Genomic DNA, 57,671 nt, shown 5'->3' on the forward strand with positions numbered 1-57,671 from the left:
GAACCGGCTACAAAACGAGGTTTTTCCGGATTTTTTGCGGTAAACTCATCGGCTACTTGTCTTGCGATTTTTGCCGATTCGTAGTTTAACTCGTAAACCAAATCTTCCATGTGATAATCGGCCATACCGATTGTCGTTCCTGAGAAGGTATTGGTTTCTACAATGTCAGCACCAGCTTCGTAATAAGCGGCATGAACATCGCGGATTGCTTGTGGTTGTGTTAGGGATAGTAAATCGTTGTTTCCTTTTAACGGATGCGGAAAATCTTTGAAACGCTCTCCTCTGAAATCTTCTTCTGAGAAATTATAGCGTTGCAACATTGTTCCCATTGCTCCATCTAGGATTAGGATATTTTTTTTTATTGCTTCTTGAATTGTAATTGCCATGTTTTTTTGTTTTAGCTGCTAAGACGCTAAGGTTCTAAGATGCTAAGTTTTTTTTATTATGATTGTGAAGTTTAAACCTAACAGGTTTTTAAAACCTGTTAGGTTTGCTTCGGATATTTTTTTCACATTAATTCCAAAAACACACTATTGCTGGCTCATTAGCCCCGATTGAAGTGGAAATTATTTTGTCCGCCGCGGCGGACAAAATGATTGCAACGAAAAGCGGGAACTATTGACTGCAAAAATGCGCCAATGATTCACTCCTGATACAGAATCTGTTTCAGTAAATATTATATGTTATCGAGAAAAGTTTTGAGAAATACGAGTATGTATTTGTGTTATCTATCTTTAATACTGGAAATATCGTATAAAGTAGAATTTAGCACCTTCTTTATGATAAAGGGTTGCTAAGGTTTCATCGGGTCTATCCCTCCGCCTTTCGTGATAACTGACAATAATTTTAAGAACAGTGCAAAGGTATGAAATAGGGTTTCTATTTGCAAATGTTTTTTTTCTAAGGTTCTGAGGGACTTACTTGCTAAGGTTCTAAGGTTTTTTTGAAGGTACTAAGGAGCTAAGATTCTAAGGAACTAAGTTTAGAATATCCTTTGACTATTGATCTTATATTTTAAGAATACTTTCATTACCTCTTCATGATCAGTAACCTGATTATTTTCTGCTTGCTCAATTCCTATTTCTATTTCCTTTAATTCTTCTTCTGACAAATTATCGGACCAATCTTTCTGATTTAAAATAGAACTATTACTCTCTTTCTTTGAATTCATAAGTATTGAAATTAATATCTCTGAAAATTACAAATTAAAAAAAGCCCAAACTAAAAGTTTGAGCTTTATATATAAAAATCTTAGCACCTTAGTCCCTTAGAACCTCAGCACCTCAAATTAAACTATCGCTTTAACAACCGCTTTTGGAGCTTCTTTACGAGTTCCGTCGAAACCATCTACTCCAGAAACCGTTGTATATTTCAATACATATTTTTTACCTGGATTGATGATTCCGTATGCTGCCTGACACATTAAAGTTGCTTCGTGGAAACCACAAAGGATTAATTTTAATTTTCCTGGGTATGTGTTTACGTCTCCAATGGCGAAGATTCCCGGAATATTCGTTTGGTAATCTAATGCATTGTTTACTTTAATGGCATTTTTTTCGATATCTAATCCCCAGTCTCCAATTGGACCTAATTTTGGTGTTAATCCGAAAAGTGGGATGAAATAGTCACATTCGATTTTACGGTGTGCTCCGTTTTCTTCGATATCTAATGATTCAACGTGCTCAGCACCGTTGATTCCGATAACTTCTGCTGGTGTAATTAATTTGATTTTTCCAGCTGTTTTTAATTCCTGTACTTTTTCTACTGAATCTAAAGCGCCTCTAAATTCGTTTCTACGGTGAATTAAAGTTACTTCTGAAGCTACGTTTGCTAAGAAGATGCTCCAGTCTAATGCTGAATCTCCTCCTCCTGCAATTACAACTCTTTTATCTCTGAATTTCTCCGGATTTTTGATGAAGTATTTTACTCCTTTATCTTCATAAAACTCGATATCTTCGATAAGTGGTTTACGAGGCTCGAAACTTCCTAAACCTCCCGCGATTGCAATAACTGGGGCGTGGAATTTAGTTCCTTTGTTTGAGGTTACGATGAAAGATCCGTCTTCTTGTTTTTCAACTGTTTCAGCACGTTCTCCTAAAGTAAATCCTGGCTCAAATTGTTTGATTTGTTCCATTAAACCGTCAACTAAATCTCCAGCTAATACTTCTGGAAAACCTGGAATATCGTAAATAGGCTTTTTAGGATATAATTCTGAAAGCTGTCCTCCTGGTTGAGGCAAAGCATCTAAAATGTGGCATTTTAATTTTAATAATCCTGCCTCGAAAACGGCAAATAAACCTGTTGGGCCTGCTCCAATTATAAGTATATCTGTTTTAATCATTATGGTTGTTGTTTATAATCATTCTTAATAATACAAAGAAACGAATAATTTATTCTACTGCCAATGATTTTTATCATTGATTTCTTTGCCTAATTTTCTATTCTTTATTTTTTAATGAAGAGGTAACCTCATTCATCCATCGGGTTAAAACCCGACGCTACAATATGAAACGTTCCTCCGGAACTCTTACAATTCCTTATTTTTCAATGAATCGGTTATCTCGTTCATTCTTTTAACCTTTTCTTCAAAATTACCTTTTAAGGTTTTTCGGTATTCATTCAGATTTTCAACCATTTGATTGATATCTTCCGGAATTACTTCTTCGAAAAACTCACGTAATCTTTTTGCCGTTGTTGGCGATTTTCCGTTTGTCGAAATGGCTATTTTTACATTTCCTTTTGTTACGATTCCGCCTAAATAATAATCGCATAAATCTGGCGTATCGGCGATATTGCAAATCAAATAACGTTTTCTCGACAATTCGTAAACTCTTTTATTCACTTTTAAATCGTCTGTACAGGCAATTACCATGTGACGTTTTTTGAGCATTTTCTTTTTGAACTTAGCTTCCGTCAATTTAATTGAAGGATGATTTTCGGCTAAAACTTTTATTTCTAAGTGAAAATCCGGCGCTACAACCTCAACATTTGCATTTGGACTTGACTTTAACAAAAAAGAAAGTTTCTCCAAACCTACATTTCCTCCGCCCACAATTAAAACGTTCAGATTGTGAAGTTTTAAGAATATGGGATATAATTCGTTTTGTTCCATTTTAATTTAATTTCATCTAAACAAAATTAGATGATTTTTCTATTGTCTTTGGCAAAATTGGGTTAAAATCCAACGTCATTGCCGTGCGTCCATCGGGTTAAAACCCGACGCTACAATATGAATCGTTCCTTTGGAACTTTATCTTGCAATTTCTTTTGATAGAAATTCTTCGTAAAATCCTTTTAATTTATTGCTTTCTCTTACAACTTCGCCTAAAACAATAATGGCTGGTGAACCTAATTCTTTTTCTTTTACAATATTTAGAATCGAATCTACTGTTCCAACTCCAACTTTTTCTTCTGCTGTTGTTCCGTTTTGAATGATCGCAACTGGTAAATTTCCTTTATCTTCTTTCTGAAACAAATCAATTATTTGAGGCAATTTGTGCATTCCCATCAAGATTACAACTGTTGCAGAAGATTGTGCTGCCAAAGCTACATCTGAAGATAATTTTCTATCAGAAGTTGTTCCGGTTATTGCCCAAAAGCTTTCTGAAACGCCTCTTTTTGTTATTGAAATTCCCTGACTTGCAGGAACTGCAACTACAGATGAAATTCCTGGAACAACAATGGTTTCGATTCCGAAACTTTCTGCAAATTCCACTTCTTCACCACCTCTTCCAAAAATAAATGGATCACCGCCTTTTAACCGAACTACGTTTCCGTAAGTCAGTGCATTATCCACAATCAACTGATTGATTTGATCCTGCGTATAAGCATGATTTCCGATTCTTTTTCCAACAAAAATTCGAATGGCATTTTTGGGTGCATAATCCAGAATTTCTTCGTTGGCCAAAGCATCGTATAAAACCACATTTGCTTCAGCCAATGCTTTTACAGCTTTTAGCGTCAGTAAATCGGGATCGCCCGGACCTGCACCGACTAAAGTTATTTTGGGTTTTAAATTAAGCATTTTCTAATTCCTGAGCTCTGAAAGTTTCGATTTTGTCAAAGAAAACAACTGCCTGAGCAATGTACTCTTTAGCGAAAGCTTCAGATGGTTCATTTTTATTGATTTGGTAAACCAAGTCTTTAAAAGTTGAGTTTAATTCGATTTTATTATTTTCGATAAAAACAGTATCAAACAAATCTACTATTCCTGCGTGGTGATTTGTTTTTTGGTTTTCTGACAATAACAATGCTTTTGCTCCATTTACAAATCCTGCATAAGCATGATAAATAGCATCTGACCATTTTTTCTCGTCGAAAGATTCCTGCGCCAAGATCAATTTCTCTTTAGCTTCAAACAATAAAGTTGCTACTAAATCGATCACAACTCCGGCACATTCTCCCACTCCAACTGCTTTTACGTAATTGTCTGCGTTACCCCAATCCACAAAATCTGCTTCTGTTAAATTGGTTACATCAGCATACGGTTTTAAGATTTCGTAGAAATATTTCTCTCCTTTTGTATCATAATAATCTAGGAATTTTTGTCCGCTTCCGTTAGCATCAAAATCATTTAAAATGGTACGCAATGCATCTGGACCTCTACGACTAGGCACTTTGATTACTTTATCAGCAAAACGTCCTGCTCCGTTTCCTAATCTTCCTCCGCCAAGTAAAACCTGCAGAGCCGGAGCTACCAATTTTCCTGAGTTGATAGACATTCCCTGGAATCCAATTGCAGACATATTATGTTGTCCGCAGGCATTCATACAACCTGAAATTTTAATTTCGATTTCGCGATTGTTTAAATACTGAGGATATTCGGTAGTCAACACTCTTTCTAATTCTTCTGCAATACCGGTACTACTTGCAATCCCCAAATTACAAGTATCAGTACCCGGACATGCCGTAATATCTCCAACTGAATTATATCCTAGTTGAACAAAATCCAACTTCGCTAATTCTTGGTAAAAGAATGGTAAATTTTCTTCTTTTACGTGACGTATTACAATATTTTGACGCAATGAAAAACGTAATTCATTTGCTGCGTAATTTTTAATTAAAGCGGCTAATAATCTGGCTTTATCAGTATAAAAATCACCTAATAAAACTTTGATTCCGATAGCATAATAACCGTCTTGTTTCTGTTTGATTACATTCGATTTTTTCCACGCTTCATAAGCTGCAGTATCTTCGATTGTAACTTGCGGAACTTCTAATACTGGTTCTGGAATTGGTCCGTCAAAGGCGGTTGTATCAATTTCGTATGTTTCAAAAGCGATTGCTTTTTTCTCTTGTTCAACCAAATCAAGGAAAACATCTCTTCCCATTTCTTTGATTAAGAATTTCATACGTGCTTTCATTCTTTTTGCACGTTCTCCGTATCTGTCGAAAATACGAATGATTCCTTCTGCTGTTGGAATGATTTCGTTTACCGGAACGAATTCTGAAAGTAATTCAGCATGTGCTGGCTGAGATCCTAAACCTCCTCCAAACATGATTTTGAAACCTTTTTGTCCGTCTTTAATTTTCGGAATAAATCCTAAATCGTGTAAATAACTCAACGCAGTATCTTCGTCTGAAGATGAGAACGAAATTTTGAATTTACGCCCCATTTCCTGACAGATTGGGTTTCTTAACAAATATTGAAAAAGTCCGTGTGCATAAGGCGAAACATCAAATGGTTCGTTTACATCTACACCAGCTAATTCGCTTCCTGTAATATTTCTAACAGTGTTTCCACAAGCTTCACGAAGCGTGATATCGTCTTTAGCCAAATCTGCCCAAAGTTCTGGTGTTCTGTCTAAACTCACGTAGTGAATCTGGATATCCTGACGCGTTGTAATGTGCAAACGTCCTGTAGAATATTCATCAGAAACTTGTGTGATACGCACTAATTGCTCGCTGGTCACTTTACCGTAAGGCAATTTAATACGAATCATCTGAACGCCTTCCTGACGCTGACCGTAGATTCCACGCGCTAAACGAAGACTACGAAAACGCTCATCATCAATTTTTCCTCCACGGAATAAGTGAATCTTTTTTTCTAATTCGATAATCTCCTTCTGAACTACCGGATTTTCTATTTCTGTTCTAAAACTTTCCATTTCTCTTTAGTTGTTGGTTGTCAGTTGCTGGTTGTTGGTTTGCTGGCAGAATATCTATCAACCAAAAACCATCAACTATCAACTAGCGAATGAATCCTACTCCTGCTGTTGTGTTAGTTGCTGTATCAATTAAGATGAAAGCTCCGTTTGATTTGTTTTCGTTGTATGAATCAAAATATAACGGTTTGCTTAATTTGATCGTTACTTCTCCAATTTCGTTAATAGCTAATTGTGAAGCTTCTGTCGTTCCTGAGTAATCTGTTGCAATTGTATTTTTAATGCTTTCTACTTTTGCTAAAACTCTGTTTGTATTGTGTTGTACCAAATATTTAGTTCCCGGAACCAGTTTTTTACTGTCCATCCAGCAAACTGTTGTGGTAATATCTTTTTCAATTTTTGGAAGTTCTGATGATTTTACAATCATATCACCTCTCGTTACATTGATATCATTTTCTAATTCGATAGTAATCGAAGAACCTGCAACGGCTTCGTCAAATGTTTTATCGAAAAAGTGAATTTTAGACACTTTAGATTCTGTTAAAGATGGAAGAACCGTTACAGCATCTCCAACTTTAATTGAGTTTCCGTATAATTTTCCTGCGTAACCTCTAAAATCGTGGTATTCTTCTGTTTTTGGACGAATAACAGTCTGAACTGGGAAACGTGCTTTTCCTGCTTCAAAAACATCAGAAGCATGTAATCCTTCTAAATGTTCCAATACCGTTTGACCATCATACCAAGGCATGTTTTCAGATTGATCAACCACGTTTCCGCCGTTGATTGCACTTAAAGGAATATAACTTACGTTTTGTTCCTTGAAAGTACTTTTTGCATTTAATGCCTGAAAATCGGCTTTGATTTTATTGAAAACTTCTTCAGAATAATCAACTAAATCCATTTTGTTAATTGCAACAATAACCTCTTTTACTCTCAATAAATTATTAATGAAGAAGTGACGGTAAGTCTGCTCAATTACACCTTTTCTTGCATCAATTAAAATGATAGAAACCTGAGAAGTCGAAGCTCCTGTAACCATGTTTCTTGTATATTCTACGTGCCCCGGAGTATCGGCAATAATGTAACTTTTCTTTGCAGTCGAAAAATAAATGTGCGCAACATCAATCGTGATTCCTTGCTCTCTTTCTGCTACTAAACCATCAGTTGCCAAAGAAAAATCAAGGTAATCGTATCCTTTTTGTTTACTGCTTTTTTCGATTGCTTCTATTTTATCAGTCGTCAATGATTTTGTATCGTACAATAATCTCCCGATTAAAGTACTTTTTCCGTCATCTACACTTCCTGCTGTTGCTATTTTTAAAACGTCCATTCTTTTTATGTTGTTGGTTGTTGGTTTATGGTTGTTGGTTTTTCTAAAACATCAACTAAAACCATCAAAATATTTAATCTGCTTTTTTATGTTATTGTTGTAATTATTGAAGTATTCAGCTATCAACTAAAAACTATCAACCAACAACTTAAAAGTATCCTTGTTGTTTTCTTTTCTCCATCGCCGCTTCAGAACGTTTATCATCTATTCTGGCTCCTCTTTCAGAAATCGTTGATTCTCTGATTTCGCCTACAACTTCTTCGATTGTTGCTGCGTACGATTCAACTGCAGCGGTACAACTCATATCTCCAACGGTTCTGAAGCGAACAATTCTTTCTTCGATTTGTTCGTCTTCTTCTTGGTACACAAAAGGAGAATGCGACCAGATTAAACCGTCTCTCAAAAAAACTTTTCTTTTATGTGAGAAATAGATTGACGGAATTTCGATATGTTCTTTCTCGATATAACTCCAAACATCTAATTCTGTCCAGTTTGAAATTGGGAAAACACGAACGTTTTGTCCATTTTCAATTTTTCCATTCAAAATATCAAACAACTCAGGTCTCTGATTTTTTTCGTCCCATTGTCCGAAATCATCACGAACTGAAAAAATACGTTCTTTAGCTCTCGCTTTTTCTTCATCACGACGTGCTCCACCAATACAAGCATCAAACTTAAATTCTTCAATTGCATCTAAAAGTGTTGTTGTTTGTAAACTGTTTCTACTTGAGTATTTCCCAGTTTCTTCAACTACTTTTCCTTCATCAATAGCATCCTGAACATTACGAACGATCAACTCTAAACCTAATTCTTCTACCAATTTATCTCTGAAAGCAATTGTCTCTGGGAAATTGTGCCCCGTATCAACATGCAATAGAGGAAACGGAATCTTAGCAGGGAAAAATGCTTTTTGCGCCAAACGCACTAATGTAATAGAATCTTTTCCTCCTGAGAAAAGTAAAACCGGTCTGTCAAACTGTGAAATTACTTCTCTGAAAATGTATATCGCTTCACTCTCTAAAGCGTTTGTTTTTAATACTGAACTCATTGTTTTTTTGTTTGATATTTTTTAGTTTCAAGTTTTAAGTTTCAGGTTTCAAGTTCCCTGATTTAAAAATCTCCACTCTTTATTCTATAATCTATATTCTATTCTCTAAAAGAAAGTCTTGCCTCTTTCTTCTTGCTTCTTTCTACTCTTTCTTAGCACTATGAAGCCCACACTCTTTATGGCTTGATTCCCACCACCATCTTCCGGCTCTGATATCTTCACCAGGGAAAATTGCTCTTGTACAAGGCGCGCATCCAATACTTACGAAACCTTGTTTGTGCAATGCATTTTGCGGAACATTGTTTTCAGATAAATACGTTTCAACTTCTTCTAAAGTCCATTTAAGCAAGGGATTAAACTTTATGATTTCGAAGTTCCCGTCGTATTCAAACAAGTGTAAATCTTGTCTATTTTCTGATTGTTCGGCTCTAAGTCCCGTAATCCAAACTGAGTTTCCTGCCAAAGCTTTTCTTAACGGAACAACTTTTCGAATAAAACAACATTCTTTTCTGTTTTCAACTGAATCGTAAAAGCTGTTTGGTCCTTTTGTTTTTAAAAGATTCTCTACCGCAGCCGCTTCTGGAAAAAAAACTTCAATCGGTCTTTTATACTTTTTTAATGTTTTATGAAAAACGTCATAAGTTTCCTGAAACAATCTTCCGGTGTCCAAAGTAAAAACAGTAATATCAGTATTACTTTTTGCAATGAAATCTGTAATTACCTGATCTTCCTGACCAAAAGAAGTCGAAAAAATTACTTTCCCTGGAAATTCTTTTGCTAAAAAAACTAAGGTTTCGTCAAGCGAAAAATCTTTTGTTTTATCTAATAATTCTTGTACAATAATCGCACTCATAATCTCTCTTCCTTTCTAAAATTATTTTTACAATAATTTAGATAATGTTTTTAAACTCAATAATATAATTAGAACCCCAACGGCAACCATCATTGGTTTTCTTTTGATTTTATTTACCAAATATGCTGCTAAAGGCGCTGAAATAACTCCTCCTAAAATTAATCCGATGATTACTTGCCAACCATGGATTCCTCCAAAAAGCATAAATGTGATTCCACTTGCAAATGAAATTGCAAACTCAGCTGCATTTACTGAACCAATAGTATATCTTGGGTTTCTTCCTCTTCCTAATAAAGTTGAAGTTACAATTGGTCCCCAGCCTCCGCCTCCAACAGAATCCATGAATCCGCCGAAAACGGCTAAAGCGCCTAATTTCTTCGTCTTCTTTTTTACAATTGTTTTTTTCAAGGCTTTTCTGATGATGATAACCGCTAAAACAATCATATAAACCGCAATAAAAGGCTTTATAATATCACCATTAATAACATCTGACAATAAATAAGCTCCCGTAATCGAACCTAAAACACCCGGAATCAATAAATGTTTTACCAATTTTTTATTGATGTTTCCGAATCTATGATGTGAAAGTGCCGATGCTCCCGTTGTAAACATTTCAGAAACGTGAACTGCTGTACTGCTCACAACTGGCGGAACTCCATAAGCCAATAAAAATGACGTTGAAGTTGCTCCATAGCCCATTCCTAAAGTTCCATCAACCAACTGAGCAAAAACTCCAATGGCAAAAAACACTAAAAATTCTTCATTAAAACCATCTACAAACCCATTCCACGAGAATTCAGCGTGATGATTATAAATTAATACAGATAACAAACCTATTAGTAAAACAACCGGAATTCCAATCCAAAGCTTTTCTTTGAACGAATCTGCACTATTTATTTTCAGTTCTTTCTCCATATTAAAATAATTGAATTTGTTTTCAAAACCTATTACCCTATCGGGTTAATAGATTACTTTGCAAAAATACTACTTATTTATAATAATCAAAACATTATTTTGATTTTTTTAAAGCTCATTTACACATTCATTACATTATAAAAGAGCTATTTAAGATTTTGATGAATTAATTTCACAAATAATACCATTTCGCAACATATTTGAACAATATAAATAGCAAAAAAGCTTGCTTATTAAATAGGCTTTTTAATCTCTACAATATCTATAGGATAATTATAAAAATGTTGTATTTTAGCGCCAAACTTTTTTTATGGATTTTCAAATTGGTCTTGTAATTGCCGGATTAGCAGTTGGTTTTATTGTTGGGTTGACTGGCGTAGGTGGTGGTTCTTTAATGACTCCTATTTTGTTATTTTTTAATATTCCGCCAACAACTGCAGTGGGTACAGATTTGCTTTATGCTGCTTTTACAAAAGCTGGAGGAATATTTGTCCATCATAAAAAAGGAAACATAAACTGGAAAATTACGGGTTGGCTAACATTAGGCAGTGTCCCTGCCGCTTTAGTAACTTTATGGGTATTAAACAGTATCAAAACAGATATTGAGACCATTAATCGTGTTATAAAGTTTAGTTTAGGCTGGGCATTATTATTTACATCAATTGCTATTATATTCAAAAACAAAATTTTGAAATTTTCTCAAAAACATGCAGGAGATAAATTCCACAGCGAAAGCCACACTCAAAATATGCTGACTATTGGAATTGGAGTTTTACTTGGCGCAACCGTAACGGTAACATCCATTGGCGCAGGAGCTCTTGGAACAGTAACTTTATTTTTTCTTTATCCTTTATTACCACTACCTCGCTTAGTGGGAACTGAAATTGCTCATGCGGTTCCATTAACACTTGTTGCTGGAATTGGACATGCTTCAATGGGAAATTTAGATTTAGGATTACTTGGCCAGTTGTTAATGGGTTCACTCCCTGGAATATATATGGGAAGCATGCTGAGCGGAAAAGTTCCGGATCAATTTCTTAGAAATGCTATCGCAATAATGCTATTCTTTACTGGATATAAATTGATTTTTTAACTAAATCATCGTTATAAAAAAAGACCATTTCAAAATAGAAATGGTCTTTTTTATTTCTTAAAAAGCAATATCTGCTAAAGAATTACTTTCTAATATTTTAAGTGTATTATCTCTAACTTCAGTCATTAATCTTCGGGCTGCGCAGGTAGATTCATCATCGCAATCATCACATCTTTCATAAAAATTATGACTTGCACAAGGCAATAATGCAATTGGCCCTTCTAAAATTCGATAGACTTTTGCCATGCTTATATCTTTCGGATCTTTGATTAGATAATAGCCGCCGCCTTTTCCTTTTTTTGCTCCTAGAAAACCTGAATTCCTTAAAAGCAATAAAATACTTTCTAAAAACTTAATCGAAATATGTTCGTTTTTCGCGATTTCGGCAATTTGAACAGGATCATTATTTTCTCGTCTGGCCAAATAAGTCAACGCTTTTATTCCGTATTTTGTTTTTTTTGAAAGCATCTTTAAATTTTAAATTGCAAAATATTTGTTCCGAAATTAATGTCCCGAAAACGATTACATTTATTTCTGCAACAAAAATAGGCTTTTTAAATGAGAATAGTAACAGAAAGGAAATTATATTCTACTTATTCTATCAGATTACTTCGTTACTTCCGATTAAATTAAACTCTTGAAACGTTTTTATTTCTTCAACCAGGTCTTTTTTATTTACCACGTATGTATCCGAAAGAGAATCGTGCCAGCCTCTTGATCCCAAATATGAAAACATATCAAAAGGTATAAATCGACAAAAAGATCGTTTTACAATGGCAGCAAAATCAGCTTTTTCACCATATTCATTAACAACAATGGTTCCTGTAATAAACTTCGCAAGCGATCTTCCAAACAATCCTTCAGTGATTAAAAAATAAAAAAAGTAGATCGTAAATATTACGATATTCCAACCCCAATCTCCTAAACCATCCATCCACTCGCTAAGACCTGTCAATTCAAATAAACCAATAAGAACTCCGGCAAAAAGACAAAGTCCCATAAAAATAGCAATTACAAATATTGTGTCTAAAATATAATTTAAAAAACGGATTCCTACGGAAGCCAACAGTCGATCATCAAGTATGTATCCAGAGTTACTCATAAACTAGTTCGTTGTTTTTATTATTAATAGGTTTTGGTTATAACAAAAATATAATTTTTGACGAATGAATTACAATAAATTACTACAAATCAAAAAAACATTCTTCTTATCTAAATACAATTGATGTTTTTGATTTTCGAGGATATGTTTTTCTATTTTTAATTTTGAAAACCATTCACTGTTCGGCGAATTTAGATCCTGATCGCCAAAATAAAGTTTAATTTCACAATTAGGAATTTCAGTTTCAAATCTTAATCTTGTCGAGGAAATTGCAATTAACTTTGTTGTTTTTAATCCTTTTAATGATGCTTTCCAGGCAATTGTTCCGCCAATACTGAAAGCTAAAATAGCAGCATCGCTTTTTTCTGAAGCTAATAAATTATCAACAGCTTTTTCAATACCTCCATTTAAAAATTGATTATGAATTTCTTTTTCATCTTCAGAAAAATCAATCTCGGCCAATTTTAAAACATCATAATAATGAACATCAAATTTTGATTCTAATATCTGAATATAGTATTCAATCCATTCCGGATTACCTCCAAACAAATCTGATAACAACAACAATCTTGGTTTTATCATATTTTCAAAACTAAAATTTATTTCAAAAAAAATCCTTGAGATACAAAAAAGGGCTATTTAAAAAAACAGCCCCTTAATTTTATTATATTTTGCTTTTAAGCCAATGCTTGCTTCAAATCAGCAATTACATCTTCTACGGTTTCTAAACCTACAGAAACACGAACTAAACCTTGCGTGATTCCAACAGCTAATTGATCTTCTTCAGATAACTTGCTGTGCGTTGTAGAAGCTGGATGCGTAACAATTGTTCTTGTATCTCCAATATTTGCTGATAATGAACAAAGTTGAATTGAATTCAGGAATTTTCTTCCAGCTTCGATTCCGCCTTTAATTTCAAATGCGATGATGTTTCCACCAGCTTTCATTTGTTTTTTAGCAATTTCATATTGCGGATGCGATTTCAGGAACGGATATTTAACACTATTTACATTTGGATGACTCTCTAAAAATTCAGCTACTTTTAAAGCATTTTCGCAATGTCTGTCAACACGAACTGCTAAAGTTTCTAAACTTTTTGACAAAACCCAGGCATTAAATGGTGATAAAGCCGGACCTGTATTTCTTGAAAACAAATAAATCTGTCTGATTAAATCTGCATTTCCAACTGTAACTCCTCCTAAAACACGACCTTGTCCATCGATTAATTTTGTTGCAGAATGTATTACTAAATGCGCTCCAAATTTAATTGGTTGCTGCAAATAAGGCGTTGCAAAACAGTTATCGATAATTAAAATCAAGTTGTGTTTTTTAGCAATGTCTCCTAATAATTGCAAGTCAATCACATCAACTCCAGGATTTGTAGGCGATTCTGCGTATAATATTTTGGTGTTTGGCTTGATGAAACTTTCGATAGTTTCTGGCTTATTAATTTCAAAATAAGAAGTTTCGATATTCCATTTTGGAAAATAAGTCATAAACAAAGCATGTGTAGAACCAAAAACGCTGCTTGCAGACACAATATGGTCTCCTGAATTTAATAATCCGGCAAAAGTAGAATATACCGCTGCCATTCCGGTTGCAAAAGCATAACCAGATTCAGCACCTTCCATTTTGCAGATTTTCTCCACAAATTCAGTCGTATTTGGATTACTGAAACGGCTGTAAATATTTCTTTCTTTTTCTTCTGTAAAAGAAGCTCTCATATCTTCTGCATCTTCAAAAACAAAGCTTGAAGATAGGTACAAAGGCACCGAATGTTCTAAATACTGAGATCTTTCTAATTGTGTTCTAATGGCTTGTGTTTCAAAACCAAATTCTTCTGTGTTCATTGTGTTGTTTTTTGTTTTTTTTTGTTTAAAGTTTAAAGTTTCAGGTTATTACTGAACTCAAAATTCAAACTGTTTAGAGAAATTATCTAATTCTCTAATTGACTAATTTTCTAATTCTACAAAGCCTCGTTGTTCAAGACAACTTTGTATTTGATGGTTGCAGTTGGCTCAACGGTTTTGGCTACTGAACAGTATTTCTCAAAAGAAAGCTGTGCTGCTTTTTTTGCTTTTTCAGGATTGATTTCTCCTTCTAAATAGAAAACCACATCGATTTCTTTAAAAGGTTTTGCTTCTTCAATCTGAACGCGTGTTCCTTCAACCTCAGCGTTAAAAGATGTTATTTCCTGACGCTGTTTCTTCAAAATCGAAATCATATCAATTGCGCTACATCCTGCAACCCCCATTAAAACCAATTCCATTGGGCTTGCGCCTAAATCGCTTCCGCCAAATTCAGCTCTGCTGTCAACGTCAACTACGTGTCCGCGTTCATTTTTTACTTTAAAATGAAATGCGTCATTTACTCTGTTTAAAGTTACTTTCATTGTGTTGTTATTTTTTGTTTTTGTTTGGTTTCAGATATTCAATCTATCCCGATGGCTATCGGGACTAAAATTCCAAAATCAATTACCCTTTATCAGATAATCTCAAAATATCTCCAAAAACCCCTCTCGCTGTTACCGCAGAACCTGCACCGGCTCCTTGAATAACGATTGGACGATCTCCGTAAGATTCAGTGTAAATTTCGAAGAAAGAATCTGAACCTTTTAATCCGCCTAATGCAGTATCTTTTGGCACTGAAACTAATTTTACTTCTAAATTTCCTTTATCATTCTGCAAATCACCAGACAATTCACCAATGTATCTTAAAACATGATTTGGTTGTTGATCTGCTTTTATTTTCTCGTAAATTGGATCAAATTCTTTTAGCTTCGTTAAGAAATCGGAAACATTTCCATCACGTAAATGTTCCGGAATTAAATTCTGAATTGAAATTTCTTCAAACTCATTTTGTAAATCTAATTCTCTTGCCAAAATCAATAATTTTCTTCCCACATCATTTCCGCATAAATCTTCACGCGGGTCTGGTTCTGTGTATCCGTTGTCAATTGCTTCCTTAAGAATTTCACTAAATGGAACATCTTTTGCAGAGAAATTATTGAATAAATAACTTAATGTTCCAGAGAAAACTCCTTTAATTTTTGTGATGTTTTCACCAGAAAGATGCAGTAATTTAATCGTATCAATTAAAGGCAAACCTGCACCAACATTGGTTTCGTATAAATAATTCTTTTGATTTTCTGCCAAAGCTTTTCTCAATTCTTTATAAAAACCATACGTTAATGTATTAGCCACTTTATTCGAAGAAATCAAATCAAAACTGCTTTCAACAAGCGGAATATAATTTTCTACGAATGACGCACTTGCTGTATTATCAATTGCAATTAAGTTTTCTAAATGATGCTCATTTGCGTAAGCGATAATATCATTGATTGAATATTCTTCGCCTTTTGTCTGAATATCATTTTTCCAGCTTGAAGTTACGCCATTTCTGTTTAATAAAAGCTTTTTAGAATTTGCAATTGCAAAAACATTCAGCTTAATATCTTTACGTTTTTCGATTGCAGACGCTGATTCTAAAATTTGATTAATCAACGTTCCTCCAACTAATCCGTGGCCGAAAATCGCAATGTTGATTTTTTTAGAAACTCCAAAGATTTCTCCGTGAATTACGTTTAAGGCTTTGTTCAGTTCTTCTTTTTTAACAACCAAACTCACGTTTTTACCTGTAACCGTGTTGTTGAATAAAATCGGAACTATTTTGTTTTTAATTAAAGCCGTATAAGGTTTATGGAAAGTACTCAAATCCTGTCCGATAATCGAAATTACAGAAACATTATCTGTTACTGTGATTTGGTTTACATCTTTAGAATAAAAGTCATTTTCAAACTCTTTTTCTAGCTCGACCATTGCAAGCGTCGCTTTATCTTTAGCCACAACCAACCCGATTCCTCTTTCTGAAGAACCTTGCGAAATGATGCTTACACTGATATTGTGATCGCCCATTACTTTAAAAATTCTGGCATCAACTCCGGATTTTCCAAGCAATCCGCGTCCTTCAAGATTTACTAAAGAGACATTTTCTAAAACTGAAAGCGTTTTAATTCCTTCTTTTTGAGAATTTGAAGTGATTAAGGTTCCATGATTTTCATGATTAAATGTATTTAAAATTCGAAGCGGAATATTTTTTTCCAATAATGGAATAATCGTTTTTGCATGAAGAATTGTTGCGCCAAAATTCGCTAATTCATTTGCTTCGTTAAACGATAAATATTCAATTTTTTTAGCATCGGCAACTAAATCTGGGTTTGCTGTGTAAATTCCGTCAACATGTGTGAAATTCTGCAATTCTTCGGCATCTAAATAATTTGCAATTAACGAAGCTGTGTAATTACTTCCGTTTCTTCCTAAAGTTGTAGTGTCGTTGTTATTATTTGAACCAATGAAACCTGTAACAATATTTACAGTTTCTCCGTTATGAAGCTTAAAATAATTGATTACGTTTTTCTTTGAAAGTTGTTCCAAAGGCTGAGCATCACCAAATTTTGAATCGGTTTTTAACAACTCTCTTGTATCAACAAAATTGGCAGGAATTCCTTTTTCAAGTAAAATTGACGTCAATAATTTAGCCGAAAGCAATTCACCTTTTGACAAAATCTGATCTTTGATTTTGTTACTATAATCGCCAATCAAACTAACTCCTTCAAAAAGTTTATCCAGAATATTGAATTCTTCAGACAAATCAACCTGACCATAGTCTGAAGTCTGATAAGCTTTAAAACTTTCTAAAAGAGGTTTGTAGTTTCCGTTTTTAGCGGCAATTCTTAAAATATCTTCTAATTCATCTGTCGCGTTACCACGCGCAGAAACAACTACGGCAATTTTTTCGCCTTGATTTACTTTATCAGAAATGATTGAAACTACTTTGTTAAGTCCTTCTCCGTTTGATAACGATTTGCCTCCAAATTTTAATACTTTCATTTTATTTTGCTATTGTTTCTGCCTTAAAAATATCGGCAAGTAAATGATCTAATTGTTTGTACTCGATTAAAAAAGCGTCATGTCCGTGAACCGAATCAATTTCGCTGTAAAAAACATTTTCTTTAAACTTTTTTAATTCATTATAAGTTTCCAGATTTTCTTGTGGTGTAAAAAACAAATCTGAATTGATTGCAACAATATGAATCGCTGCGTTTGATTTTGATATTAAAGTCTCGAAATCCTCACTATTTCTCGTAATATCTATGGTTTTCAGCAATTGGTTCATCAATTTGTACGACGATAATTGATAACGTTTTTGCAATTTATTTCCGTGATGTGCCAGCCAGCTTTCGATATTAAAAATGGAAAGTTCAGAATGAACAGTTCGCTTAAATTTCGCTTTGAATGATTCTGGAGATCTGTAACAAAGCATAGCATGAATTCTGGCATCTTCTACCGGTCTGGACGAATTATTCAAAATTTGCTCTTGCAGATAACAATTTGCAATCATCCAGTCGGTGGATTTCCAGTCGGTTGCAATCGGAATTAAATGTTCTGTGATGTTTGGTTCCAATGCCAGGATTTCCCAAGCAATTCCGCCACCAACAGAACCTCCAATAACGGCAAACACTTTTTCGATAGTAAGCGCTTTCAAACCTTTGATAAAAATTCTCGCAATATCTCTGGCTGTAAAATCCTGGTAATTTTCGATTACAAACGAATCGTTACCATTTCCCGGAACATTAAATGCCAGAATAGTATATTTATTTGTGTCGATTGTTTTTTCGTCTCCAATCAAATCATTCCACCATCCGTTTTCGCCGGTTACTTGTGCATTTCCTGTCAAAGCATGATTGACCAAAACGATTGGAGCGGTATGCAAAGGCAAACCAGAAAGCGTAAAACTTAACGGTAGCAATGAAAATAGTGCACCACTCTCTGTGATGAAATTATTAATTATGATGGGATTTGGTATATTTTCCAATTTCAAATCTTTTTATTATTGATTTGTATGTGGAAATATTAGAAAGAAAGTCTAGAGTTTGAAACTAGAAAAATTCTTGTTGTTATCTTTCCACGTTTGGGCGTGGTAGAATGCAGCACCTTCTTCGAATTAACGAAGGGTTGCTAAGGATTCATCGGGTCTAATCCCTCCTCCTTTCTTTATAACATTTCAATACGTTTTTGAACTTAAAGGTGCAAATTAACTACTAATTTCTTAAACAAACAAATTTTATCGAAACTGATTCCGCAATTTCTTAAACATACTTTAAAACAAGTCGAAAGTTTAAAGTCATAAAGTCAAAAGAATTAGCATCATTAATGCCATAATCTCTTTGTCTATTACTAAAACTATTATACGCAAAAAATTACCGAACAAACTGCCCAGTAAAATTAAGCGGGTTTTACCCTATTTTATCCTGCTTTTTGATTTAGATAAAAAGCGTTTCATTCTCTTTTGAATACATCAAGAATAATAAAGAATTCGGTTCTTTTTTAACTTCTTTTTTATTATCTGTTTCCGTTATTCCGAAGCTTGGATGAATTAATTCATTTGTTGGCGGCGGATTGTTTCTTTCATTTTTGATGTTTTTGAAAGTTGAGATTTTTTTTCTTAAGTAGTTTAATGTGCTCATGATATTTAAGTTTAAATTAGTTTGCGTTTTATAATATTTACTTTTTCTTTAAATTTTTGTTATGCTAATCAAAATGAATAAAAAAACCCTTTTGGGTTTTTAATACCAAAAGGGTTTAAGTTTTTATAGAACTTATATATACTTTTAGTATCAACAGACGCGTACACAAATACGTGCGACGTTAAACATCTTGTTCATCTGTAGGGATTTATTCATCTGTGATTTGACTTTTATTTTAAAAAAATTCTGCATTTAATTCTCTTTAATAAGCTTTCAGATTTGATTAGGATCTAAAAGGCGATAAATCATTTATTTAACATTTAAGCATCTGTTTTTAACAGATCTTACTTGTCTTACAAATTTGCAACTTTTTTTTTAATATTCCAAGTTACAAAAGCCTAATTTTTCTAAAAAAACGTTAAAAAACATCTTTTTATCGTCAAAAAACATCTTACAAAATCAAGATTTAACAAAAATACAGTATTAACTTACAAAAAATAAACTAACTTTTTCTGTTTCAATCTGTCAAAGAACTTTTTTTCCTAATATTAAAAAACCACTTATAGCCAGACTGCTTCTTTATTTTTTATTTTATCAGCTACTTTTAAAATATCGGTTATAATTCCTCTCGAAATTGCCTGTCTACAAGGTGATGCTCCTTGTATCACAATTGGAACATCAGCATAAGATTGGGTATAAATTTCGAAAATCGCATCTGAACCTTTTAATTGTCCAATTGGAGATGTTACAGGTTCTGAAACCAATTTTACTTCCAGAGTATTTTTTTCGACATCAAATTCGCCTACATATCGCAATACATGATTTTCTGCCTGAGTGATTTTTGCGATTTTATAAGATCGATCGACTGCTTCTTTATTTAGTATTCCATTTTTTTCCAGATGTTCTTCTCTTATTATCGAATTGATTTTTATATCAGAAAATTCAAATTCTTTCCCGATTTCACGGGTCAGAATCAGTAATTTTCTGGCTGTATCATTTCCTGATAAATCTTCTTTAAAAGTCGAACGCATTAATCCGAGAAGGCTGGCATCTTTCAAAATTGACGAAAAAGAATTTTCTTCTGCCGAAAATCGGTTAAATACATAACTTAAATGATCTGAAAAAACTCCTCTGATCTTCGTGATTTTTTCGCCCGAATAATACAAATCTCTCAATGTCTGCAAAACCGGAAATCCTGTATCAACTGATGTTTCGTACAAAAACTCTTTGTCGTATTTTTTTAGATTTTCTCTCAGCTGTTTATAAAGATCTATTGGGAGCGTATTGGCTTTCTTATTTACCGCAACAATATTAAATCCGTTTTCGATCAATGTATTGTAATGACTTATTAGTTCGTCGCTTGCAGTAGCATCGACGGCTATTAAATTTTCGAATTCATTTTCTTTAGCAAACGTTATAATATCTTCTACTCTGAAAGGCACGGCTAATTCTCTGAAATTGGTTTCCCATGAATAACCTACGCCTTCTTTCTCGAAAAAAGCAACGGTTGAATTCGTTATTATCGGAAAATGAAAATCGACATTTTTGCTTTGCAGAAAAAACTCCTGACTTTCAATAATCTGATTGATCAGCGTGCTTCCGATATTTCCAATCCCAAAAAGAATAATATTTATTTTAAGCTTTGACATAATTTCTCGCATTTTAAATATTTAACCATATAAGTATATAAGTTCATTTTAGCACACCTAAATGCATTACTCCTATATATACCTTATATGGTTTCATTTTTTATTTATAGTTTTTTTTCATAAAAAATCACCCTTAGCAGCACCACACCGCTAAAGGCAATTTTTCAAACAAAAAACAAAAAAACCTAATTTTTATTGATACTGTATTGCGTTAATGTCACGCTTTCAAAAACCGCTTTTAAGTCGGCGATTAAATCTTCAATATCCTCGATTCCAACAGAAAGTCGGACTAAATCTTTAGAAACACCCGTTGCCAATTGATCTTCTTCAGACAATTGCTGGTGCGTCGTGCTTGCTGGGTGAATAATCAATGATTTTGTGTCACCAATATTGGCTAATAATGAGAACAACTTCGTTTCGTCAACCACTTTTTTTGCTGCATCAAAACCTCCTTTTAATCCAAAAGTGATAATACCACTTTGTCCTTCAGGAAGATATTCCTTCGCTAAATCATAATATTTATTCGATTTCAGACCTGGATAATTTACCCAAACTACCTCATCTTGTTTTTCAAGCCATTCAGCCAAGGCCAAAGCATTTTCGCTGTGTTTTTTAATTCGGATTGGCAAAGTTTCTAATCCCTGAATAATCTGGAAAGCATTAAACGGACTCAAAGCTGCGCCAAAGTCGCGCAAACCTTCAATTCGTGCTTTTGCAATAAAAGCTGCATTTCCTAAAGCTTCGTGATAAACTAATCCGTGATATCCTGCAGAAGGCTCTGTAAATTCAGGGAATTTTCCGTTAGACCAGTCAAAAGTTCCGGCATCAATAATAGCGCCTCCTAATGAAGTTCCGTTTCCGGCAATATATTTTGTTAAGGAATGAATTACAATATCGGCACCATATTTTATAGGGTTTAATAAATAAGGTGTCGCAACTGTATTATCTACTATAAAAGGCACTTTGAATGCTTTGGCTTCCGCCGAGATTCTTTTTAGATCCAATACATCTAATTTTGGATTTCCTAATGATTCTACAAAGAAAGCTCTGGTATTTTCTTTTGCTGCTTTAGTGAAGTTTTCTGGTTTTGAAGGATCTACAAAAGTCGTTGTGATTCCTAATCGCGGTAATGTTACACTTAGTAAGTTATAAGTCCCGCCGTATAAACTGTTTGATGCTACGATATGATCTCCTGCTCTTAACAAGGTCAATAAAGTTGTTGAAATTGCCGATGCTCCAGATGCTGTAACTACAGCTCCAATACCACCTTCAAGCGCGGCTAGCCTCTGCTCTAAAACATCATTTGTTGGGTTATTTAATCTTGTATAAATAAATCCGGCTTCAGCAAGACCAAATAAATTGGCGGCATGATCAGCATTATTAAATACATATGATGACGTTTGATAAATAGGCACTGCTCTTGTTCCTGCATTTTTAGTAACATCGTGTCCTGCGTGTAGTGCGTTTGTTGCAAATTTTTGTGTACTCATGATTTCTTAATTTTTTAAATATTGTTGATACTATATATTATATTGATATTGTTTTTTGAAATTGATGTTGAAACTCCTTTAAACAAAAAAGCTTTCTTGTTCTTCGAGATCATACATTTGAAACAATAATGATCTTTGAGCTTTTATCTTCTGCTCTGCATTTATTCGTATAACTTCTCTAGTTATGTCTTCTGATTTATTATTATTATTTTGAGAATCGTTTCTCAATAAATACTCTATCGCGATTGAATTTAGTGTTTTCATAATTTGAAAATTTAAGTGTTGAAATTAAAAAAGCCCTTTCGGATGGCTACCAAAAGGGCTTTTAGTTCTAACTAAAACCAAGATTTAACTTTTACTTTTGGCAACAGCAAATTGGGATGCACATTTGCATCATCTGACAACACATCACCATATTATTTGCTATTGTTTTCATTTATATAATAATTGAAATTGTTTCTTTTTTAAACTCGACTAATTCGATAGAGTAAATATAATATTTATTTATTTAACAGCCAAATAAAATTTTGATATTTAACGTTAAATTTTTGTAAGTCACTAAAATCAAGCCTTTCAGCTGACTAAACTATTCTGAAAGGTTAGCCACTCCCGATAGCTATCGGGATAAAAAGATTACATTGATTTTAAAAATCAGTGCTAATTCGTTTAATCCTTAATCCCGATAGCTATCGGGAGTGGCTTTTTAAAATTTAAAGCTCAAACGTGCAAAACCAAATCTTCCGTTCAATCCAAATTGCGATACTGCTCTTGAATAAGCAAACTGATTTGCATTGCTCAAATCTGTACTTGGCGCCGGAGATAAAGTTGGAGTTGTATTTGTAAAGGCCGGAGTTGCTGGATTATTTCTGTCCGGATAAACATCTCCTATATTATTAAACCCAATTGTTGCTCTAAAATGTTCATTGATTTGATATCCTAAAGATAAATCTGTAACTAATTTTGCGCTGTATTCCGGGTGCTCATACACAGATGAAAATCCATCTAAATTCACATCAGTCGCTCCTGGATCTGTCACTTTTCCAAAATAGCTGTTTCTCAAATAAATGTCCAGTTTTTTAATACTGAAAGTTGTCATTAAGTTCGCTTTCAATCTCGGAATTGCTTCTTCTAAATACACTCTGCTTGACTCTGGAAAAAATGAATACTTATAAGGTTCGCCACCTGCATCAATAATAGATTGCGGTACATTTAAATCGCCAACTCTTTTCGTTTCATTGTAGCTTAAAGCCAAATCATTTCTGATGATAAAATCTGGAATAACATCATATTTCTGAGAAATTACCAAATCAATTCCTTTTGTTTCAGAGTTAATTCCGTTTGTCCAAAATGATGCTCTTTCCACTCCTTTTGTATCAAATGCCTGTTGAAATAAAGTCAATGCTTCGGCTTGTTCAGGACTTGTAGCTGCTGCAATCTGCGCATCTGTTGGTCTAGAATATTGACCAGTCAAAACAATTCTGTCGTCGATTCTGGTAAAATAAGCATCTGTTGCAATTGTGATATTCGCTTCAGGAATTTTAAATGTAAATCCTGTACTAATACTTTTTGATTTTTCCGGCTTTAAATTTTCGACACCAATACTTTTTGCTGCTTCTGAATCATTTGTAAAATATCCCACCTGATATGGCGATCCATTTATAAATTGAGTTGAACTTGATTCAAAATATTTTTGCTGTAATGAAGGTGCTCTAAATCCAGTCTGTCCAGAAATTCTCCAGTTAATATTTTCGTTCAATTTTAAAAGAGACGCTAATTTGAAGATCGTTGTGCTTCCAAAATCAGAATAGTTTTCATAACGCAATGCCCCATTTACTAGCCATTTTTCAGTTACATTTAATTCTAAATCAAGATATGCTGCGCCACTATTTCTATTTTTTTCTTTCGCATCTGATGGCTGAAACCCTGAAAATCCCTGAGCTCCTGCTCCACGTTTGTTCCCAAAAAAGTCAGTAACAATTAAAGGCGAATTACTTGGCAGAATTCCTGAAACCAAAGCGCCATTTACATCATACAATCCATAAGAAGCTTCTTCTCCTTGTTTTATTTGATAATTTTCATATCTAAATTCCCCTCCAAAAGCAACGTTCAAACCAGCAAGAATATCATATTTTCTGGTAAAATCTAAATTCGTTGTACTTTGCAAAAACGAAACTTTTCCTGCATCAAAACTAAAAGGAGAATTGGTTCCCAAAGTTGCATTGATGGTATTGTTTACATCATATTGAAAAGAATTTGTTCCGAGGTTTGTACTTAAATCAGTATCAAATCCGAATAATTCTGTATTCACTCCAACGGCAGCAGAAGCATCTAAAATTTTTGACTCAATTTCTGGTAAAAATCCGTTTTGATACACTTGGGTAAAAGTTCCTGAACCGTTTGGAAGTCTATTGAAAGCATATGATTTACCATTTCTATATGATATTCCTCCAAAAGAATAAAGAGAAGTCGTTTCTGTCAAAGGATATTTTGCATTATAATAAGCCTGACCCGATGCCAATTCTGACTGTCCCACACTCATATTATAGTCGCTTCTCTGCTGACCTCTGTATTGAAGTTCATTATTGGTTACATCAAAATTCAGCGCTGTCTGCATTTGCGTTATCGTTGTTGCGCCCGCGATTGCATTTTGCTGTGCAGTGGTAAAATAACTTACCTGAGGTGCATATTGTTTTAAAGAGCTTAAAATTTGCGCCGAATTTGGAGTTGAGTTAATATTGCTGAATAATGAGTTGATTTGAACCCCACTTTGCGCAGCTCTATTTTCAACCGCATTGTAAGCGTTAAAAATAGCATTACTTCTAATTCCGGCTCTGCTTGTTGCTTCTCTAGTTACGGCACTTGCTGTAACATTAAAGAAACTTCCCGGTTTTCCTAATGAAGTTCCATAGTTTAGATCGACTTGCAGTGTTTGTCCATCGGCTCCGCCTTTAAAATCATTAGATCCAGATGATAAATTGGCTCCATATTGAATACCACCCGAAATAAAATTGGCATTCTTTTTAAGGACAATATTGATTACTCCTGCAATTGCATCAGAACCGTATTGTGCTGCTGCACCGTCTCTTAAAACTTCTATTCGGTCAATGGCGAAAGACGGAATTGCATTTAAATCTGTACCAACAGAACCTCTTCCCGGCGAACCATTTATATTTACCAAGGCACTTGTATGTCTTCGTTTTCCGTTCACTAAAATTAAAACCTGGTCTGGTCCCAATCCTCTTAATTGAGCCGGATCAACGTGATCTGTTGCATCTGCCGTTGATGTTGGATTACTGGTAAACGACGGCGCAACATAATTTAAAATTTGAGTTACGCTTGTTTGTGGCGCTCCTTTAGTGATTTCAGTAATACTAAAAACATCAACAGGAACCAGAACATCGGTTTTTACTCTGTTTTTACTTCTTGATCCTACTATCGTAACTTCTGATAATTCATTATTTTTTAGCGTATCCTGCTCAGTTTTGTTTTCCTGTGCATAAATTCCTGAAAATGTCAAGATACTTAAAAAGGCTAGTACATTTTTTTTCATTTCTTTTTACTGGATTAGTTAATGTTTTGGCTTAAAAAAAAATTAAAGTTTTTCATTTTGAGCAAAAAAAAACCTCTGCGATCTGCAGAGGTTTCTATATCTATTTTTGAAAAAAAATTACAACAGAGTCTCTGCGGAAAGTTCCGGCATCATACAAGACATCATATTGCAAACTGTTAATTTCATTTGTTTCTGTTATTTTTAACGAGGCAAAGTTGCGAACTATTTTTTAATCAGCCAAACAAAAAGTAAAATATTTTCTATTACCCTATCAAACTAATATACTTCTGTTAAATTTCTGCTATAAAAAATAAAAAAAGTTGAACTTTAATTTGCAAATCAAAATGGTTTTATACCTTTGCACCCGAATACAGAGGAAAAATTTGAACTGATTGCAACCTCTTCATAATGAAATGGTTCGTTATGAGTGCCGGGAGATTAATTTCGGCAGTAAAAAATGCTAAAGCAGAAACTCTCCTTTAGCCCTTTTTAGCAATTATTTTCCTCGCTTAATTTTAATTTAATACATTATTATGGCTTATTTATTTACGTCAGAATCTGTTAGTGAAGGGCATCCAGACAAAGTTGCAGATCAAATTTCGGATGCATTAATTGACAACTTTTTGGCATTTGACGCTGATTCAAAAGTAGCTTGTGAAACATTAGTTACAACAGGTCAGGTTATTTTAGCAGGTGAAGTAAAATCGAATACTTATCTTGATGTTCAGCAAATTGCACGTGAGGTAATCCGTAAAATTGGATATACTAAAAGTGAATATATGTTTGAAGCGAATTCTTGTGGAATTCTTTCAGCAATTCACGAGCAGTCTGCAGACATTAATCAAGGTGTTGACAGAGCTAAGCCAGAAGAGCAAGGTGCAGGAGATCAAGGAATGATGTTTGGTTACGCTACAAACGAAACGGAAAACTTCATGCCATTGGCACTTGATTTATCTCACAAATTATTACAAGAGTTAGCTATTTTAAGACGTGAAAACAAAGAAATCACGTACTTACGTCCAGATGCTAAATCTCAGGTAACTTTAGAATACAGCGACGATAACAAACCAACTCGTATTGATGCAATTGTTATCTCAACTCAACATGATGATTTTGATGAAGAAGCTACAATGTTGGCTAAAATCAAAAAAGATATTATCGAAATTCTTATTCCAAGAATTATCGCTAAAAACCCAGAACACGCACATTTATTCAACGATAAAATCAACTACCATATTAACCCAACAGGAAAATTCGTTATTGGAGGACCTCACGGAGATACTGGTTTAACAGGAAGAAAAATTATTGTTGATACTTACGGTGGAAAAGGTGCTCACGGTGGTGGTGCATTCTCTGGAAAAGATCCAAGTAAAGTGGATAGAAGTGCTGCTTATGCAACGCGTCATATCGCTAAAAACTTAGTTGCGGCAGGTGTTGCTGATGAAATCTTAGTTCAGGTTTCTTACGCAATTGGAGTTGCTGAGCCAATGGGAATTTTCATTGAAACTTACGGAACTTCTAAAGTGAACTTAACTAACGGTGAAATTGCTAAAAAAGTAGAAGCTATCTTTGATATGCGTCCTTACTTTATCGAGCAACGTTTAAAATTAAGAAACCCAATTTACAGTGAAACTGCTGCTTACGGACACATGGGACGTAAACCAGAAACAGTTACTAAAACTTTCTCTGCTCCAGGTGGAAACGAAAAAACAGTTACTGTTGAATTGTTTACATGGGAAAAACTTGATTTTGTTGACCAAGTAAAAGCTGCATTTGGATTGTAATATATTCGAATCTTATAATAAGAAAAGGCTGTCTATTAAATTTTTTAGGCAGCCTTTTATTTTTTATAATGCGTGTTAATTGAACGCGGATGACATGGATTCGCTATCGCGAAAACGCAGATTTAAACGGATTTTTTTTCTTGGTTTACTTTAATTATAACATGAAAAGCATACAAAATAAAAGGCTCTCTAATATTTTAGAGAGCCTTTTTATATACCTTAAATTGATTGATTAAAAAAAATCCGTTTAAATCTGCGTCTTTACGAAGTAAATCCGTTTCATCCGCGTCTTAATTCCAATCCAAATAAAAATAAATCTTTTATCTTTCTAATTGTACATTTGGCAATGTTTTCGGGCGATTAGCATCGTTTGACAAAATCCATCCTGTGCGGTACATCCATTCTGTCATTTTGCGAAGTTTTACGTAATCAATATTTTCAGATTCATCCATTGGCGTGTGATATTGACTGTGCAGTACACTTGTAAAGAAAACCGCAGGAATCCCTTTTCTCGCATAAGGCAAATGATCGGAACGGAAGTAAAAATACTCCGGATGTTCTGGTCTGTCCCAAAGTTTATCCAAATCAAATTTTGGTCCTTCATCATTTGCTTTTTTGGCAATGGCAACCAAATCAGATGAATTTTCATGAGGAGAACTTGAGCCTAATAAAGCCGCTTGATTTACATTATTTCTTCCAATCATATCTCCATTTAAAACTGCTACAATATCTTTTTCTGGAACGGTAGGATGCGCTGCATACCATCTCGACCCTAACAAACCACGTTCTTCAGAACCATGAAACACAAATAAAGCAGTTCTTTTTCCTGGCTGTTTTTTATACGCTCTTGCAATTGCCAACATCGCTACACAAGTACTTGCGTTATCATCGGCACCATTGTAAATAGAATCCTGACCGTATTTTTGACGAACTCCGTCATGATCCTGGTGTCCGCTGAAAAGCACATATTCATTTTTCAATTTTGGATCGGTTCCTGCAATTGTACCTACAACATTTACAGAAGGATACTTATAGGTTTCAGAAACTACTTCAGTAGACAAAACATCTTTAGTTGTTTTTAAATATTCCAATTGATCTCCGTGTACCCAAAAAACTGGCATTGTTGCTCCAATTTTATCACGGAAACCTTCAATTCCGTAAATACCTCTTGTCATTTGTGGTTCAACCTGAGACCAGCTCTGTTCAGCTAGTTCATCAGCAACCATAATAAGTGCTACAGCACCTTTTTTTACAACAAGATCGTAGTATTTGTTTCGAACTAAACCAGGATATCTTCTGTCAAAAAGCGAAATATCATCTGCAATTCCTTCTTTTGAAGCTAGTAAAACAACCGCTTTTCCTTTAATATCAGCTTTTTCAATTTCTTCTTTTGTTGCTGCTCCTAAATAAACTAAAGAACCTTCAACTTTTATGTTAGTGGTTTCTGCTACCAGAACATCCTTCCATAATTTATATTCTTTTTGACCAATTTTAAACTTTGTATTTGGCGTCACCTGATGTCTGTATAAATCAAAAAATTGGAAATACGTTCCGTCGTCACCAGCTGGAGCCATTCCGGCTTCTTTAGCTTTATTGGCAAGCCACATTGAAACTTTTAATTCATCAAGCGTTCCAGCTTCACGACCGTTAAAGTGGTCGCCGGCCATTTGATACATATCGGTTCTAAGATCTTTATCAGTTATTGCCGCAACTAATGGTTTTTTAACTGCCTGAGCAAAAGTCATTGCTCCAGAGGCAAGTAAACCAAGGATCATTTTGTTTTTCATACTTTTTAATTTTATAATCCAAACTTAATGAATTCAAGGCAAAAACTTTGATTTTTTAACATCGAAAACAGCAATTAGCAATGATTAATAAAGAAAAATGGCCGTCCATATAGACAGCCATTGCATTTTTCACAAGTATTAATATTTTATGGCACACGGATGACACAGATTTAAACCGATAAAAACGGATTTTCATATTAAATCGGTGAAAATCCGTTTAATCCGTGTTATCTGTGTGCTTGATTTAGTTATTAGTCTACTAACCGACAATCGCAAAATTTTTAATACGTTCCGTTTTGCATTTTGGTCAAAGTTTCCTGAATATCAATTGCTGTTTCAGGCTCCGTAACCGTATTCAAATATTTAACTGCCAAAGTCTGTGTTTCAATCGCCTTTTGTTTCTGACCGTCTTTGTAATACAATTGCGCCAAAGTATCTAAATAGTAAGGATTGTTCTTGGTCACAACTAAACTATATTCCGACCATTTAATAGCTTCTTTTAAAAAATTAGCATTTTGTGACTGCAGCACTACAGACCATGCAGCATTATTACAAAGATTTGAATGATAATCTTTAAAAGAGTTCCATCCATCATAAGCATATGACGAAGATGAATCTAAAGCCGAAAACATTGCATCTAATTTTTCAATTGGACTCGATGACGCTAAATTAGAATCAAAATAGGTGCTGAACTCTTTTAAGAAATCAACGTTTGAAGCGGTTGCATCTTCTGCATTGTTTAAATATTGGAAATAATTGCTGTACGATTCAAAATTCCCTTTTCCTAAAGCAATGATCTTTTTATAAACCGAAAGATTTTTCTCCTTATTTATATCTGAAAAAGATTTTTCCTGGGCAATATAAGTATTAGCCTGTAATGCTGAAGAAATTTCAGAAATCACATTTCCTAAATTATGAACTTCACCTTCTTTATTATTAAACGCTAAACGATTCTCTTCAATTTTATCAGCATGCTTTAAAATGTAATCGATAGAAAGAAAGTCAGTATCATTCAAAACTCTTTCTTCATTAAAAAGTTGCTTCGTAAAACCTTGATTTTTGATTTCTCTTAAAATGGTTTCAACCAAATACATATCTGGTTTTGAATCTTTTTGGTGCGATTCGATCAATTTTTTCCAAGTTTGAGCAACTTCTTTTTTATCTGATGAAATTTTGGTCAGTAGAAATTCTGTAGAATTGGCAACTTCTGCTCCAGAATCTGAATCATAATCGTATGAAATTTCCAAAACCGCAGCTCTATTAAATGCTCTGATCAAATCTGCATCCGTCGCTTTTTTATTTTTGAATGTCTTATTTATGTATACAAAAGCATTCGCACGCTGCAATTTTTTATATAAATCACCGTAATACCCAAACTGATAACTCTTGTCTGATAAATCAGATTTTGCCGATGCCAAAATATCTCCCTCACCATTTAAAACCAAAATGCTTGGATCATTTGTTATCTTATTGTTTTTAAGCCACTTTTTATCATCGGCGCCAGCCAAATAATAATTGTAAATATCATATACAGGATTATATGCATCATACATATTATAAGCTGTCTGTGTTTCCTGGTCTTTTACAAAGGCATCAAAACTTTCTTTCCCAACAGTTTTATTTGCGTTAGAATAAAATACCAAAAATTTCAATTTAGCTTCTTTTGTTGCCGCTAAAGCACTTTTTAAATTGTTCTCTATTTTGAGTTTAAAATCATATTGCAAAGGAACTGCGGGAGGAGCTACAGTATAATCAGCTACAGCTGCACTATCCACTACCGCAGCAGCGGGATCAAATTCTTCAATTGGAGAAACTGTTTCTTTGCCTGGATAAGTCCAATTTGAAATTATTTGGCTTTCAACAGGAATTACTTTTTTTTCCTTTACAGGCTGTGGGTCTTTTTCATTTAAAAAAACCAAAGGATCTTTGCCGGCAGGCTCCGAAATTTTCAATTCATTTGTTTTTCTGTCAAAAAAACCGCCAATTTTCAAATCACCCAATTGCGCAAACTCATAAGTGATCGTGACTTCAGAAACATCTTTTGGTAAAGCATATTTACAAACGTTGCTTTTTCCATCATAATCCTCATAAACCAAATACAAGTAATTTGTTTTTTCGATTTCAAATTCTAAATCATTTTTTTCCCAATTTGGATCTGTTTTGGTTTTGATGTCTGATAATCTTTGATAAACAACATCTTCAGTCCCATTTTGAGTTCCGATATAAAAGGAATAATAAGACGAGTCTGGAAACTTGATTTTAATTTTTTTTGCCTTTTTATCGGCTGCAAAAGCAAGATTAAAACTACTTTCTGATTTTTCTTTTTGAATAAAAATTAAAGAATCGCCTTTGATTTCATAATTGCCTGTATAAAAAACCAGCTCATATTTATTATCGTCTAATAAATTCAGTTTGATTTTTCCGCCTTTATTTGTCGATAAATAAGTTCCTTTTTCTATTCCTTTCACTTGACAAAATGAATAGGAAATTCCTGTAATTACGAGTAATACACTCCACACAAACTTGCGCATGACTAATTTTTTTGCTGTTAATAATCTCAAGCAAAGATATTCGATTCTTATCGAAACAAGTCATTAAAATTGATGATTTAGCAATTAAAATACTACAAATTATATTTCATTGAAAATATGATGTAACGAGGCTGGACAGTGTATTGTGAAACTCGGGTAGAAAACTGCGAAAAACTGTCATCATTCAAATATGTTGTATTTAAAATGTTAGTCGCGGAAATTTTATATTCCCATTTACTATCCTTTTTTTGGTAAACCAAACTGGCGCTTAAAAAATCATATTCGTTATCAACTGATTTATTTCCATTATAATAATGGTAAAATTCATATTCTGAAACAAATGAAAAACTATTCCAGAAATAATAATCCAATCGTGCAAAAGGTTTGTCTGTATAATAAGTCGAACCGCTATATTGATTAATTAAAGCATTATATCCAAGTTCTAAATTCGGTAAGTTTTTATAGTTTGTCGCTGCTTTTACAGTATAACTTTGCACAAAACTTTCTGTAGTTGCCAAAACATTATTCTGAATATTATTGAATTTTGACCAATTCAAACTTGCTGTTGCCGATGCTTTGTAATTCTTTAAAAAAGAACGTCCGTAACTTCCCATTCCGCTTAATGTTTCATCAGCTAAATTAGAATTGTAAGGAACTGACGATTGGTTGATTCCATCAAAATTAGCTTTCGTTTTTATAGCATCAACTTTTTTAGTGTATGTTGCGTTGGCAAAAATATTTTCAAAATTGAACATATTGTATTTAAAATAACGAAGCGAATGTACTTGTGAAGTTGCATTTTCCAAGAAACGATTTCCTCTGAATAAACTACTGTAATCAGACAAAACATAACCTGCTGCCAATTGATTTATATCAGTGAAATCGTTTGACAAAGAGAAATTATACGTTAACGTTTCTGATTTTTTGATTTGATATAAAGCAAAGAAATCAGGCAATACTTTTGTAAAACTCTGCGAATAATCAGTTCCCAGCTGTCCGTTTGTCATTTGATAGGTATGCAAACTTACTCCTGGCGTCAACGTAAATTTTCCTGTCAGGATTTTATAATGAAATCCAATAAAAGCATCATTAAATCTATAATCAACATCATTATTGTTTTCTGCGGCATTTAAGTCATTTTTATTGCCATTATCGAGCATCTGAAAAATATGCGAATTAAAATTTTGGTATGAATACGTATTTCCCAGTGTAACATTGAAATTGCTTTTAGGCGTTACCATATAATAGTAATCCAGTTTTGCATCGAGTTTGTTTGTTTTCACAAAACGATCCTGATTCAAATCATTTCGGTTTTGTCCTGAAATATATCCGGCCAAATCAAAAGGTTGCGAACGCAGATTGGCATTATAAAACGGATTTTCGTCCTGATACAAATGTTGTGCTTCAAAAGCAAAAATGTTTTTGTCGCTTTGCGTATAATACAAGCTCAAATTCTGATTTACTGATGTTGGATCTTGCTTTTTTTGAGTGAGAATAGTTTCAATTGCAGAAGCATTATTCACAATCGATTCTCGAAGCAAATCGGTATCTTCATTTTGTTTTGATAACTTGGTTAAAATGTCATAATCAAACTGAAATTTATCACTTGGTTTGTAACTCGAACTCAATTTAAAAAGCCCCAGATTATTTTTTTGATGCGTCATTTCATCACGTTTCTGCTGATCGCCAGAATCTAAAATCGTAGTTTGCGATTTGGTTTCTAAATCTGTTTTTGAAACCGAAAGAATTCCGAAACCACTAATATTCCAAGCTTTTGTGGGATTGTAAGAGAAATTCGTCGCGCCAAATTTAGTTTCAATTTCCTTAGCACGATTGTTTCTTAAAACCGAAATTCCCAAATCATTTGACGAAACATTAAAATTGCTTCCGCCTTTTTTCATCATATTTTTGAAACCGCCTGTAAATTTGAAATAATCCTGCGCAGTCAATGGCAATTCACCAATATTATTAAAATTGGTAATTAAATTAATGCTGTATTTTGGACTGTAATAAAATAATTTCGGATTAATTATATAACGGCTATCGAGCTCTGCAACGCCTACCCCGGCAGTAACATCTCCAAACCAAAAGTTCTTTTTACCCGATTTCAGTTTAATGTTCATTGCAACATTATCCTGATCATTTTCGAGGCCTTTTAATTGACTTACTTCATTATAATTTCTTAAAACCTGAACTTTATCAATGGCATCTGCTGGAATGTTTTTAACGCCAAGTTTAGTGTCTCCGTCAAAAAAATCTTTTCCTTCAACCATTAATTTGCTGACTTTTTTCCCTTCAACTTCGATTTCACCGTCAGCGTTAACCTCAACGCCAGGTAATTTTTTCAAAACATCTTCCAGCTTTTTTTCTGTTCCAGATTTAAAAGAATCGGCATTGTAAACAATTGTGTCTCCTTTTATAGAAACCGGCATTTCACGAACGATTTCAACGCCTTCAAGTTCTATTCCGGTTCCGTCCATAACAATATTCTGAACGATATTTTCTGTATTTGTGGAGATCGCCATTTCTTTAGATTTCATTCCCAGATAACTTATTTTAACCGTGTAAGAAGTATTTGGCTTCAAAGTCAGCTGGAATTTTCCTTTATCATTCGTAATTCCGTACGAATCCATTGCTTTTGTGCCGTTATTTACAGCCATGATATTAGCCATTTCCAACGGATTTTTTTGTTCGTCCTGAATAACGCCGTCAAAACGGACACTTTGCGCAAAAGATATCGAGGTCATTAAAAAAATGACAAAAGAAAGTATATTTTTCATGGAGAAAATCTAAAAGATGAGATACAAAAATTATCGTCTAATCATTACCGGACCACCGCCTGGACCGCCTTCACGACCGCGGTTCATTTCTCTAAACTCTTCCATTTTTTTGATTACGGTTTCGTCGTAATCTTTCTGAGAAATTGTTTTACCTTTTGTTGGCGCTTTTATTTCGACTTTATCTTTGGTATTCAAAACAATTTTAGAACATAAAATAGTTGTTCTTCCATCATTTACTTCCAAAATCAAACCTGGAAGACCCCAATAGTTTTCTGGACCTTGGTTCACTGGAATTTCCGGAGAATACCAAGCTGTTATAATAATTTCTTTTGGAATTTCGAAGTTGTCCTGAAAGTTGGTTTTAGTTTCGCCCGAAGTTTTCTTTGCATCCTCTTTTTTCTCTTCAGGTTTTTTATCATCCGCATTTTTTGGTCTGAAATTTCTAAAATCAGTTTTGCTTGCTTCTTTTACCGCTGTTGCTTTGTAACAAGTATAACCGCCAATTATTTTTGTTTCAGATTCCATTTTCCAGTTAAGTTTTGGCAAAGAATCAACTACCAAAAACTCTTTCCCCATAAATTCTTTGTCAACTGTATACGATTTGCTTTTTACATTTTTATAAAAAGTACCTCCGCCTCCCATGAAGGAATTCATCATAATACGCATTCCTCCTCCTTGTTGTCCAGGAGCATCTAGTTTTTCTTCTTCTTTATAAATTGAAGCCGATTTGTCAAAATTTAAAATAAAAGTCTTTTCAAGCATTTTTTTCATTCGCTCTTCCATGTTTTTTTGCATTTCGGGCGTAATATCTCTATTGGCACGCATTCCATCCATTTTTGGAGCCTGCGTTTTTGACTCATAAACGGCCATTCCCTGAAAATCCTTTTGCGCCTGCATTTGAGTAAACACAAGCATCAAAGACATATAAAAAATCACTTTTTTCATTTTCATTTTATTTTAAATTGGGCAAATCGTATAAAACTTACACTCAAATGTATTATTATTTTTAAAATACCAAAAATATAATATATCAATGCTTTGAAGGCATAGACAGAATACGCTATTTTTTAGACTATTACGATTGAAAAAGGTTTAAATGGCAAAATCATCAAAATCTCTTCTTTTTAAACTTTTATCGTAAGGTTTTTTGTAATTTGGCACGACCGAAACCCAAAAAATCATGACTAAAACAGCAATAAATATTCTATTTTTCCTTTTAATTGCTGTTATTCCCACTGTTCTTTCGGGACAAAATTCAAAAATAAATGCAACCCAAATTTCTCATTTAAGCAATACTGCTGATGAATATTTAGGTCAAGATTCATTCGGATTTAATTATCAGATCAGCAATAATGTTTTCAGTAAATTTAAGGAAAGTGAGGTTTTTGAATATAAAAATGTCTCTTTAGGAAGAATCACAAAAACTGACTTGCAAAATCCGCTGAAAATCGTTTTGTATTATGAAGATTTCAATACTGTTGTTTTATTAGATAACCAATTAAATAAAATTACCGAAATCAATTTTTCATTAAATACAACTCCAATTGTCGTGAGCGCCATCGGAATGTCGACTCAAAATCAATTATGGATTTACAATGCCCTTAATCAGCAAATTGGGTTGTTCGATTACTTAAAAAATGAATACAAAACGGTTTCTATTCCATTAACAGAACCTATAAAACATTATCAGACAGATTTCAACACTTTTTATTGGATCGATAAAAAAAACAATTGGTTTTCCTGTGATATTTTCGGAAAAATCACAAGTCTTGGAAATGTTTCGGATTTTGATAAAATTGAAATAATTGATGCTCAAAAGTACATTTTCAGCAAAGGTAACCAGTTGTATTTAAGAGAGATTAGTAAAGAGAAAATAGCTATAATTTCTGAAATTGAAATTTTAGAAAAATCGTTTGACAATTTCTATTACAAAGACCAAATTTTATCTATTTTTACAGCTAAAGAAATTGTAAATTATAAAATCGTAACACCGTAATGCACATAGCAATAGCAGGAAATATCGGCGCAGGAAAAACAACCTTGACCAAATTATTAGCCAAACACTTTAAATGGGAGCCTCATTATGAAGATGTGGTTGATAATCCGTATTTAGACGATTTTTATCACCAAATGGAACGTTGGTCATTTAATTTACAAATCTATTTCTTAAATAGCCGTTTCCGTCAGGTGCTTCAAATTCGCGAAAGTGGCAAAAAAATCATTCAGGATAGAACGATTTATGAAGATGCTTATATTTTTGCTCCCAATCTATACTCAATGGGTTTGATGACAAGCCGTGATTTTGAAAACTATACTTCTTTATTCGAATTGATGGAATCTTTAGTAAAGGCTCCGGATTTATTGATTTATTTAAGAAGTTCTATTCCAAATCTTGTTGGGCAAATTCACAAACGCGGACGCGAATACGAAAACTCAATTTCGATTGATTATTTAAGCCGTTTGAACGAAAGATACGAAGCCTGGATTCAGACTTATACCAAAGGAAAATTATTGATTATTGACGTTGATAATATTAATTTTGTTGACAATCCTGAAGATTTAGGAAACATTATTAATAGAATTGATGCTGAATTAAACGGATTGTTTTAAAAACAGATTTCATAGATTTATACGAAATACAAAATGCCTCTAAAAAATTTTAGAGGCATTTTTATTTAAAAATTTTCCTACTTTTGTGATAGTTAAATAAATTTCCCTATTTGGGAAAAAACCAATATATTTGTCAAACTAATTATGAGAATAATAGCAAAAAGAACACTGCAAAATTTTTGGGAAAGATTTCCAAATTCTAAACAACAGCTTTTAGCTTGGTATCAAGTTTTTGATAAAAATGATTTTGCAAATTCTAACGTTATAAAATCTTCTTTTGGTACTGCAGATTTTGTAGGTAACAATAAAGTAGTCTTTAATATTTGCGGAAATCATTATCGCTTAATTGTAAAAATAAATTACTATACACAAATTGTATATATTCTTTTTATTGGGACGCATAGCGAATATGATAATTTAAAAGATATAAAAAATTTATAAAATGAATATAAAGCCCATAAAAACAGAACAAGACTATAACGCAGCATTAGAAAGAGTCAACTTTATTTTTGATGCTAAGCCAAATACTATTGAAGGAGATGAGCTGGATATTCTTGTAACTCTTATAGAAAAGTATGAACAAATTCATTTTCCAATTCCGGAACCTGATCCTATAGAAGCTATAAAATTTATGATGGAGCAGAATGGATTAACGGATGCCGATTTAGGAATTATTCTAAACAGTCGTTCAAGAGTATCGGAATTGTTTAACCGAAAGAGAGCTCTAACAATTAAACAAATTAGAGTTTTAACCGAAGCTCTTCATATTCCAGCATCAATTTTAATTAAAGAATACAGCTTAAATCCATAAATAAAAATGCCTCTAAATAATTTTAGAGGCATTTTTATTTATGATATCCTAACAGGTTTTAGAAACCTATTAGGATAAAAAATTGGTTTTATTTTACAGCATCAATCTTAGCTTTCACTTCGTCTTCCGTTCCTTCATAAACTTCAGTTGTCGTTTTACCATTTTCTGTTTTAGTTACTGTTCCGGTAGTTTTTCCGTTTATATTTTTCAGTTCAACACGAACAGATTTTTTCTCGTATTTACTAGTGTCAAAACAATCTGTTTTTTGATGAATGTATTTTCCGTTTGCGTCATAATGTGCAAGACATTTTGCAATTTCTTCTACTGTGCAACCTTTTTCTTTGCACATTTTAGCACATTCTTCTTTAGTCATTCCAGACATATCGCCACATTTAGAAACTCCACCTACATGTACTTCTGTTTTAACACAACAAGAACCTTTTTCTGTCATTCCTGTAGATGAATGTCCTTCACCTAAAATTGGTGCAACAACCAATCCGATCAAACAAGTCAATTTAATCAAAATATTCATTGATGGCCCAGAAGTATCTTTAAACGGATCTCCAACTGTATCTCCGGTTACGGCTGCTTTATGCGCATCAGAACCTTTATACGTCATTTCGCCGTTGATCATAACTCCAGCTTCAAAAGATTTTTTAGCATTGTCCCAAGCACCTCCTGCATTGTTTTGGAAAACTGCCCAAAGAACCCCAGAAACGGTAACTCCAGCCATATATCCACCTAACATTTCAGCTATTAATTGATTGTTATCTGAATAAACTAATTTTCCTAAAAGTACGATTGCGATTGGAAATCCAATCGTTAAAATTCCTGGAAGCATCATTTCGCGTAACGCAGCTTTTGTAGAAATCTCAACACATTTTCCATATTCTGGTTTTCCGGTTCCTTCCATAATTCCTGGAATTTCTTTGAACTGACGACGCACTTCGTAAACCATATCCATTGCCGCTTTTCCAACAGAATTCATCGCTAATGCTGAGAAAACCACAGGAATCATTCCGCCCACAAATAACATCGCTAAAACTGGTGCTTTAAAAATGTTGATTCCGTCAATTCCTGTAAAAGTTACGTATGCAGCAAATAATGCTAGCGAAGTTAATGCTGCAGATGCAATTGCAAAACCTTTTCCGGTTGCTGCAGTTGTGTTTCCAACTGAATCTAAAATATCGGTTCTTGTACGAACTTCTTTTGGCAATTCACTCATTTCAGCGATTCCTCCAGCATTATCAGAAATTGGTCCGAAAGCATCAATTGCTAATTGCATTGCCGTTGTAGCCATCATTGCTGAAGCCGCTAATGCAACTCCATAAAATCCTGCTAAAGCATAAGAAATCCAGATGGCACCTGCAAATAATAAAACTGTTGGAAAAGTAGAAATCATTCCGGTTGCCAAACCTGCAATTACATTTGTTCCCGCTCCTGTTGAAGATTTTTGAACAATTGCCATAACTGGTTTTGTTCCTAATCCTGTATAATATTCGGTTACTGATGAAATAGCGCCGCCAACAACTAATCCTACTAATGTAGCATAGAAAACACGCATTGAAGAAATTTGCTGTGAACCTTCTCCAAAAAATTCCATTGTCATAACTTCCGGTAACATATGCTGCACCAAGAAATAACAAGCAATTGCAGTTAATCCAATCGAAACCCAGTTTCCTATATTTAATGCTTTTTGAACTTGAGCTTCTTTAGCATTATCATCTGAAATTTTCACTAACATTGTTCCGATAATCGAAAACAAAATTCCGAAACCAGCTATTGACATTGGAAGCAAAATTGGACCAATTCCGCCGAAAGCATCATTAATACTTCCACCCATATCTTTAATAACATAATTTCCTAGAACCATTGCCGCTAAAACGGTTGCAACATAAGAACCAAATAAATCTGCTCCCATTCCGGCAACGTCTCCAACATTATCTCCAACATTGTCTGCAATTGTTGCTGGATTTCTTGGATCATCCTCTGGAATTCCGGCTTCAACTTTACCAACTAAATCGGCACCAACGTCAGCTGCTTTAGTGTAAATTCCACCTCCAACTCTCGCGAACAATGCGATAGATTCTGCCCCTAGTGAAAACCCCGCTAAAGTTTCTAAAACAACAGTCATTGTTTCAGTATCTTTCCAAACTCCGTCAGATAATAAATTAAAGAAAATTATAAAGAATGCTGTTAAACCTAAAACTGCTAATCCTGCAACACCAAGTCCCATTACAGTTCCTCCGCCAAAAGAAACTTTTAAAGCTTGCGGCAAACTTGTACGTGCTGCCTGTGTTGTTCTAACGTTTGTTTTGGTTGCGATTTTCATTCCTATATTTCCTGCATAAGCTGAAAATAACGCTCCAAAAATGAATGCAATTACTATAAATAAATGTGTTTTTACTCCCGGAATAAAAGTAATTCCTGCTAAAGCTAAACTTGCAACAATTACGAATATGGTTAATAGTTTATATTCGGCTTTTAGGAAGGCTAAGGCTCCTTCGTAGATGTAATCTGAAATCTCTTTCATCTTACCGTCTCCGGCATCTTGTTTTAAAACCCAAGTCCTTTTTATTCCCATGAAAAGTAATCCTAAAACTGCCATAACTATTGGCAGGTAAATCATAAATGCATTCATAATATTTTAATGGTTTTGGTTAATAGTCAACAATCTAACTAAAACGAATTTAAACAAAAAAGCAATACTCCTAACGGAGTATTGCTTTTTTTATAAAATATGAATGCTAAAATTATTTAATGCTAAATAATCCCTCTGGTTTATTTTCAATATCATCAAAACGCTTCGTGCACTCAGCAATAATTGCATAAGCTTCGTTTACGTCTCCCCATCCTTCAACATCAACTTTTTTGTTTTCAAGATCTTTATAAACTTGGAAGAAATGCTCGATTTCTTTTACTAAGTGTGGGTTGATATCTGAAAGATCATTTAATGAATTCCAGATTGGATCTGAAACTGGTACACAAATAATTTTTTCATCTGGTCCTTTATCATCTGCCATGTGGAAAACACCAATTGGCTTAACTTCCATTACACATCCAGGGAAAGTTGGTTCGTTTACTAAAACCAATACATCAAGAGGATCTCCGTCAAGTGCTAAAGTTTCTGGAATAAATCCATAATCAGCTGGGTACATCATTGAAGAGAATAACATTCTGTCGAAACGCATTCTTTTGATTTCAAAATCGTACTCGTATTTATTTCTGCTTCCTCTTGGTATTTCGATTAATACATCGAAAGTCGTTAGTTTGTCTGCGGTCATTTTCGTTTTTTATTATATCTATAATTTCGGTTGCAAAAGTAACCAAACATTCTATTTTTACAATAAAAAAACAGGTTAAATTATCTATATTATGTATTAAAAAACAAGCATTTAATAGGTAATTGTTCTATTTCGCTTTTTTAGGTAATGATGCCAAAGCAAATAGGTCGCATAAGATCTGTACGGACTCCATTGTTCGGCATGAATTTCCATTTCTTGTTTGTCATGAATTTTCAGTAATTCTTTGATTGTATTTATCACTGCAATATCGCCAAGCGGAATCAAATCGGGTTCTTCCAAACAAAACATCAAATAAATATCGATTGTCCAATTCCCGATTCCTTTTAATTTGATAAGTTCTTCTCGAACTTGTTTTGCTGATTTTGAAGGCAGGCTTTCAATATCTAATTCTTTATTTAAAACGGCTTCCGCCAAAATCTTAATGTATTTTGTTTTTTGTCGGCTTACGCCAAGACTTCTAAATTCTTCATCAGACAAAACAGCCATATTTTCTGGATTACAGGTTTTATAAGCTTTGATTTTTAAAAATGTGGCTTTCGCCGAATCTACAGAAACTTGCTGTTCCAATATCAGCAATACCAAAGTCTCAAAACCCTGAGGTCGTTTCGGAATTGGAGGCAAGCCGTACTTTTCGATTATTTCCTGAAATATCGGATTTTTATTGGTTAGAAAATCGATGGCTTCTTGCATAAGTATTTAAGTCTTTGCCAAAATTAAATAAAAAAGAATCTCGCAAAGACGCAAAGTTTTATTTCACAAAAAAAGTCGCAAAGAATTAAACCTTTGCGACTTTGTAACTTTGAATCTTTGCAACTTTAAAAATAGAACCCAAAAGATCCCTTTACTGCAAATTTGTTGGCATCAGGCATATTTAAGTAACTTCCTCTCCAAGAGAAATCAATTCGGAAAACTTTGAAGATATTTCCAATTCCGGCATTGTATTCCCAATAAACATTTTCCGGCGCGTTATATGGAAGACCAGAAGCATTAATTGCTCTGTTTGCATCTGAAATAGTTCCGTGAACCGCTTTGATTCCGATAAATTCTCTCCAGTTTAATTTCCTCATAAATGGAACTCGAGCAAATAATCTTCCTTGAAAATTATGTTGCCATTGCAAGGTGGTATATTGATCAGCAATAAATTCATAAAAATTTAAATTACTAAACGTATTTTCAATTGTCCAATAGGTCTGGTTTCCAGGAATAACACTCATCAAACCTAACGGAATTGTACCAAATGTCTTTCCAGTTTCTACAATAATATCGGTTCTTCCTAATGGGCCAATAATAATAGGCTGTTTGTAATAAACCTGTATTTTTTCGTAAGCAAAATCACTCTCAAAAACACCTTTTAATCCGTAACTGAAATTCACAAAGAAATGGCTAAACGGACTGTCAACTAAATCTCTTTCAACCCCATAACCAATCGTTTTGCGGTTTGGCATATATTCAAACTGAATATTGGCTTCAGACTGTCTAACTTTACTTTCAACAACCCCTGCAGGGTTTTCGGGCGTCGGTAAAGTTGTGTAATAATCTAAACTAAATGTTTTTGATGCCGATTCTAAAGTTCTATATGAAAATCCAGTCTGGACAATAAAATTCTTTTTGGGTTCAATTTCAAAAGAAACATTACTCAAATTAATATTAGTCAATTTTCCGTTGCTTCCTGTTGTAAACAAAGCAGAAGACGCAAAACTTCGTCCTAAAATATCATTCGTCGTGGTTAAACTCGCTCCTATTTGTTCAATATCACGCCTGTTTCCTCCAGAAATAATGATTCTTTTTTTCTTGTCAACCATCCATTTTCCAGAAACGCCATATTTAAATTTATTATCATCAAAACCATAAGCCGTATATGCCTGTATACGCCATGGATCATTTGGCCCAAAATAAGTTCTTCCTCCGACTCTTACTCTCAGACCTTCGACTTCGTTATAACCAAAAGTTGAAAATATAGGTCCATAATCGAAATTTTTAAACTCAACATAACCGCTTCCTAATATCGAGACGAGACTGTACAACTGCTTAAATCGCTTGACCGTCTGCAGTGTATCCAACATTTTATAAATTCCGGCTTCGTCTTTATTTAATTTTTCAAAACGATTTTCATCCCAAAACTCCGGAGGTCTATCATAAACGGCATTGTCTATAAAATTGACTTCTTCTTTATAAAACTTCTCTGGTTTTTGAATGTTGAATTTATGATTTCGATATAGAGTTGTTCGTTTTCCATAAACTCCTTTTGATTTTTCTTTCTTATTCAAAGCAAAATCAGACATCATATAATCACGTGTCAAAAGGAAAACCGAATCATTTTCTACTTCAAATTCCTGTTCAATATAAATATCTTTTACCCAGTTAATATTAGCACTTTTGGTAACGCCCATATTAATTTTCTTGATGGCAAAAGTGGAATCGTTTACCCAAAAATCACCTTTAAAAGTCAATTCGTTTTTTCGTCTTGGATAAAAAACAATATTATAACACCATTTTTTGTCAATATAAGCACTGTCTTTCAGCACATAATTATAGACATCAATTCCGGTTTTAGAAAGCGGACTTGTGAAGCTTTTATCGAAAAACTTAAGGTGATTATCGTAAATATTATAATCAGAATAAAGATCTTTTACGAAAGATAAAATTTGTTGATTTCCATTGAAACCAGACATTTTATTTCCAGTCAGATTTTCTTTTACTTTCTTTAATTTATTGTCGCCATAAACATCATATACCGATTCGTTGATAAAAATTGGCAGATACGTTTTTCCTGTAACATCAGAAGTATCAACATGTTGAAACACAAACTCCATTCCTTTGAAAAGTTTGTTCTTCATAAAAGCACTATCAATCGTGTTCATGTCGAACTCAACTTTTTCATACTTCTGCATTTGATATTGACTGAATTGATAAAGTCCGTTTTTACGTTTTCTTTCCCAGATTTTCCTCAAAATATCTAATGCCGGATTATTCTTCTTCGAAGTTTTTCCGGTATAAATTACAACTTCGTTTAGCACTTGTTCTTCAAATAAAACAATTTTGAAATTGTAATTGACTGCTTTTTCCAAAGGAACTTCCTTATCTGAAAATCCTGCTGACGTAACTAATAATGCCGTATAAGTATTGGGAGATTCCAGATAAAAACGTCCATCTTCATTAGAAACGATTCCGGTATTAGAACCTTTGAAAACAATATTTGCAAAAGGTACTGGCTGATTTGATTTATCCAAAACAATTCCACTCACTTTTGTTTGTGCAGTTCCAAGATTCACAAAGGCGAATACAAAAAATAGGCTGAGTAAAATTATTCTTTTTATCATTTGGCAAAAAAAAACTTCATCAATTAATATGACTGATGAAGTTTTATAAGTATTGTTGATTTTTTTATTTGTACATTACTTTCTTTACTGCTTTTACTACATCACCAGCATTTGGCAACCAGTCTTTAAGCAATACAGGAGAGTAAGGTGCAGGAGTATCAGCAGTTGTGATACGCTGAATTGGCGCATCAAGAAAATCGAATGCTTGTTCCTGAACGATATATGTAATTTCAGAAGAAATACTTGCAAATGGCCAAGCTTCTTCAAGAATTACTAAACGATTTGTTTTTTTAACAGAAGTAAGAATAGCGTCTTTATCCATAGGACGAACTGTTCTTAAATCGATAATCTCACAAGAAATTCCTTCTTTAGCTAATTCATCAGCAGCAATAAAAGCTTCTTTAATGATTTTTCCGAAAGAAACAATCGTTACATCTTTTCCTTCACGTTTGATATCAGCAACTCCTAATGGGATTGTATATTCTCCGTCTGGCACTTCACCTTTATCACCGTACATTTGCTCAGATTCCATGAAAATTACTGGATCGTTATCACGAATTGCAGATTTCAAAAGTCCTTTTGCATCATAAGGAGTTGAAGGCACAACAACTTTAAGACCTGGAGTATTAGCAAACCAGTTTTCTAAAGCCTGAGAGTGAGTTGCTCCTAATTGACCTGCTGAAGCAGTTGGTCCACGGAAAACGATTGGCACATTAAATTGTCCACCAGTCATTTGACGCATTTTAGCAGCGTTATTTATGATTTGATCAATACCAACTAAACAGAAGTTGAATGTCATATATTCTACAATCGGTCTGTTACCATTCATTGCAGAACCTACTGCAATTCCAGTAAAACCAAGCTCAGCAATTGGAGTATCGATTACTCTTTTTTCACCAAACTCAGCAAGCATTCCTTTTGAAGCTTTATATGCTCCGTTGTATTCTGCAACTTCTTCGCCCATTAAATATATGGATTCATCGTGACGCATTTCTTCGCTCATCGCTTCACAAATGGCCTCTCTAAATTGTATTGTTCTCATATTTATATTGTATGTTGAATTTTCTGAAGAGCAAAAATAAATATTTTAAATCACTTAAAAGCATAAATTAAATTTAAAATCACAGGAACTTTCTTCTCTTCTTCTGCTTTTAACTTTTAAAACGTGTTGTAACATTTACGAAATCGATATAATTGTTATTATTCTATCTGCAAAAACACTTTTTATACAAATACACTCTTATTTGTGTAATTCTGATTTTGAATTTAGATTCTTTCAAACGTAAAAAATCAAAATCTAGTATAAATTCCGTCCGATTTTAACAATTGAACAGCTTTTCACGATTACGAAATTCCTAAGAATCAGACAAAATAGCTGAATTTTCATTTTTGAAAAACCCAAAAAGACGTGTCAAATTTCAGAATCTTCGAAAACGTAATAGTTTTTAAAAAATATTATGCACGCATAGTATATTATTCCAATTTTAATTTCTAAATTTGTCAAAGCATATTACAAATTCAAAATATATACTTATGAAAATATTGGTTTGCATCAGCCACGTGCCTGATACTACTTCAAAAATTAACTTCTCCAATGGTGATTCAGAATTTGATACCAATGGTGTACAATATGTAATAAACCCAAATGACGAATTTGGTTTAACACGTGCAATTTGGTTTCAAGAACAACAAGGAGCAACTGTAACTGTTGTGAATGTCGGAGGACCAGATACTGAACCAACTTTACGTAAAGCATTAGCAATTGGCGCAAACGAAGCTATTCGTGTAAACGCTAATCCAACTGATGGTTTTTTTGTAGCAAAACAATTAGCTGAAGTAATTAAAAATGGTGGTTACGATCTTGTAATTGCTGGAAAAGAATCTTTAGATTATAATGGTGGAATGGTTCCAGGAATGATTGCTGGAATTTTAGGTTCTAACTTCTTAAACTCTTGTACAAGTGTTACTGTTGATGGAAACAATGTAAAAGCAGTTCGTGAAATCGACGGTGGAAAAGAAACTGTAAGCACTACGCTTCCTTTAATTATTGGTGGTCAAAAAGGTCTTGTTGAGGAAAAAGATTTGCGTATTCCAAACATGAGAGGAATCATGACAGCAAGAACTAAAGCTTTAACTATTCTTGAGCCAGTTGACGCTCCTGTAAATACAAAAGCAGTAAAATTTGAAAAACCAGCTCCAAAATCAGCAGTAAAATTAGTTTCTGCAGATAATTTAGATGAGTTAATCAATTTATTACACAACGAAGCAAAAGTAATCTAGTAATCAGTATTTAGTCGCAGGTTTCCGTTTACAAAAACTTTAAACCTGAAACTTTAAACTTTTAAACAAAAACATCATGTCAATATTAATATATGCAGAATCTGCAGAAGGAAAATTTAAAAAAGTTGCTTTCGAATTAGCTTCTTACGCTAAAAAAGTAGCTGAATCATTAGGAACAACAGTTACAGCTTTGACTGTAAACATTAGCGACGTAAGCGAATTAGGCAAATACGGAGTTGATAAAGTTTTAAAAGTAAACAATGATAAATTAGCTGGTTTTACCGCAAAGGCTTACGCCGATGTAATCAAACAAGCTGCTGAAAAAGAAGGAACAAAAGTAGTTTTACTTTCTTCTACAACAGATAGTATCTATCTTTCATCATTAGTTGCAGTAGCTTTAAATGCTGGTTTTGCTTCAAATGTTGTAGGATTGCCGTTAAGCACTTCTCCTTTTCAAGTAAAAAGAAATGCTTTTTCTAACAAAGCTTTCAATATTACACAAATCGATACCGATGTAAAAGTTCTTGGTTTGGCTAAAAACTCTTACGGAATTTTCGAAAGCGCAGGAGCTGCAGCTGCAGAAGATTTCAACCCATCAATTGGAGATAATGATTTTGGTGTAAAAGTAGAATCTGTGGAAAAAGTAACTGGAAAAGTTTCTATCGCTGATGCTGATATCGTAGTTTCTGGCGGACGTGGATTAAAAGGTCCTGAAAACTGGGGATTAGTTGAAAATTTAGCGGAAGTTTTAGGCGCTGCAACAGCATGTTCTAAACCAGTTTCTGATTTAGGATGGAGACCTCACAGCGAACACGTTGGACAAACAGGAAAACCAGTTGCAACAAACTTATATATTGCAATAGGAATTTCTGGAGCAATCCAGCATATTGCCGGAATCAACTCTTCAAAAGTAAAAGTGGTAATCAACAACGATCCTGAAGCGCCTTTCTTTAAAGTGGCTGACTACGGAATTGTTGGTGATGCATTTGAAATTGTACCTCAGTTAACTGAGAAATTAAAAGCTTTTAAAGCACAACATTCTTAATCTAAGAATTCTTAATATTATAGCTGCCTAAAAACAAGATAATCGTATCTTTGTTTTAAGGCAGCTTTTTTGTTCCATATTTTTTGATTAAAATTGCACCTTTATTTTCCAATCAAAAATAGTATTAAAATGCGGCGCTAAGTGCCCTTTTTACAATGATATATGAGTCTAGTAAAATTATCCATAAAAGGAATTTCATACAGTCAAACTCAAAATGGCGCTTATGCCTTAATTTTGAATGAAGTTGATGGTGAAAGAAAATTGCCTATCGTAATTGGCGCATTTGAAGCCCAATCGATTGCTATTGCCCTAGAAAAAGAAATAAAACCTCCTCGCCCATTAACGCACGATTTATTCAAAAATTTCGCAGAAAGATTTGATATTGTCGTGAAACAAGTAATCATTCACAAACTTGTTGATGGTGTTTTTTACTCCAGCTTAATTTGCGAAAGAGATAAAATTGAAGAAATAATTGATGCCCGAACTTCTGACGCGATTGCCTTAGCATTACGTTTCAATGCACCAATTTTCACATATAAAAACATTTTGGATAAAGCTGGAATTTATTTAAAATCAAATACTGCCGATTCTGATCAGGGTTCACAGGAAATTGACGATGTGCTTTCGAATCCAGAAACTTTTGGACACGAAGAAGAAACCAATCAATCTGGAGATGTATATGCAAAACACAGCCTTCAGGAACTGAACGAACTTTTAGACCAGGCCGTTTCACAGGAAGATTACGAAAAAGCCGCTAAAATTAGAGACGAAATCTCTAGAAGATAAATTTTAATGTTTAATCGTTAAACCGTTTATTCGTTGAATCGATTAAACAAATTCGCAATTAAACAAATCCACGATTAAACGATTAAACGATTAAACAACAATGAAACAATACTTAGATTTAGTAAAACACGTTTTAGAAAACGGCAATCAAAAAGGAGATAGAACCGGAACCGGAACTAAAAGCGTTTTTGGTTACCAAATGCGTTTTGATTTAAGTGAAGGTTTCCCGATGGTTACGACCAAAAAACTGCATTTAAAGTCAATTATTTATGAATTGCTTTGGTTTTTAAAAGGCGATACCAATATTAAATATCTACAAGAAAACGGAGTAAAAATCTGGGATGAATGGGCTGATTCTAACGGAGATTTAGGACCTGTTTACGGACATCAGTGGAGAAACTGGAACAGCGAAGAAATCGACCAAATCTCAGAATTGATTAACGAATTAAAAACAAACCCAAACAGTAGAAGAATGCTGGTTTCAGCATGGAATCCTTCTGTTCTTCCTGATACAAAAAAATCTTTTGAAGAAAATGTAGCAAACAACAAAGCTGCTTTGCCTCCTTGCCACGCCTTTTTCCAGTTTTATGTGTCGAGTCCCGATACTGAAAAAGGAGAAACAAAAGGCAAACTTTCTTGTCAGCTTTATCAACGCAGCGCTGATATCTTTTTAGGAGTTCCGTTTAATATTGCTTCTTACGCATTGTTTACTATGATGATTGCTCAGGTTTGCGATCTTGAAGTCGGAGAATTTATCCACACTTTTGGAGATGCGCATATTTACAACAATCATTTTGATCAATTGGAATTACAGCTTTCGAGAGAGCCAAAACCATTACCAAAAATGATTTTAAATCCAGCGATTAAAAACATTTTTGATTTTGATTACAATGACTTTACTCTTGTCGATTATGAACCGCATCCGGGAATAAAAGGAAGTGTTGCTGTATAAAAACATAAAAAAATCCGCTTAAAATTTTAAGCGGATTTTTTTATACTGTCACAACACTATTTTCGCTTCCGGCAAAATCATTCCATTTATAAGAATCTGCTTCAGGCTCATTAACATACACTCCGTCAATTAAATACTTAAACTCGTAAATTGCATCTTTTACTAAGTCATAAGTCGCTTTAAAAGTTCCGTTTTTTAATTTGCTCAAAGTTCCTTCTTCCGGATTCCAATTATTGAAATCTCCAACTACAGCAGCTGTACTTGCATCTTTAGCATCTATTGAAAAAGTAACTTTTACTACTGGTTTTGTTTTGATGAATTGTTTCTTTAACGACATAACTATTTAGTTTTTAGATTGATATACCTAAAATTACGCAAAATCATCTGAAGTTTCAGCATCTAAATATCCGATTTACGAGAATAGCAAAAATGCTTATTTATTTTAATCATATCCATAAATTAATCCATGATAATTTTTTGATTTCAAATTCTTAACTTATTCAACAGCAAATATTATAGAATCAAAATTCCTTCTTTTCAAAATAAATTTTAACTTTATAACCTCATTTCATTTAAGATCCTATGGAAAAAGAAGTACAAGAACAGTATGAATATGCCAGAAGAAGAATTAGACAAAAGAAAATCCTATATTTTCATTTTGTGCTTTTCCTGATAGGAAGTTTATTTTTATTTGTTGCTAATCGATTTTTCGGTTTTGGAGCTGGAACAAATCAAAATTGGTGTATTTGGGGAATTACGATATGGTTCTTTTTATTCATTTTACATTTTATAAAAGTCTATATTACAGATCGATTTATGAATAAAAAATGGGAAAGAGAACAAATTGACAGACTTGTTTCACTACAACAAAAAAGGATCAGTCAATTGGAATCCAAAATAAATGAGGATACTCAGAAATAATTTTTAGTTTAGAATGCCATGATTATAATGATAGCGGCTGTAGCCGAAAACAATGCCCTTGGGAAAAACAATGATTTAGTCTGGCATTTGCCAAATGATTTTAAAAGATTCAAATCACTGACAACAAATCATCATATTATAATGGGAAGAAAAACTTTTGAAAGCTTCCCAAAACCTTTACCAAATAGAACTCACGTTATCATAACCCGACAAAATAATTACAATCCTGAAGGTTGTATTGTAGTCGACAGCATTGAAAAAGCAATTGCTGCTTGTCCTGAAAATGAAGATTCATATATTATTGGTGGAGGCGAAATTTACAATCTTGCTTTACCATTTACCGATATTATTGAAATAACAAAAGTTCATCATACTTTTGATGCGGATACTTTTTTTCCAAAAATCAACGAAAGTGAATGGATTTTAGTAGAATCTGAAGAAAATTTCAAAGATGAAAAACATCTTTATGATTACACTTACGAAACTTATATCCGTAAATAAAAAAACATCCTCTTTTGAAGGATGTTTTTTAAAAAAGATTGATTTTAGATTTTGACTCTTTCGAGAAATAGTTTTGGTAAAAAAAATCACAAATGTTTAAAAACATTTGAAATAACTGAATAACATAAATGTTAATTGAGAGCAAGTCTCAAAAACGCCTTTAATAACAAATACCACTAAGATATTAAAGGCAAGAAAATTAAAATTTCCAAAAACAAATTTAATCCTAAGAACGTACTTTGCACTTTAAAAAGAATGTTGCTTTTAAGGACAACATTTCAAAACTACTTACAAGAACAAATGGATTACCAGCGCAAAAAAAGTAACCATCTGATTTAAGTCATTATTTAATCAATCATTAAATTTCTATCTTTTTATCTTTGACAAATTTGAACATAAAACCAGCATTGTACAATACCCACTTTTAGTGATTTTGAAAAAATACCCGTTTTTGGTGATACCCTAAATCAGCAAAACAAGAAGACTTACAACAATAAAAGTCCTTCTTTTAAAACATTTGATTTACAATTTAAAAAAGCCAATTACAGTTAAGTCAGATTGTATTATATTTGCCTAAATAAAAAAAATGTCTGAAAAAATAACTCCATATAAAGACTCTTCTTTAGGGAAGAAAGAACAGGTTGCCCAAATGTTTGACAACATCTCTGGTAATTATGATAATTTGAACCGTGTCATCTCATTTGGGATTGACGTTAAATGGCGAAAAAAAGTATTAAAAATAGTTTCTGATACTAAGCCAAAAATCATTCTTGATATTGCTACAGGAACTGGCGATCTTGCTATTTTAATGGCGCAAACCAAGGCCGAAAAAATAATTGGTTTAGATATTTCAGCCGGAATGCTTGAGGTTGGAAAAAAGAAAGTCGACGAGAGAAATCTTTCTGGTGTTATTGATTTAGTTTTAGGCGATTCTGAAAATATCCCTTTTGAAGACAACTATTTTGATGCTATAACTGTTGGTTTTGGTGTTCGAAATTTTGAAAATTTAGAAAAAGGATTTGCTGAGATTTTAAGGGTTTTAAAACCAAATGGTGTATTCGTTATTCTAGAAACTTCAGTTCCAGATAAAACTCCATATAAACAAGGATATAAATTTTACAGCAAAAATATACTTCCTATAATCGGGAAATTATTCTCTAAAGATAACTCGGCTTATGGCTATTTGTCAGAATCTGCTGCTGTTTTTCCTTACGGAGAAGCATTAAACAATATTTTGAGAAAAATTGGGTTTATAGATGTTGTGGCTATGCCTCAAACCTTTGGAGTTGCAACCATTTATTCTGCTTCTAAAAAATAGTATGAAAAAAACAGTAATCTTAATTTTATTAGTCTTATCGACAAAAGGATATTCGCAATTTGCTAAAAGCATGTTCAGCAAAGACCCTATCATTAATCTTGAAAACTGGCAAAAACAACGCCTTTATTTTGGGTATTATTTGGGCTTCAACAGCTTTGACTTTAAATTTGACTATAAAAATGTTGTGAACCAGGATATTCAGGTAAAAAAAACTACCGGATTTAATGTTGGTGTCGTAGCGGATTTAAGATTGCAGGAATATATAAATCTGCGTTTTGAACCAGGTTTGTACTACACAAAACGTGATTTATATTATCCAAATTTTACTGCTCAAAATGACTATTTGAGAGAAGTGAACAGTACTTACATTCATTTCCCTTTATTATTGAAATTCTCTTCGCTGCGCACAGGAAATATACGTCCGTATTTAGTTGGCGGAATGTCAACTACGCTGAATTTGTCGAGCAATTCAAAGTCTCAAGATGATAATTCGCAACAAAAATTCAGAGTAAAACCTTGGACAGCCGCTTATGAAATGGGTGTTGGTATTGATTTCTTTACAGAATATTTCATTTTTTCTCCTTCTATTAGAGGAATGTTTGGAATAACTGATGAATTAGTAAGAGATAATGACCCAAATAGCCCGTGGACAGGAAATATCGATTCTATGAAATCTCGAGCTATTTTAATAAATTTTACTTTTCACTAAAACAAATAGCTAACAATTTCGTTTAAATTCACTAAGAATAATTGCTGTTGCGGTGGCTACATTTAAACTTTCGGTTTTTTGCAGCTCTCCAAATCGAGGAATTGTGAGTCGGCTTGTGACCATTTTTTCAATTTCTGCCGAAATACCGTTGGCTTCATTACCCATAATAATGATTCCGTTTTGAGGCAAATTTGATTTATAAATGTTTTCGCCGTCCATAAAAGTTCCAAAAATTGGTAGTTTTGTTTGAGCGATAAAGTTTTTCAAATCAACATAATTTACATTTACTCTGGTTATAGATCCCATTGTAGCCTGAACCACTTTTGGGTTATAAATATCTACAGTCTCTTTAGAGCAAATAATTTGGTTGATGCCAAACCAGTCGCAAAGACGTAAAATTGTTCCTAAATTTCCAGGATCACGAATATCGTCTAAAGCTAAAATCAAACCTGAATCGATTATTTTATTTTCGGCAGGGATTTTGAATACAGCCAAACAAGAATTTGGAGTCGACAAAGCGCTTATTTTTTTTAGCTCCTGTTCATTAATGAGCGTTCGTTTTGAAGATTGAACTGTTTCAAAATCATTTTGCGTGGTGTACAAATGCTCTAATTCAAAATTGGATTGCAACAATTCTTGAATTACTTTTACTCCTTCAGCAAAAAATAATTGATTTGCAAAACGTTGTTTTTTTTGATGTAAGCCTGAGATAAGTTTTATTTGGTTTTTACTAACCATAAAATAATGTACTTTTGAATTAAATATTTATAAACACTTGAAAAATAATTCCACAAAAATAACAGCATTTATTCTAATAGCAACACTTATTTGTGCTTGTAATGCTGTAAAAAGAGTTCCAGATGGAAAAAACCTTCTTGTAAAAAATAATATTCTTGTAAACGGAAAGTCTTCAAATGATGAAACTGCTTCAAATCAAATGTATCAAAAGCCAAACGGAAAGTTACTAGGCTTTAAATTACGTTTAAATTTATACAATTTAGCCAATTTAAACCCAGATTCTACTTATCAGGCAAAATTTGACAATCATCCTGGCAGATATGAACGCTGGTCAAAAGTACTTTCAGCAAAGCAAGTTGATCGTCTTGGTCAATCTTTTATAAATAAAGGATTGAATGATTTCCTAAAAAATACAGGTGAGCCACCAGTAATCATCGATACCGCGAAAACAAAAAAAACGTTGCTTCGCTTAAAATACTACTATTTAAATAACGGCTTTTTTAAAGTACAAACAGACTATACTATTGATACTATAGGGATTAAAAGAGCTAAAATTAATTACAATATTACGACTGGGCCTGCATATACATTAGATTCTATCAGAACTACAATTTTAACTCCAGCCTTAGACTCTTTGTATCACAATAGTAGAGAACCTTCGGTTTTAAAATCTGGGAATCAATATAAAACGACAGATTTTGAGGAAGAAAAAAATCGTATTACAACTTATTTCAGAAATAATGGGGCTTACTATTTTCAGCCAACATATGTGACTTTTGACATTGATACAATTGGCAAACAAAATAAAGCTGATGTAAACTTAATCATCAACAACAATAGCATACAAGAAAAAGATTCCAGCAGAACAGAACCTTTTAAATTGTACAAAATCAGTGACGTGAATATTTACACTGATTATTCACCGGCTAATTCAAAATCAAAAATCAACGATAGTATTTCGTACAACAACTTTAATTTGTATGGTTATAAAAAAATCAAATACAAACCGAGGGCTATTACCGACGCTATTTTTATTACAAAAGGAAGTATTTTCTCTGACACGAGAACAACGCTTTCTTCTAGATATTTGAACAATTTAAAAATCTTCAATTATCCTTCAATACAATATGAAGTCGATAAAAGAGATTCGACCGCACAGTCTTTAATTGCCAATGTCTATTTGACACCAAGAAAAAAATACAGTTTTGGAGCAACGCTTGACGTGACACACTCTAATATTCAGGATTTTGGTATTGGGGCAAGTATTTCGGAAACTATCCGAAATGTATTTAACCGTGCTGAAACACTGGAAATTTCGGCAAGAATGAATATTGGTTCATCAAAAGACATGGCGAATCCAAATAATAATTTCTTCAATGTTTCAGAATATGGACTTGATATGAAATTAAATTTCCCAAGAATTTTAATGCCTTTTGGAACCGAAAAAATTATTCCGAAAAGGATGATTCCTTCTACTTCAATCTCAAGCGGTTTTTCTAAACAACGAAATATAGGTTTAGATAAAGAAAACTTTACCGGAGGAATAGCGTATAATTGGTCTCCAAAACGTCATAACACTGCAAAATTAGAATTGTTGAACGCACAATATGTTCGAAACTTAAATCCAAACAACTATTTTAATGTTTATACGTCTTCATATGATGAATTAAACGGTATTGGTAAAGACTATAATACTAAACCTATCAACTGGGGAGATACACCAGAAGAACAAGCGAGAAAAGATCTGACTATACCTAAAGGAACTACAGGCTTTACTAATGATGTATTAACCGGGCAAACAGCCTTGCTTCCTGGAGATCCTCTGTATAGAGATGTGGAAAGTATTGAAGAACGAAGAGTTCGTTTGACTGAAAATGACTTTATTTTAGCGACAAGTTATACATTCACTAAAACAACCAAAAAAGACCTAGCAGATAATACTTTCTATCAATTTAAAACCAAAATAGAATCGGCGGGAACTTTATTATCAGCCATTTCAAACATTGCGAGTCTGCCTAAAAATACAAATGGCAATTATGAAATATTCAATTTAGAATATTCGGAATACATCAAAACCGAATTCGATTATATCAAGCACTGGGATTTTGGAAAAGAAAATGTACTTGCGGTACGAAGCTTCTTCGGGATTGCAATTCCTTTTGGAAACTCAAATTATATTCCGTTTTCACGAAGTTATTATTCTGGAGGTTCAAATGACAACCGTGCATGGCAACCTTACTCTTTGGGTCCGGGAAGTACAGACGCAATGGATGATTTTAATGAGGCGAATATGAAAATTGCATTTAGTGCCGAATATCGTTTTAAAATTCTTGGCGATGTTAAAGGAGCCGTTTTTGCAGACGCCGGAAATATCTGGAATGTGCTCGACAATGTCATCGATGAGAAGGCAAAATTTTCTGGCGTAAACGATTTAGCTGAAATCGCTTTGGGCTCAGGATTTGGATTACGATACGATTTAAGCTTCTTCGTTGTTCGATTAGATTTAGGCTTCAAGACCTATAATCCGGCACATGAGAAGGGAGACAGATGGTTTAAAGAATACAATTTTGGTCACTCGGTTTTAAATTTTGGAATAAATTATCCATTCTAATGCTAATTAATTCTTATTTTTGCAACCTAAAAACTAAAAACAACTATAAAAAAAATTACAATGGCACACAATATCAAACCAGGAGTTGCTACAGGAGACCAAGTTCAGGAGATTTTTAACTATGCAAAAGAAAAAGGATTTGCACTTCCTGCAGTAAACGTTACTGGATCAAGCACAATCAACGGTGTACTTGAAACTGCAGCAAAACTTAACGCACCAGTTATCATTCAATTTTCTAACGGAGGAGCACAATTCAACGCTGGAAAAGGATTATCTAACGCAGGTGAAAAAGCGGCTATCGCTGGAGGAATCGCTGGAGCAAAACATATTCACACTTTGGCAGAAGCTTACGGTGCAACTGTAATTTTACACACTGACCACTGCGCAAAAAAATTATTGCCTTGGATTGATGGTTTATTAGATGCTTCCGAAAAACATTTTGCAGAAACAGGAAAACCATTATTCAGTTCTCACATGATCGATTTGTCTGAGGAGCCAATCGAAGAAAATATCGAGATCTGTAAAGAATATTTAGCTAGAATGAGCAAAATGGGTATGACATTGGAAATCGAGCTTGGTATTACAGGTGGTGAAGAAGATGGTGTTGACAACTCTGATGTTGATAGCTCAAAATTATATACTCAGCCAGAAGAAGTAGCTTATGCTTACGAAGAATTATCTAAAGTAAGTCCTAAATTTACTATCGCTGCAGCTTTTGGAAACGTTCACGGTGTTTACAAACCAGGAAACGTAAAATTAACTCCAAAAATCTTAAAAAATTCTCAGGATTTCGTACAAAACAAATTCAACACAGGACACAATCCAGTTGATTTCGTTTTCCACGGAGGCTCAGGTTCTACACTTGAAGAAATCAGAGAAGGAATTAGCTACGGAGTTATCAAAATGAACATCGATACAGATTTACAATTTGCATACACTGAAGGAATTCGTGATTATATGGTTAAAAACCTTGACTATTTAAAATCTCAAATTGGTAACCCAGAAGGTGCTGATGCTCCAAACAAAAAATATTACGATCCAAGAAGATGGGTTCGTGAAAGCGAAGTAACATTCAACGCAAGACTTGAACAAGCTTTTGCTGATTTAAATAACGTAAACACGCTTTAAAATTTAGATTTCTGATTTTAGATTTCAGACTTCTAAAAAAGCCTGAAATCTAATTTTTGAAACAGGATTGAAATCTAAACTTTAAAATCTACAT

At 33.6% G+C, this 57,671-nt stretch carries 49 protein-coding genes and 2 riboswitches (1 of these 51 only partly in view); of the genes, 16 read left to right on the forward strand and 33 right to left on the reverse strand.

Features of this window, described 5'->3' with window-relative positions; translation table 11 throughout:
• The 10 genes from ACNFIH_RS10125 to ACNFIH_RS10170 all read right to left on the reverse strand — a co-directional run.
• On the reverse strand, positions 1–386 hold the 5' portion of the coding sequence (locus tag ACNFIH_RS10125) for a homocysteine S-methyltransferase family protein (protein WP_426486525.1). The gene continues 619 nt to the left of window position 1, outside the view; 386 of the gene's 1,005 nt are visible here — the first part of the coding sequence; the start codon lies at positions 384–386; its stop codon lies off the left edge, out of view.
• Positions 387–721: 335 nt separating this feature from the next.
• A riboswitch (SAM riboswitch) is annotated at positions 722–837 on the reverse strand.
• Positions 838–982: 145 nt separating this feature from the next.
• Positions 983–1,171 carry a hypothetical protein gene (locus ACNFIH_RS10130; RefSeq protein WP_426486526.1) on the reverse strand — a complete coding sequence of 63 codons (189 nt, stop codon included), beginning with the start codon at positions 1,169–1,171 and terminating at the stop codon, positions 983–985.
• A 117-nt stretch (positions 1,172–1,288) separates the two neighbouring features.
• Complete coding sequence (locus ACNFIH_RS10135; RefSeq protein WP_426486527.1) at positions 1,289–2,341, reverse strand: NAD(P)/FAD-dependent oxidoreductase; 1,053 nt, start codon at positions 2,339–2,341, stop codon at positions 1,289–1,291.
• A 186-nt stretch (positions 2,342–2,527) separates the two neighbouring features.
• Positions 2,528–3,112 (reverse strand): precorrin-2 dehydrogenase/sirohydrochlorin ferrochelatase family protein, encoded by a 585-nt coding sequence (locus ACNFIH_RS10140; RefSeq protein ID WP_426486528.1) that lies wholly within the window; start codon positions 3,110–3,112, stop codon positions 2,528–2,530.
• A 138-nt stretch (positions 3,113–3,250) separates the two neighbouring features.
• A complete protein-coding gene (cobA, locus tag ACNFIH_RS10145) occupies positions 3,251–4,024 on the reverse strand; it encodes a uroporphyrinogen-III C-methyltransferase (protein ID WP_426486529.1) in 774 nt (257 codons plus the stop codon).
• Positions 4,017–6,107, reverse strand: a complete 2,091-nt coding sequence (locus ACNFIH_RS10150; RefSeq protein ID WP_426486530.1) for a HEPN domain-containing protein — start codon at positions 6,105–6,107, stop codon at positions 4,017–4,019. Before ACNFIH_RS10150 ends, cobA begins: the two co-directional genes overlap by 8 nt.
• 82 nt (positions 6,108–6,189) lie before the next feature.
• Complete coding sequence (locus tag ACNFIH_RS10155; protein WP_426486531.1) at positions 6,190–7,434, reverse strand: sulfate adenylyltransferase subunit 1; 1,245 nt, start codon at positions 7,432–7,434, stop codon at positions 6,190–6,192.
• Between the two features lie 148 nt (positions 7,435–7,582).
• Complete coding sequence (gene cysD / locus ACNFIH_RS10160) at positions 7,583–8,482, reverse strand: sulfate adenylyltransferase subunit CysD (protein ID WP_426486532.1); 900 nt, start codon at positions 8,480–8,482, stop codon at positions 7,583–7,585.
• A 142-nt stretch (positions 8,483–8,624) separates the two neighbouring features.
• Positions 8,625–9,335: a phosphoadenylyl-sulfate reductase gene (locus tag ACNFIH_RS10165; protein ID WP_426486533.1), complete on the reverse strand. Its 711-nt coding sequence runs from the start codon at positions 9,333–9,335 to the stop codon at positions 8,625–8,627.
• Between the two features lie 27 nt (positions 9,336–9,362).
• The gene (locus ACNFIH_RS10170; RefSeq protein ID WP_426486534.1) at positions 9,363–10,250 is read right to left on the reverse strand and encodes a sulfite exporter TauE/SafE family protein; all 888 of its coding nucleotides are present in this window, start codon (positions 10,248–10,250) and stop codon (positions 9,363–9,365) included.
• A 310-nt stretch (positions 10,251–10,560) separates the two neighbouring features.
• On the opposite strand from ACNFIH_RS10170, the gene ACNFIH_RS10175 reads away from it, so the two are divergent.
• Complete coding sequence (locus tag ACNFIH_RS10175; protein ID WP_426486535.1) at positions 10,561–11,343, forward strand: sulfite exporter TauE/SafE family protein; 783 nt, start codon at positions 10,561–10,563, stop codon at positions 11,341–11,343.
• A 57-nt stretch (positions 11,344–11,400) separates the two neighbouring features.
• Here ACNFIH_RS10175 and ACNFIH_RS10180 read toward each other — a convergent pair whose 3' ends face one another.
• The 12 genes from ACNFIH_RS10180 to ACNFIH_RS10235 form a co-directional block, all read right to left on the reverse strand.
• Positions 11,401–11,811 carry an RrF2 family transcriptional regulator gene (locus ACNFIH_RS10180; protein ID WP_035645602.1) on the reverse strand — a complete coding sequence of 137 codons (411 nt, stop codon included), beginning with the start codon at positions 11,809–11,811 and terminating at the stop codon, positions 11,401–11,403.
• Between the two features lie 133 nt (positions 11,812–11,944).
• Positions 11,945–12,445: an RDD family protein gene (locus ACNFIH_RS10185; RefSeq protein ID WP_426486536.1), complete on the reverse strand. Its 501-nt coding sequence runs from the start codon at positions 12,443–12,445 to the stop codon at positions 11,945–11,947.
• A 69-nt stretch (positions 12,446–12,514) separates the two neighbouring features.
• Positions 12,515–13,027, reverse strand: a complete 513-nt coding sequence (locus ACNFIH_RS10190; protein WP_426486537.1) for an alpha/beta hydrolase — start codon at positions 13,025–13,027, stop codon at positions 12,515–12,517.
• A gap of 95 nt (positions 13,028–13,122) precedes the next feature.
• On the reverse strand, positions 13,123–14,295 hold the full coding sequence (locus ACNFIH_RS10195) for a trans-sulfuration enzyme family protein (RefSeq protein WP_142450273.1): 1,173 nt from the start codon (positions 14,293–14,295) through the stop codon (positions 13,123–13,125).
• A 116-nt stretch (positions 14,296–14,411) separates the two neighbouring features.
• On the reverse strand, positions 14,412–14,837 hold the full coding sequence (locus ACNFIH_RS10200; RefSeq protein ID WP_026728534.1) for an OsmC family protein: 426 nt from the start codon (positions 14,835–14,837) through the stop codon (positions 14,412–14,414).
• Between the two features lie 82 nt (positions 14,838–14,919).
• Positions 14,920–17,334: a bifunctional aspartate kinase/homoserine dehydrogenase I gene (gene thrA / locus ACNFIH_RS10205; protein ID WP_426486538.1), complete on the reverse strand. Its 2,415-nt coding sequence runs from the start codon at positions 17,332–17,334 to the stop codon at positions 14,920–14,922.
• A 1-nt stretch (position 17,335) separates the two neighbouring features.
• Positions 17,336–18,319, reverse strand: a complete 984-nt coding sequence (locus ACNFIH_RS10210; RefSeq protein ID WP_426486539.1) for an alpha/beta fold hydrolase — start codon at positions 18,317–18,319, stop codon at positions 17,336–17,338.
• Between the two features lie 79 nt (positions 18,320–18,398).
• Positions 18,399–18,507, reverse strand: a riboswitch (SAM riboswitch).
• Between the two features lie 260 nt (positions 18,508–18,767).
• Positions 18,768–18,971 (reverse strand): hypothetical protein, encoded by a 204-nt coding sequence (locus tag ACNFIH_RS10215; RefSeq protein ID WP_035645613.1) that lies wholly within the window; start codon positions 18,969–18,971, stop codon positions 18,768–18,770.
• 560 nt (positions 18,972–19,531) lie between these two features.
• Entirely contained in the window at positions 19,532–20,620 is a 1,089-nt protein-coding gene (locus tag ACNFIH_RS10220) for an aspartate kinase (RefSeq protein ID WP_035646801.1), read from the reverse strand.
• Between the two features lie 185 nt (positions 20,621–20,805).
• On the reverse strand, positions 20,806–22,110 hold the full coding sequence (locus tag ACNFIH_RS10225; RefSeq protein WP_426486540.1) for an O-acetylhomoserine aminocarboxypropyltransferase/cysteine synthase family protein: 1,305 nt from the start codon (positions 22,108–22,110) through the stop codon (positions 20,806–20,808).
• 78 nt (positions 22,111–22,188) lie between these two features.
• A complete protein-coding gene (locus ACNFIH_RS10230) occupies positions 22,189–22,374 on the reverse strand; it encodes a hypothetical protein (RefSeq protein ID WP_426486541.1) in 186 nt (61 codons plus the stop codon).
• Between the two features lie 439 nt (positions 22,375–22,813).
• Positions 22,814–25,660, reverse strand: coding sequence for a TonB-dependent receptor plug domain-containing protein (locus tag ACNFIH_RS10235; RefSeq protein WP_426486542.1), 2,847 nt, complete (start codon positions 25,658–25,660; stop codon positions 22,814–22,816).
• Positions 25,661–26,193: 533 nt separating this feature from the next.
• Between ACNFIH_RS10235 and metK the strand changes: the two genes are divergently transcribed.
• Positions 26,194–27,444, forward strand: a complete 1,251-nt coding sequence (metK, locus tag ACNFIH_RS10240) for a methionine adenosyltransferase (RefSeq protein WP_035645622.1) — start codon at positions 26,194–26,196, stop codon at positions 27,442–27,444.
• A gap of 320 nt (positions 27,445–27,764) precedes the next feature.
• Here metK and ACNFIH_RS10245 read toward each other — a convergent pair whose 3' ends face one another.
• From ACNFIH_RS10245 to ACNFIH_RS10260, 4 genes are all read right to left on the reverse strand, one after another.
• Positions 27,765–29,231, reverse strand: coding sequence for a M28 family metallopeptidase (locus ACNFIH_RS10245; protein WP_426486543.1), 1,467 nt, complete (start codon positions 29,229–29,231; stop codon positions 27,765–27,767).
• 281 nt (positions 29,232–29,512) lie between these two features.
• Complete coding sequence (locus tag ACNFIH_RS10250) at positions 29,513–31,762, reverse strand: hypothetical protein (protein WP_426486544.1); 2,250 nt, start codon at positions 31,760–31,762, stop codon at positions 29,513–29,515.
• A gap of 92 nt (positions 31,763–31,854) precedes the next feature.
• Positions 31,855–34,542, reverse strand: a complete 2,688-nt coding sequence (locus tag ACNFIH_RS10255) for a carboxypeptidase-like regulatory domain-containing protein (RefSeq protein ID WP_426486545.1) — start codon at positions 34,540–34,542, stop codon at positions 31,855–31,857.
• A gap of 30 nt (positions 34,543–34,572) precedes the next feature.
• Positions 34,573–35,487 carry a GLPGLI family protein gene (locus ACNFIH_RS10260; RefSeq protein ID WP_426486546.1) on the reverse strand — a complete coding sequence of 305 codons (915 nt, stop codon included), beginning with the start codon at positions 35,485–35,487 and terminating at the stop codon, positions 34,573–34,575.
• 235 nt (positions 35,488–35,722) lie between these two features.
• On the opposite strand from ACNFIH_RS10260, the gene ACNFIH_RS10265 reads away from it, so the two are divergent.
• The 4 genes from ACNFIH_RS10265 (at position 35,723) to ACNFIH_RS10280 (ending at position 37,963) form a co-directional block, all read left to right on the forward strand.
• Complete coding sequence (locus ACNFIH_RS10265) at positions 35,723–36,538, forward strand: hypothetical protein (protein ID WP_426486547.1); 816 nt, start codon at positions 35,723–35,725, stop codon at positions 36,536–36,538.
• Positions 36,538–37,152: a deoxynucleoside kinase gene (locus ACNFIH_RS10270; RefSeq protein WP_035645628.1), complete on the forward strand. Its 615-nt coding sequence runs from the start codon at positions 36,538–36,540 to the stop codon at positions 37,150–37,152. Before ACNFIH_RS10265 ends, ACNFIH_RS10270 begins: the two co-directional genes overlap by 1 nt.
• Before the next feature lie 144 nt (positions 37,153–37,296).
• Entirely contained in the window at positions 37,297–37,593 is a 297-nt protein-coding gene (locus ACNFIH_RS10275; protein ID WP_035645630.1) for a type II toxin-antitoxin system HigB family toxin, read from the forward strand.
• Position 37,594: 1 nt separating this feature from the next.
• The gene (locus ACNFIH_RS10280; protein WP_035645633.1) at positions 37,595–37,963 is read left to right on the forward strand and encodes a helix-turn-helix domain-containing protein; all 369 of its coding nucleotides are present in this window, start codon (positions 37,595–37,597) and stop codon (positions 37,961–37,963) included.
• A gap of 88 nt (positions 37,964–38,051) precedes the next feature.
• On the opposite strand, the gene ACNFIH_RS10285 is transcribed toward ACNFIH_RS10280, so the two are convergent.
• The 5 genes from ACNFIH_RS10285 to ACNFIH_RS10305 form a co-directional block, all read right to left on the reverse strand.
• Entirely contained in the window at positions 38,052–40,604 is a 2,553-nt protein-coding gene (locus ACNFIH_RS10285) for a sodium-translocating pyrophosphatase (protein ID WP_426486548.1), read from the reverse strand.
• 112 nt (positions 40,605–40,716) lie between these two features.
• Positions 40,717–41,247 carry an inorganic diphosphatase gene (locus tag ACNFIH_RS10290; RefSeq protein ID WP_035645638.1) on the reverse strand — a complete coding sequence of 177 codons (531 nt, stop codon included), beginning with the start codon at positions 41,245–41,247 and terminating at the stop codon, positions 40,717–40,719.
• A gap of 111 nt (positions 41,248–41,358) precedes the next feature.
• Complete coding sequence (locus ACNFIH_RS10295) at positions 41,359–41,958, reverse strand: DNA-3-methyladenine glycosylase family protein (protein WP_426486549.1); 600 nt, start codon at positions 41,956–41,958, stop codon at positions 41,359–41,361.
• A gap of 125 nt (positions 41,959–42,083) precedes the next feature.
• Positions 42,084–44,588, reverse strand: a complete 2,505-nt coding sequence (locus ACNFIH_RS10300; RefSeq protein WP_426486550.1) for a DUF5686 family protein — start codon at positions 44,586–44,588, stop codon at positions 42,084–42,086.
• 64 nt (positions 44,589–44,652) lie between these two features.
• Positions 44,653–45,630, reverse strand: a complete 978-nt coding sequence (locus tag ACNFIH_RS10305) for a pyruvate dehydrogenase complex E1 component subunit beta (protein WP_035645643.1) — start codon at positions 45,628–45,630, stop codon at positions 44,653–44,655.
• 491 nt (positions 45,631–46,121) lie between these two features.
• Here ACNFIH_RS10305 and ACNFIH_RS10310 point away from each other — a divergent pair, with 491 nt between their 5' ends.
• From ACNFIH_RS10310 to ACNFIH_RS10325, 4 genes are all read left to right on the forward strand, one after another.
• Entirely contained in the window at positions 46,122–46,868 is a 747-nt protein-coding gene (locus ACNFIH_RS10310) for an electron transfer flavoprotein subunit beta/FixA family protein (RefSeq protein ID WP_035645648.1), read from the forward strand.
• A gap of 76 nt (positions 46,869–46,944) precedes the next feature.
• Positions 46,945–47,913 carry an electron transfer flavoprotein subunit alpha/FixB family protein gene (locus ACNFIH_RS10315; protein WP_035645652.1) on the forward strand — a complete coding sequence of 323 codons (969 nt, stop codon included), beginning with the start codon at positions 46,945–46,947 and terminating at the stop codon, positions 47,911–47,913.
• A 162-nt stretch (positions 47,914–48,075) separates the two neighbouring features.
• The gene (locus tag ACNFIH_RS10320) at positions 48,076–48,699 is read left to right on the forward strand and encodes a bifunctional nuclease family protein (RefSeq protein ID WP_012023551.1); all 624 of its coding nucleotides are present in this window, start codon (positions 48,076–48,078) and stop codon (positions 48,697–48,699) included.
• Between the two features lie 100 nt (positions 48,700–48,799).
• Positions 48,800–49,651 carry a thymidylate synthase gene (locus ACNFIH_RS10325; RefSeq protein WP_426486551.1) on the forward strand — a complete coding sequence of 284 codons (852 nt, stop codon included), beginning with the start codon at positions 48,800–48,802 and terminating at the stop codon, positions 49,649–49,651.
• Between the two features lie 40 nt (positions 49,652–49,691).
• Here ACNFIH_RS10325 and ACNFIH_RS10330 read toward each other — a convergent pair whose 3' ends face one another.
• Positions 49,692–49,988 carry an isoamylase early set domain-containing protein gene (locus ACNFIH_RS10330; RefSeq protein ID WP_426486552.1) on the reverse strand — a complete coding sequence of 99 codons (297 nt, stop codon included), beginning with the start codon at positions 49,986–49,988 and terminating at the stop codon, positions 49,692–49,694.
• Between the two features lie 245 nt (positions 49,989–50,233).
• Here ACNFIH_RS10330 and ACNFIH_RS10335 point away from each other — a divergent pair, with 245 nt between their 5' ends.
• The 4 genes from ACNFIH_RS10335 to ACNFIH_RS10350 all read left to right on the forward strand — a co-directional run bounded on the left by ACNFIH_RS10335 (position 50,234) and on the right by ACNFIH_RS10350 (position 53,100).
• Entirely contained in the window at positions 50,234–50,572 is a 339-nt protein-coding gene (locus tag ACNFIH_RS10335) for a 2TM domain-containing protein (RefSeq protein WP_426486553.1), read from the forward strand.
• An 18-nt stretch (positions 50,573–50,590) separates the two neighbouring features.
• On the forward strand, positions 50,591–51,073 hold the full coding sequence (locus ACNFIH_RS10340) for a dihydrofolate reductase (RefSeq protein WP_426486554.1): 483 nt from the start codon (positions 50,591–50,593) through the stop codon (positions 51,071–51,073).
• A gap of 586 nt (positions 51,074–51,659) precedes the next feature.
• Positions 51,660–52,391: a bifunctional demethylmenaquinone methyltransferase/2-methoxy-6-polyprenyl-1,4-benzoquinol methylase UbiE gene (gene ubiE, locus ACNFIH_RS10345; RefSeq protein WP_426486555.1), complete on the forward strand. Its 732-nt coding sequence runs from the start codon at positions 51,660–51,662 to the stop codon at positions 52,389–52,391.
• 1 nt (position 52,392) lies between these two features.
• A complete protein-coding gene (locus ACNFIH_RS10350) occupies positions 52,393–53,100 on the forward strand; it encodes a porin family protein (protein WP_142450252.1) in 708 nt (235 codons plus the stop codon).
• 9 nt (positions 53,101–53,109) lie between these two features.
• Here the strand turns inward: ACNFIH_RS10350 and ACNFIH_RS10355 are convergent, their stop codons facing one another.
• Positions 53,110–53,838, reverse strand: a complete 729-nt coding sequence (locus ACNFIH_RS10355; protein ID WP_035645666.1) for a TrmH family RNA methyltransferase — start codon at positions 53,836–53,838, stop codon at positions 53,110–53,112.
• Between the two features lie 37 nt (positions 53,839–53,875).
• Here ACNFIH_RS10355 and ACNFIH_RS10360 point away from each other — a divergent pair, with 37 nt between their 5' ends.
• Positions 53,876–56,449, forward strand: coding sequence for a BamA/TamA family outer membrane protein (locus ACNFIH_RS10360; RefSeq protein ID WP_426486556.1), 2,574 nt, complete (start codon positions 53,876–53,878; stop codon positions 56,447–56,449).
• Between the two features lie 60 nt (positions 56,450–56,509).
• The gene (gene fbaA, locus ACNFIH_RS10365) at positions 56,510–57,577 is read left to right on the forward strand and encodes a class II fructose-bisphosphate aldolase (protein WP_035645669.1); all 1,068 of its coding nucleotides are present in this window, start codon (positions 56,510–56,512) and stop codon (positions 57,575–57,577) included.
• Positions 57,578–57,671: the final 94 nt, after the last annotated feature.

Source organism: Flavobacterium sp. 2, from assembly GCF_049949195.1.
Taxonomy (GTDB): Bacteria; Bacteroidota; Bacteroidia; order Flavobacteriales; family Flavobacteriaceae; genus Flavobacterium.

What these genes read in the sequence shown, in the direction of transcription:
- ACNFIH_RS10130 (WP_426486526.1), bottom strand. Translation starts at nt 1,171, where the DNA reads ATGAATTCAAAGAAAGAGAGTAATAGTTCTATTTTAAATCAGAAAGAT.
- ACNFIH_RS10135 (WP_426486527.1), bottom strand. Translation starts at nt 2,341, where the DNA reads ATGATTAAAACAGATATACTTATAATTGGAGCAGGCCCAACAGGTTTA.
- ACNFIH_RS10140 (WP_426486528.1), bottom strand. Translation starts at nt 3,112, where the DNA reads ATGGAACAAAACGAATTATATCCCATATTCTTAAAACTTCACAATCTG.
- cobA (WP_426486529.1), bottom strand. Translation starts at nt 4,024, where the DNA reads ATGCTTAATTTAAAACCCAAAATAACTTTAGTCGGTGCAGGTCCGGGC.
- ACNFIH_RS10150 (WP_426486530.1), bottom strand. Translation starts at nt 6,107, where the DNA reads ATGGAAAGTTTTAGAACAGAAATAGAAAATCCGGTAGTTCAGAAGGAG.
- ACNFIH_RS10155 (WP_426486531.1), bottom strand. Translation starts at nt 7,434, where the DNA reads ATGGACGTTTTAAAAATAGCAACAGCAGGAAGTGTAGATGACGGAAAA.
- cysD (WP_426486532.1), bottom strand. Translation starts at nt 8,482, where the DNA reads ATGAGTTCAGTATTAAAAACAAACGCTTTAGAGAGTGAAGCGATATAC.
- ACNFIH_RS10165 (WP_426486533.1), bottom strand. Translation starts at nt 9,335, where the DNA reads ATGAGTGCGATTATTGTACAAGAATTATTAGATAAAACAAAAGATTTT.
- ACNFIH_RS10170 (WP_426486534.1), bottom strand. Translation starts at nt 10,250, where the DNA reads ATGGAGAAAGAACTGAAAATAAATAGTGCAGATTCGTTCAAAGAAAAG.
- ACNFIH_RS10175 (WP_426486535.1), top strand. Translation starts at nt 10,561, where the DNA reads ATGGATTTTCAAATTGGTCTTGTAATTGCCGGATTAGCAGTTGGTTTT.
- ACNFIH_RS10180 (WP_035645602.1), bottom strand. Translation starts at nt 11,811, where the DNA reads ATGCTTTCAAAAAAAACAAAATACGGAATAAAAGCGTTGACTTATTTG.
- ACNFIH_RS10185 (WP_426486536.1), bottom strand. Translation starts at nt 12,445, where the DNA reads ATGAGTAACTCTGGATACATACTTGATGATCGACTGTTGGCTTCCGTA.
- ACNFIH_RS10190 (WP_426486537.1), bottom strand. Translation starts at nt 13,027, where the DNA reads ATGATAAAACCAAGATTGTTGTTGTTATCAGATTTGTTTGGAGGTAAT.
- ACNFIH_RS10195 (WP_142450273.1), bottom strand. Translation starts at nt 14,295, where the DNA reads ATGAACACAGAAGAATTTGGTTTTGAAACACAAGCCATTAGAACACAA.
- ACNFIH_RS10200 (WP_026728534.1), bottom strand. Translation starts at nt 14,837, where the DNA reads ATGAAAGTAACTTTAAACAGAGTAAATGACGCATTTCATTTTAAAGTA.
- thrA (WP_426486538.1), bottom strand. Translation starts at nt 17,334, where the DNA reads ATGAAAGTATTAAAATTTGGAGGCAAATCGTTATCAAACGGAGAAGGA.
- ACNFIH_RS10215 (WP_035645613.1), bottom strand. Translation starts at nt 18,971, where the DNA reads ATGAGCACATTAAACTACTTAAGAAAAAAAATCTCAACTTTCAAAAAC.
- ACNFIH_RS10220 (WP_035646801.1), bottom strand. Translation starts at nt 20,620, where the DNA reads ATGTCAAAGCTTAAAATAAATATTATTCTTTTTGGGATTGGAAATATC.
- ACNFIH_RS10225 (WP_426486540.1), bottom strand. Translation starts at nt 22,110, where the DNA reads ATGAGTACACAAAAATTTGCAACAAACGCACTACACGCAGGACACGAT.
- ACNFIH_RS10230 (WP_426486541.1), bottom strand. Translation starts at nt 22,374, where the DNA reads ATGAAAACACTAAATTCAATCGCGATAGAGTATTTATTGAGAAACGAT.
- ACNFIH_RS10235 (WP_426486542.1), bottom strand. Translation starts at nt 25,660, where the DNA reads ATGAAAAAAAATGTACTAGCCTTTTTAAGTATCTTGACATTTTCAGGA.
- metK (WP_035645622.1), top strand. Translation starts at nt 26,194, where the DNA reads ATGGCTTATTTATTTACGTCAGAATCTGTTAGTGAAGGGCATCCAGAC.
- ACNFIH_RS10245 (WP_426486543.1), bottom strand. Translation starts at nt 29,231, where the DNA reads ATGAAAAACAAAATGATCCTTGGTTTACTTGCCTCTGGAGCAATGACT.
- ACNFIH_RS10250 (WP_426486544.1), bottom strand. Translation starts at nt 31,762, where the DNA reads ATGCGCAAGTTTGTGTGGAGTGTATTACTCGTAATTACAGGAATTTCC.
- ACNFIH_RS10255 (WP_426486545.1), bottom strand. Translation starts at nt 34,542, where the DNA reads ATGAAAAATATACTTTCTTTTGTCATTTTTTTAATGACCTCGATATCT.
- ACNFIH_RS10260 (WP_426486546.1), bottom strand. Translation starts at nt 35,487, where the DNA reads ATGAAAAAAGTGATTTTTTATATGTCTTTGATGCTTGTGTTTACTCAA.
- ACNFIH_RS10265 (WP_426486547.1), top strand. Translation starts at nt 35,723, where the DNA reads ATGACTAAAACAGCAATAAATATTCTATTTTTCCTTTTAATTGCTGTT.
- ACNFIH_RS10270 (WP_035645628.1), top strand. Translation starts at nt 36,538, where the DNA reads ATGCACATAGCAATAGCAGGAAATATCGGCGCAGGAAAAACAACCTTG.
- ACNFIH_RS10275 (WP_035645630.1), top strand. Translation starts at nt 37,297, where the DNA reads ATGAGAATAATAGCAAAAAGAACACTGCAAAATTTTTGGGAAAGATTT.
- ACNFIH_RS10280 (WP_035645633.1), top strand. Translation starts at nt 37,595, where the DNA reads ATGAATATAAAGCCCATAAAAACAGAACAAGACTATAACGCAGCATTA.
- ACNFIH_RS10285 (WP_426486548.1), bottom strand. Translation starts at nt 40,604, where the DNA reads ATGAATGCATTTATGATTTACCTGCCAATAGTTATGGCAGTTTTAGGA.
- ACNFIH_RS10290 (WP_035645638.1), bottom strand. Translation starts at nt 41,247, where the DNA reads ATGACCGCAGACAAACTAACGACTTTCGATGTATTAATCGAAATACCA.
- ACNFIH_RS10295 (WP_426486549.1), bottom strand. Translation starts at nt 41,958, where the DNA reads ATGCAAGAAGCCATCGATTTTCTAACCAATAAAAATCCGATATTTCAG.
- ACNFIH_RS10300 (WP_426486550.1), bottom strand. Translation starts at nt 44,588, where the DNA reads ATGATAAAAAGAATAATTTTACTCAGCCTATTTTTTGTATTCGCCTTT.
- ACNFIH_RS10305 (WP_035645643.1), bottom strand. Translation starts at nt 45,630, where the DNA reads ATGAGAACAATACAATTTAGAGAGGCCATTTGTGAAGCGATGAGCGAA.
- ACNFIH_RS10310 (WP_035645648.1), top strand. Translation starts at nt 46,122, where the DNA reads ATGAAAATATTGGTTTGCATCAGCCACGTGCCTGATACTACTTCAAAA.
- ACNFIH_RS10315 (WP_035645652.1), top strand. Translation starts at nt 46,945, where the DNA reads ATGTCAATATTAATATATGCAGAATCTGCAGAAGGAAAATTTAAAAAA.
- ACNFIH_RS10320 (WP_012023551.1), top strand. Translation starts at nt 48,076, where the DNA reads ATGAGTCTAGTAAAATTATCCATAAAAGGAATTTCATACAGTCAAACT.
- ACNFIH_RS10325 (WP_426486551.1), top strand. Translation starts at nt 48,800, where the DNA reads ATGAAACAATACTTAGATTTAGTAAAACACGTTTTAGAAAACGGCAAT.
- ACNFIH_RS10330 (WP_426486552.1), bottom strand. Translation starts at nt 49,988, where the DNA reads ATGTCGTTAAAGAAACAATTCATCAAAACAAAACCAGTAGTAAAAGTT.
- ACNFIH_RS10335 (WP_426486553.1), top strand. Translation starts at nt 50,234, where the DNA reads ATGGAAAAAGAAGTACAAGAACAGTATGAATATGCCAGAAGAAGAATT.
- ACNFIH_RS10340 (WP_426486554.1), top strand. Translation starts at nt 50,591, where the DNA reads ATGATTATAATGATAGCGGCTGTAGCCGAAAACAATGCCCTTGGGAAA.
- ubiE (WP_426486555.1), top strand. Translation starts at nt 51,660, where the DNA reads ATGTCTGAAAAAATAACTCCATATAAAGACTCTTCTTTAGGGAAGAAA.
- ACNFIH_RS10350 (WP_142450252.1), top strand. Translation starts at nt 52,393, where the DNA reads ATGAAAAAAACAGTAATCTTAATTTTATTAGTCTTATCGACAAAAGGA.
- ACNFIH_RS10355 (WP_035645666.1), bottom strand. Translation starts at nt 53,838, where the DNA reads ATGGTTAGTAAAAACCAAATAAAACTTATCTCAGGCTTACATCAAAAA.
- fbaA (WP_035645669.1), top strand. Translation starts at nt 56,510, where the DNA reads ATGGCACACAATATCAAACCAGGAGTTGCTACAGGAGACCAAGTTCAG.